Here is a 56273-nt window from a genome sequence, read left to right as displayed (position 1 = left end):
CGCCACGGTGTTCATCTCCGGCGTGCTGGCCGCGCTCGGGGGCATGACGCTGGCGATGCGCGGGTCGGTCTCGATCGACCTCGGCACCCAGATGCTGCTGCCGGTCTTCGCCGCCGCCATCCTCGGCGGGCTGGGCAATGCGCTGGGCGCCATCGCGGGGGCGCTGGTGATCTCGGCGGCCGAGACCTTCGTGACCAATACCAACTTCGGCCCGCTCTTCGGGCAGGACTTTCTCTTTGCCCCGGCCAGCTACGCCCAGACCGCCAGCTTTGCGCTGCTGGTGCTGTTCCTGCTGTTCCGCCCCGCCGGCCTCTTCACCAGCGAGGTGAACCGTGTCTGATTTCCTGATCCACGTCTCTGCCGTCGCCTGTCTCTACGGCATCCTCGCGCTGGCGCTGAACCTGCAGATGGGCCTCTCCGGCCTCGTCAACTTCGGGCTGATCGCGCTGTTCGGCTGCGGCACCTATGGCGCGGCCTTCGCGCATCTCTGGGGCTGGCCGCCCTTGGCCGGTCTGGCGCTGGGCCTTGTCTTCGCGGCGCTGCTGGGCCTGTTCTTCGCCCGCCTCGGCGACCGCATGTCCGAGGACTACTGGGGCATCGCGACCCTCTCGCTGGCCGAGATCATGCGCCTTGTCTTTACCAACGAGCAGGGGCTGGCAGGCGGGGCGCAGGGCGTGTCCGGTCTGCCGGTGACCTTTGCGGCGCTGCCTGCCGACACTGCGGCCCTTGCCCGCCTCGCGCTCTATGCCGCGCTGCTGGTCGTCGCCTTCGTGATCTGCCAGCGCATCGCGCGGTCGGGGTTCGGCCTGTCGCTCAAGCTGATGCGCGAGGAACCCCAGCTGGCTCGTGCGCTCGGCTACGACCTCGCCCGCTCGCGGCGCATCGTCATGGTCGTCTCCTCGCTGATGGCGGCGGTTTCGGGGTTTCTCTATGCCCATTACCTGACCTTCGTCGGCCCCGAGCAGCTGATGAGCCACGAGACCTTCCTGATCTGGTCGATGGTGATCATCGGCGGCATCGCCAACAACTGGGGCGTGGTCGCCGGGGCGATCCTGATGCAGTTCGCGCTGGCCTATGTGCCCTTCGTCAAGGACTGGTTCGACGTTCCCTCCGACTTCGTCGCGGCGACGCGGCTCATCATCGTGGGCGGCGGCATCCTCGCCTTCCTGATCTGGCGCCCCAAGGGGATCTTTCCCGAACGTATCGGAGGCTCGCATGTCTGAGGCCCTTCTCGAACTCAACGGCCTGTCGAAGGCCTTTGGCGCCCATCAGGTGCTCGACGGTGTGTCTGCCCGCATCCGGCCGGGCGAGATCGTCGGTCTGCTCGGGCCCAACGGCTCGGGCAAATCGACCCTGCTGAACGCGATCTCGGGCTTTCTGCCGCCCGATGCCGGGCGCGTGACCATCGCGGGCACCGACATCACCGCACGGCCCGCGCATGTGGTCACCCGCGCGGGGCTCGCGCGGACCTTTCAGCTGCCCAACATGCCGACGCGGATGACCACGCGCGAGGTGCTGCGGGCCGGGGACGTCGCCGCAGGGGCGCCGCGCCACATGCTGCGCCGCACGGGGCGGGATGACCGGATCGACGCCCTGCTGGAGATGTTCCGGCTTGCCCATGTCGCCGACCTCCCGGCGAGTTCGCTCTCCGGCGGGCAGAAGAAACTGCTCTCGGTCGCGCTGGCTCTGCGCGGCTCGCCACGGCTGCTGTGCCTCGACGAGCCGACGGCGGGCGTTCACCCGGAGCTCAGGACCGAGATGGTCCGCATTCTGAAACAGGCGGCGGGCGAGGGCACCACGCTGCTGGTGATCGAACATGACATGCTGTTCATCCGCCAGCTCTGCTCGCGCTGCATCGTCCTCGACCGGGGCCACCTGATCGCGGACTGCGCGCCGGACGAACTGGAACACAACGGCGCGGTGGTCGAGGCCTACCTCGGCAAGGCCGTCCAGAAGGGAAAGACCGCACGATGATCGAGGCAAGCAACATCCGCGCCGGTTACGGCGACGGACCGGACATCCTTCAGGACATCTCGATGACGGCGAGCGCGCGCGAGATCGTGACGATCCTCGGGCCGAACGGCTGCGGCAAGTCCACGCTGCTGAAAACCGTCGCCGGCTTCGTCCGCCCGCGCGGCGGCGCGATCCGGATCAACGGCGAGGGTGCAGAGACGGTGCCGATCCACGAGAAGGTGCGCCATTACGGCGTGGGCTACGTGCCCCAGACCGACAACGTGTTCCGCACCATGACGGTCACCGAGAACCTGCTGATGGGGGCCCGCGACCTGAGCCGCGACACCCGGAACGAGAGGTTCGAGGCCCTGATGACCCAGTACCCCACGCTGGCGAACAAGCGGCGGCGCAAGGCTTCGGCCCTGTCGGGGGGCGAGCGGCAGATCCTCTCGCTGGCGCGCGCGCTGATGGCGGGGCCGCGCATCCTGCTGCTGGACGAGCCCTCGGCGGGTCTGTCCCCGGCGATGATGCACGATGTCTTCGAGGCCATCGGGCGGATCCGCGATGCGCAGGACATGTGCATCCTGATGGTCGAGCAGAACGCCTACGAGGCCCTGTCGATTTCGGACCGGGCCTATGTACTGAGCCTTGGCAAGGTGGCGCTGACGGCAAGGTCGGCAGACCTGCTGAACGATCCGGCGATGGAGCGGCTCTACCTCGGGGGCGACCCCGACGCCTGAGGCGGGAGGGCGGGCTACCCGGTTACCGTGAGCGGCCCGTCATTCTTGATCTCTTCCATCACCACGTAGGTCCGGGTCTCGATCACCCCCGGCCAGGCCATGATCACGTCGCCGAGAAAGCGCCGGTACTCATCCATCGAATGGAACCGCGTCTTGACGAGGTAGTCGAGCCCGCCCGCGACCATGTGGCACTCGATCACCTCGGGCGTCGCCTGAACCGCTGTCTTGAACTTCTCGAAGACCTGCGGGGTCGTCTTGTCCAGCCGGATCTCGATGAAGACCAGCATCTCGAGTCCCAGCTTCTGCGGGTCGAGCCGGGCGGTATAGGAGAGGATCACCCCGTCGCGCTGCAAACGCCGCAGCCGGTCGCTCATCGAGGTCGGCGGGATGCCGACCTGACTGGCCAGATCGGCGTTGGTGATGCGCGCATCCTTCTGCAGGATCTGCAGGATGCGCTGGGTAATCTTGTCAAATCGGGGCATTCTGCTGGTCTGATCCGTGCATGTAACGGTGCTGCAGTCTCATGCCTGCAGCGGTCGGGGTCAACGGCCTTCCGGCCCCAGCGCCTCCAGTCGTTTCGAGAGGAGCAGGCGGTCGGCGGGGTTCGCGGTCAGCGCGATGGCCGCCGCGTAAGCGGCGCGCGCGCCCGTCCGGTCGCCCGCCAGCAGCGCGACGGCGGCCTCGGCGGCATGAAACGGCTGGAACCCGTCCAGTTCCCCGCGCAGGGCCGCGAGGATCGCGGTTGCGGCGGCGATCTGCCCGGTCTCGGACAGGGCGACCGCGTGGTTCAGGCGCACCACCGCTGTCGGCTCCATCGTCAGCAGCGCGGTGTAGAGCTGCACGATCTGCGGCCAGTCCGGGGCTGGGTCCGCCATCTGGCAGGCGCTGATCGCCGCCTTGACCTGAAACGGCCCGGCGCGACGACGCGACAGGGCGGTTTCCAGCAGCGCGCGGCCCTCGGCGAGCGTCTCGCGGTCCCACAGGCTCCGGTCCTGTTCGGCGGGCGGCACGGTCGCGCCATCGGGGCCGATCCGCGAACCTCGCCGTGCGTCGGTGATCAGCATGAGCGCCAGCGCGCCCTCGATTTCGGGCTGCCCGGGGCGCAGGCTGGCGACGAGCCGGGCGAGGAAGATCGCCTCGGAACAGAGATCACGGGGCTCGGTCGCGCCGGAGGTATAGCCGGTGGTGAAGATCAGGTAGATCGTCGTCAGCACGGCGCGCAGGCGCTCGTCCCACTGGTCGGGTTCCGGCACCGCGTAGGGGATGCCGGTCGTGGCGATCCTGGCCTTGGCGCGGCTCAGCCTCTGACCCATCGTCGTGGGCGCGTCGAGGAAGGCCCGCGCGATCTCCTCCGTGGTCATCCCGCAAACGGTTCGCAGCGTCAGCGCAACGCGTGATTTCTCGTCCAGCGCGGGGTGGCAGGCGGTGAAGATCAGGCGCAGCCGTTCGTCGGGAATCTCCTCGCCGCTGTCCTCCGTCTCGAAGGCGATCAGTCGGGCCAGTGCCTCCTCGCGGCGGGCACTGCGCCCCTCGCTGCGCAACTGGTCCAGCGCCTTGCGCCCGGCGACCTTGAGCAGCCATGCCTGCGGCGAGGCGGGCAACCCGGAGCGGCTCCAGTGCACCAGCGCCGAGAGGCCCGCCTCCTGCAGCGCGTCTTCGGCCAGTTGGAAGCTGCCGAGCCGCGCCACCAGCACGGCCATCAGCCGCCCCCGGTCCTGGCTCAGCACCTGCGTCAGCGCGCGGGTGATCGCCATCGCCTGGGGGGCGGCCCCGGCCATCAGAGATTGGCCGGGTTGTAGTTCATCAGCGGGCGCACCTCGATCGTGCCCCAGGTCGCCACCGGCAGCATCGCGGCATAGCGCAGCGCGCTGTCGATGTCGGGCAGGTCAAGCACGTAGTACCCGCCAAGGTGTTCGCGGGTTTCCGCATAGGGGCCGTCCATCGTCTCGACCTTGCCCGCGCGCAGTTTCAGCGAGACCGCCTTGTCGGTCCCCTCCAGCGCCTCGCCGCCGCGCAGCACTCCGTCGGCGGTCACGCGGTCGTTGAAGTCCTGAAAGCCCTTCATCATCTCCTGGAATTCAGGTGTGCCATAGAGCGGTTCGGCATCGGGCGCGCCGTAGAGAAGCAGCATGTATTGCATGGGAAAATCCTTACGATCCGAAAGTGGTGAGAAACAGAAGTCCGACAAGGCAAAGCGTGGCCAGAAGGCTGGCAGTATTGCCGATGATACGCAACGGATGCGACGCATTCGCGGCGCTCAGGCCGAAGGGATGGATCAGCCTGCCGAGAACCAGCAGCGCACCGGCGGCGTGGAGACCGGCGGGCCATGCGCCGTTGCCTTCGGCGATCAGCATCAGGGGCAGGGCGAGCGCGACCCATTCGATGAAGTTGCCGTGGCGGCGGATGGCCTCGTGCAGGGCGGTATTGCCCGCGTCGCCGATCGAGACCTTCAGCCGGGCGCGGGCGGATGAGACCCGGACCCAGAGGACCAGGCAAAGCAAGGTGAGCGGGAGCGCGTAGAGCGCGGTGACGGGGAACAGCATGGAATGTCCTCTGCGTTGTTTCGATATCCTGAAGACGCCGCCGGCCTCGGGATTTCGACACGCAGTGCGAATTTTCCTTGCTGTTCGCCCAAGGGTGGGGCGCGGCGCGCGGCGTCAGCCCGCGTCGGGGGCGGTGGACGAACCGCTGATGTGGCTGGTGATGCGCGCCTGCAGCAGCGGCAGGTCGCGCTTTTCGATGGCGTCGATCAGGTCGAAATGCCCCTGTGTCGCCTTCTGCAGCTGGTCCATCGTCTGCCATTGCCCCACCGGCGCCGCCGGGCCGCGCTGGCGCAGGTCCAGCATGGTTTCGCGCAGGACGTCATTGCGGCAGAAACTGTAGAGCTTTCCGTGAAAGGCATAGTTCGCCTCGATCTGGGCGAAGGACGAGCCGTGGTAGGCGGCCTGCTTGAAGTCCTCGGCAAGGCCGCGCAGGATCTCGATGTCCGCATCCGTCGCCAGTGCGATGACGTCGACGGCGGCGTGGCATTCGAGCAGGGCGCGCACCTCGCCGACCTGCCGGATCCGCAGCGGATCGGGTTGCGGTACGCGATAGCCCCGGTTGGGAATATGTTCGACCAGCCGCTTGGAATGCAGGTTGGTCAGCGCGTCGCGCACCTTGATCCGGGTGCAGCCATACCGCTTTTCGAGGTCGATCTGCTTCAGCCATTCGCCCGGGCTCAGCGCGCCCTTGTTGATATCGGTCACGATCTGCTGCGAGATCTCGTCAGAGGACGGCTTGGGGGCGGCCTCTTGCTGTGCTGCGGTCATGATGACGCCTTGTCCCTGGCTGTTTCGACCCGAGAATACGCAGCGAAAACGGTCCGATCAATATCTTCCACAAAATTGGCGCCAATTTAGAAAAATATTTTGACGCCATCAGATTCGCACCCTACGCTCGGCCGAAATCGACTACCGGAGACCGACGCGCATGCTGCCAAGAGTAGGGGACAGCCCCAAGGATCGCTTCAGGGCGCTGTACCTGACCGGGGAAACCACCATCATCGCCTGCAAGGCCGATCCGCGGTTTTCCTACACCCTTTATGTTCCCGAGAGCGCATGGGACGAGCCGGCGCGCCAGCCCGACCTGCTGGTTGCCGTGCATGGCACCATGCGTCTCCAGTCCCTCTATCGCGACGCCTTCGCCGGGTTCGGACGTTTCAACAACTGCGTCATCCTCGCACCGCTCTTCCCCGTCGGGGTGCGCGGCGACATGGAGTCCGGCGGTTACAAGTACATGATCGAGGGTGAGATCCGCTACGACGAGGTCCTCCTCGCCATGGTGAAGGAGGCGGGCGACCTGCTGAACCGGAGCTTTGGCAAGTTCATGCTGTTCGGCTTTTCGGGCGGCGGCCATTTCACCCACCGGTTCCTCTACCTGCACCCCGAGCGGCTCAAGGCCGCGTCGATCGGCGCGCCGGGTTCGGTCACGTTGCTGGACGAGACTATGGACTGGTGGCCGGGCATCCGCAACTTTGCCGAGGTCTTCGGACGCGGCATCGACTTTGACGCGCTGAAGCAGGTCAAGGTGCACATGTCGGTCGGCGCGCAGGATACCGAATTCTGGGAAATCACCTTTCCCGAGGATTCGCCCAAGTACATCCCCGGCGCGAACAGCGCAGGCAAGGACCGCAACGAGCGGCTGCACAGCCTGCGCCAGTCGATGGAGGCGCGTGGGGTCGATGTCTGGCACGACATCGCGCCGGGGGTGCCACACGACATGCGGGGCGTGTTTCCCTATGTCGAGAAGTTCTTCACCGACGTTCTGAAGGACCGGCTGCCCGCGCCGGGTGTGCGCTGATGGTTGCGACGCCCAAGCTGATCGAACTGGACGGCACGCCGCACGCCCGGGGCCTCGCCTATGGGCAGCAGGCCGACACCCAGCTGCGCCACGGTCTCGGGGTCTACCGCGCGCTGTTCAGTGAACACGGGCTGACATGGGACAGCGTCCTAGGCTATGCCGCCGAACTGCGCGACAGCCTTGCCGCCAAGGTGCCCACGGCGATGGAGGAACTCGCCGGGATCGCCGAGGGCGCCAAGGTGCGGCTGGAAGAGGTCCTCGTGATCAACGGCCGCAGCGAGATCATCAACCTGCACGCCCAGCGGCCCGCCGACCCCTCCAAGCTCGACGATGGCTGCACCGCCGCCGTCGTCCTGCCCGCGATGACCGCCAGCGGGCGGCTGCTGCACGTCCAGAACTGGGACTGGCTGCCCGATTGCGCCGACAGCACGGTGGTGCTGCACATCCGCTCCGAGACGGGGCCGGACATCCTGACCTACGTCGAGGCCGGCGGGCTGGCGCGCGCGGGCTTCAACTCGGAAGGTGTCGCCATCACCGGCAACAACCTTGCCTGCACGCAGGACGGCACCGCGCCCTTCGGGGTTCCGCTCTCGGTGATCCGTCGCCGGGTGCTGGAGGCCGGGGGATACTCGCAGGCCCTGACCGAACTGCACCGGCTGCCGCGGACGGTGTCGAACAACATGACCATCAGCTGCGCGACCAGCGGCGATTGCCTGAACTTCGAGACCACGCCGGAACGGATCTACTGGCAGGCGCCCGAGGGCGATTGCCTGACCCATTCCAACCACTTCACCAGCCCCGCCGCACGGGCGCGCGAGACCGACCTCGGGATCGCGCGCGGGGCCGACACGCTGTTCCGCGACCGCCGCCTGCGCCGCCTGATCGAGGAGGGCGGGCGCGAGCACACGCTCGACACCCTCGCCGTGGCGCTCGACGACCGCTTCGGCGCGCCAAGGGGGATCATCCGCACGCCGCAGGGCAACGAGGGCGAAACCAACGCCTACCTCTCGGCCACCGTGGCGATGGTCCTGATGGACGCGGGGGCGGGCGAGATGCGCATCCGCCAGCTGCCCTATGCCTCTGACACAACCTGCCGCTTCAGCCTCGGCTGAGGCGACGCCAAGACACCAACAACAGGGACGAAACAATGAACATCAGGAACAAACTCCTCGCGCCGCTGCTGACGGCCACCGCCATCGGGCTTGTATCCGTCGCCCCGGCGATGGCCGAGAGCGTGGTGCGCATGGCGCTGAACGCGGATATCCGGGGCACCAACCCGGGCGTGACCCGCGACGGCAACACTGACATCGTACACAGCCAGTTCGTCGAGGGGCTGGTCACCTACGGCGAGAACTTCGAGATCATCCCGATGCTGGCCGAGACCTACGACATCTCCGAAGACGGGCTGACCTACACCTTTCACCTGCGCCACGGGGTCAAGTTCCACAATGGCGAGGAGATGACCGCGAAAGAGGTCGAGTGGTCCTGGAACCGCCTTGCCGGCGAGGAGTCCGAAAGCCACTGCAAGAACTACTTCAACGGCAAGAACGGCATGAAGGTGGTCTCGGCCAAGGCGCTGGACGACGATACCTTCGAGGTCAAGCTCGAAACCCCCTTTGCCGTCTTCCTGGCCACCATCGCCCGTTTCGACTGTGGTTCGATGGGCGTGCTGCACCCTGACTCGGTCAATGCCGACGGCAGCTGGAACACCCCGATCGGCACCGGCCCCTACATGATGGGCGACCACCTGCCGGGCCGCTATGTCGAACTCAAGCGCTTTCCCGACTACGCCAGCCGCGACGAACCGATGAACGGCCTCGGCGGCGGCAAGCACGCCGAGGTGGACACGCTGCACTTCGATATCGTGAGCGAGGGCGCGGTGACCAAGACGGCACTGCTGGCGGGCGATCTCGACCTCGTCCCGATTGACGCGATGACCGCCACCGAGCTGAAGGACAAGCCGGGCTTCAAGGTGGATGCGACGCAATCGGCGGTCTGGGACACCTACCTGCTGAGCCCGCTCGACCCGGTGCTGAAGGATGTCCGCATTCGGCAGGCAATGGCCCACGCCATCGACCCTCAGCAAATCATGGCCGCGATCACCGAAGGGTTCGGCAAGGCCTCGCCCTCGCCGGTGCCGCCGATGTCCAAGAACTTCACCGCCGTCGAGGCCGAGTATCCGGCCTATGACGTGGACCTTGCCAAGTCGCTGATGAAGGAGGCGGGCTACAACGGCGAAGAGATCAAGATCCTCGCCACCCGCCGGAACGGCGCCTACTACGAGCGGGCGCTGATGGCGCAGGCCATGCTGATGGACGCGGGCTTCAACGCCACGCTGGAAGTGGTCGAATGGGGCACCCAGCTCGAGGCCTACCGCACCGGCGAAGGCTACGCGATGCAGTCCTTCACCTTCTCCCCGCGGCTTCAGGCCGGGCTGAGCTTTGAAATGTTCACCGGCTCCGAGGTCCGCAAGGCCTGGCAGAATCCGGAGGCCATTGCCCTGGTCAATGAATCCCTGCAAACCGGCGATCCCGAACGCCTGCAACAGATCATCGACGAGCTGTCGCGCCGCTTCAACGAGGACGTCCCGGCCATCGGTCTTGGTCACCGGATGCTGTTCACCGGCATGTCGGACCGCGTCGAAGGGTTTCAGGACTGGGGCGCGGGCGTGCTGCGCGGCTGGATGCTGCGGGTCGCGGACTGACGCCTGAACCCGGGAGACGACGGCCATGATCCTCTTCGTTCTGCGACGTATCCTGATGTCGGTTCCGACCCTCATCATCGTGGCCGTCATCATCTTCTGCCTCGTCCGGGCCCTGCCGGGCGACGCGGCCCTGATGATGCTGGGCGGCAATATCGACGACGAGTCGACGCTTGAAATGATGCGGCACCAGCTGGGGCTGGATCAGCCCCTGCCTGTGCAGTTCATGGCCTGGCTGCGCGAGATCTTCTCGGGCAACCTCGGCATCTCGGTGCGCACGGGCCAGCCGGTCGGCGAGCTGATCCTCGACCGGTTCAGCGTGACGGCAACCGTGGTGCTGCTGGCGATGGCCTCGGCGCTGGCGGTCTCGATACCGGCGGGCCTCTTCGCGGCGCACCGCCACAATACCCGCGCCGACTATGCCATCGTCGTCGCCACCATCCTCAAGCTGTCGATGCCGAGCTTCTGGGTCGGGCTCATGCTGCTGGTGCTGTTCGGCGCGATCCTCGGCTGGCTGCCGACCGTGGGCTACGTCTCGGTCTCGCAGGATTTCGGGCTGGGCGTGACCTACCTGATCCTGCCGGTGACCTCGCTGGCCCTGTCCGAGATCGCGGTGATGACGCGCATGATGCGGGCGGGCAGCCTCGAGGTGATGAACCGCGATTACGTGACCCACGCCCGCGCCAAGGGCCTGCCCGAGCGGCAGGTGCTCTGGCGCCACGTCTTTCCCAACGCCTTTGCGCCGACGCTGACCATGGTCGGCATCGCGCTGGCGGGGCTGCTGGCCGGGGCGGCGGTGACCGAGACCGTCTTTACCCTGCCCGGGCTGGGCAAGCTGCTGGTCGACTCGATCTATGGCCGGGACTACCCGGTGTTGCAGGGCGCGCTGCTGTTCATCGCCGCGGTCTATGTCGTGACCAACCTGCTGATCGACATCGCCTATTCCTTCTTCGATCCCAAGGTGCGCCTGTCGTGACTTTCGTTTCCCGCCTGCTGGGCAAGACCAACGGCCTGATCGGCGCCGTGATGCTGGGCCTCGTTCTCGTCGTGGCGTTCCTCGGTGCCGTCTGGACCCCTTATGACCCGCTGAAGTCGGACCTGCTGAACCGCTTTGCCGCGCCGGGCCTCGCCCATCCCTTCGGAACCGACATGTTCGGCCGCGACGTGCTCTCACGCCTCATGCGCGGGGCGTGGGTCTCGGTCTCGATCGGTCTCTCGACCCTCGTGATCCCGGTGGTGCTCGGCACCGTGCTGGGCGCGGCCGCCGGGTATTTCCGGGGTTGGTTCGACCGGCTGCTGATGATGGTGCTGGATGCGCTCATGGCCTTCCCCGGCCTGCTGATCGCGCTGGGCCTGATGGCGGTCATCGGGGCCAACCGCTACGGCGTGATCCTGGCGCTGTCCTTCGCCTATCTCCCCGCCGTGACCCGCGTGGTGCGCGGCTCGGTCCTTTCGATCAGCCAGAACGAATTCGTCGAGGCCTCGGCGGTGATGGGCAATTCGCGCCTCTACACGCTGATCGTGCATATCCTGCCGAACTGCCTCGCCCCGCTGATCGTGCTGTCCACCATGATGTTCGGCTGGGTGCTACTGGCCGAAAGCGCGCTCAGCTTTCTCGGGCTCGGGGTGCCGCCGCCGGAACCGAGCTGGGGCAACATCCTGTCCGAGGCCAAGGCGCATCTGATGCGGTATCCGCTGCTGGGCCTGCTGCCGGGCATCTGCATCTCCATCGCGCTGCTGGGCGTGAACCTGCTGGGCGACGCGCTGCGCGACGAACTGGACCCGAAATCGGCCTCGGCGCCGTCCAAGGAGGCGATCTGACATGGGCAACACGACGACAGACCCGCGCGAACCGCTGCTGCGCATCGACGACCTCGAAATCTCCTTCGGCTCGGCCTCGGTGGTCCGCGGCGTGGACCTGAGCCTGAACGAGGGCGAGATCCTCGCGCTGGTCGGGGAATCCGGCAGCGGCAAGAGCATGATCGGACGGTCGATCCTCGGGCTGCTGCCCACGCCGGGCCGGGTCAGCCGGGGCCGCATCCGATTTGCCGGGCACGAGATCACCGCGCCCTCCAGCCCCGAGGAACTGCGCCTGCTGCGGGGCCGTTCCATCGGGCTGATCTTTCAGGAACCCCTGTCTTCGCTGAACCCGACCATGCGGATCGGCGAGCAGATGTTCGAGGCCATGCGCCTGCACACCGACCTGTCCGAGGCGCAGATCCGCGACCGCGCCATCGAGATGCTGCGGCAGGTCCGGCTGGACCGCCCCGAGACGCTGCTGAACCGGTATCCGCACGAGTTCTCGGGCGGGATGCGGCAGCGGATCATGATCGCCTCGGTCATGATGTTGAAACCCCGGCTGCTGATCGCGGACGAGCCGACGACAGCGCTGGATGCCGTGGTGCAGCGCGAGGTGCTGGACATCATGGAGGACGTCGCCCGCGCCAGCGGGACCGCCGTGATCCTGATCTCGCACGATCTTGCCGTAGTGGCCCGCTATGCCGACCGGATCGCGGTGATGGAAAAGGGCGACCTTGTCGAAACCGGCGCGACCCGCACCGTGCTGGCCCGGCCCGCCCACGACTACACCCGCCGACTGCTCGCGGCGGCGCAGCTCGGCACGCCCAGCCCGGTGTCGGGACGACCGGGAGCGGCCCTGCTGAAGGTCGACAACCTCAGCGTCGACTTCGCCGAGAAGACCTTCCTCGGTCTCTTCGGCAAACGGGTGCACCACGCGGTGCGCGACGTCTCCCTCACCGTGGCTCCGGGAGAGTTCGTCGGCCTCGTAGGGGAATCCGGCAGCGGCAAGAGCACCATCGGGCGCGCCGTCTGCAACCTGACCCCCAAGGCGGGCGGCACGGTCAGCTTCGACGGGCGCGATCTGGATACCTGCGGGGCAGGCGAGGAGCAGCGGCTGCGGCGACGTATCCGGGTGGTGTTTCAGGATCCGTTCTCGTCGCTCAATCCCCGGATGCGCATTGGCCGCATCGTGCGCGAAGGGCTGCGCCACGAACCGGGCCTGTCGGCCGCCGAACGCCAGAAAGCGGCCGAGGACATGCTGGAGGCGGTGGGCCTCTCGCGGGACATGGCCGGGCGCTTTCCCCATGCCCTCTCGGGCGGGCAGCGCCAGCGCGTCGCCATCGCGCGCGCCCTCATCGCCAAGCCCGACCTGATCATCGCGGACGAACCCGTCTCGGCGCTGGACGTCACCATCCAGGCGCAGATCCTTGCGCTGCTCAAGCGGTTGCAGGCCGAGTACGGCTTTGCCTGCCTGTTCATCAGCCACGACCTGCATATCGTGGAACAGCTCTGCGCGCGGCTTTACGTGCTGCACAAGGGGCGGCTGGTCGAAGAGGCCCCGACGCCCGCCATCTTTGCCGCGCCGCGCCATCCCTACACGCGCCGCCTGATGAGCGCCTCGCCGAGGCTGGAGCAGGGTGACGACGGCTTGCAGCTGGCCGAGACGGAGCTGCCGGAGATCGGAGGGGCCGAGGCGGACTATTACGATGCGACGCGACCGGAGGATCCTTACCGGCTGATCGACACGGGGCAGGGCCACCACGTTGCCCTGCGCAGCGAGGAGCGGCGGGCCGGCTGACCGCCCCCGCCGCTCACATTATCCGGCGGCGATCATCCGTTGCGAACACTGGAAGAAGGCGTCGATCGCGACCTTCGATCCGGACAGCGAATAGGACAGTTGCCGCGACATCTGGGGAGAGACGACCTCGGCCGTGGCGCCCTTTGCCAGATCGCGCAGCAAGCTGGAGAATAGCGACGTCTCCTTGACCGGCATGAGGTACAGGACGCCGGAGGGGTTGTCGTTGCCGTAGTTTCGGCCGCGCAGCGGGTACCGGCTCTCTCCGACCGAGACGAGGAACGTGGTCTCCGGCGGCATCGCCTCCAGACGGGGCAGGCGCAGCATCACGTAGAACCCGGCGCCCCGGATGTACTGCACCCCGAACATCTCGCCGAGCCGGGGCTCCTCGATGAAGCCCGCGCAGCTTGCCGTGCCGGTGCCGGGCTGGTGAAACAGCGACGCCTTCCAGTTCTTTTCCTGCGCGAGAAGGGTCTCGGCAAGCTGGGCCGCCACGGGCGCGGCGGCGGCAAGGGCAAGGCAGAGGGCGGCGACGAGGAGCTTGGGGTGGCGCATTGCTGTCCTATCGGTTGCAGGTTGCCGAACGTTACGGCGGCGCGGGGGTATCTCAACGCTCCATCCGGGACTGCGGGCTTGCCACCCGGACCTGTTGCCCCTCGGTACCACTGCGCCGGTGGGCAGACCGGGCTGTAGCCGGGGCGCTGGCATTCGCCCGCCGGGCGATGTGCCTTGTGGGGGAGGGGGCGCTGCCCCGCCCGAGTGAAGGAGACCGACCGTGAGCAACGACCAGACCGGCGCGCGCTGCAGAGCCCTGCTGGCCGCGCATGAACCGGCGCTGGCCGAACTGGCGCGATGCGTTGAAAGCTGCCTGCCGACGGGGCTGGAGGAAGAGGCGGACATCTGGGTGCCGCCGCTCTATGACCTTGCCGAGCACCGGGCGTTTCTGGAGCATCTGGCCCGCCAGCCCGACCGCTACCTGCTGACCCTGATGCTGCAAAAGGCGGAACTGATCGGCGAAACGCTGGCCTATGTGCAGGGCCACGCCGATCTTTCCGCCGTGCCCACCGTCGCCGGATACCTGCAGGGCCTCGCGGCCCTGTCAGAGACGGGCTACGGCCAGATGGCGTAGACGTAGGCGCAGTAGCCCGCGAGCAGGACCGCGCCTTCCCACCGTGCGATCCTGAGGCCGGTGGCGGCGAAGATCACCAGCAGCACCGAGACGCCCACCATCAGCAGGTTGTCGAAACGGACGATGGCGTCGGGCACCTCGGAGGGCGCGATCAGGGCGGTGGCGCCGCCGATGCCCAGCACGTTGTAGATGTTGGAGCCGACGATATTGCCAAAGGCCACATCGCCCTGCTTCTTCATCGCGGCGACCACCGAGGTCACCAGTTCGGGCATCGAGGTGCCGACCGCGACGATGGTCAGCCCGATCACCGTTTCCGGGATATCGAGCGATTGGGCGAGGCTGACCGCGCCCCGGACAAGCAGCGCGCCGCCAAAGATGACGAGGACGAGCCCGCCGACCGAGATCAGCAGGGGGCCCACGAGCGTGCGCGCCCGCACGCGCGCCGGGTCGAGGGAGACATCGACCCCGGCCAGAGCGGTGGCCTTGTCATGCAGTGCGCCATGCTCACTCGCACCCGCACCCGCCTCCTGCCGGAAGGCGAGGTAGATGTAGCCTGCCAGCAGCACGAGGAACCCCGCGCCCAGCAGCCGGGTCATCGGCATCACGAAGCACAGGGCGGAGAACCCGGCGGCGACGGCCAGCATGACCACCGCGTCGCGCTTCAACGCCGAGGAGGCGACGGCGATGGGCAGCAGCATCGACGAGACGCCGACGATCAGCAGGATATTGGCGATGTTCGACCCCACGATGTTGCCGTAGGCGATCGAGGGCGAGCCCGACAGCGAAGCCTGCACCGAGGTCACCAGCTCGGGCATGGAGGTGCCGAAGCCGACCAGCGTGAGGCCGATGACCAGCGGCGAGACGCCCAGCTTTTCGGCCACCCGGACGGCGCCGCGCACCAAAAGGTCGCCCCCGAGGACAAGCAGCACCAGACCGCCAATCAGCGGCAACCAGATTTCCGTCATACTTTGGCACTCCAAGAGCCGAACCGAGCGAAGATCTGTCCCCGCCCCGGCCGCTTTTCAAGGAGGGCGCGGGGCGATCTTTTCTTCGGCAGGAACAGGCTGTTCGCCCGCGCTGTGGCGCGTTGCGGGCCCCGGCGACGGGCGATCGTCTTGACCTCCGGTCCGGGGCGTCCTACCGGGGGCGCAGGCCCAGCCGGACTCTCGGTCTTCGCCACGGTCGGATCCCCTTGTCACGCCCGGAGACCGTCATGATTGCCAATTCCCTGCGCGCCGCGCTCGTCTGCCTTGTCCTCTCGGCCCCGGCCTGCCTTGCCGACCCGGTGACCTTCGAGACCGCGACCGGGCCGCAGACTCTGCCGGAGCCGCCCCACAAGATCGCCGCGCTCGATGTGGCGGCCATTGACACGCTGACGGCGCTGGGCGTCACGCCCGCTGGCATCGTCTCGCCCCTGTTCGTCGATTACCTCGACCCCGAGATGGAGGGCGCCGAGGTCATCGGCACGATGTTCGAACCCGATTTCGAACGCATTGCCGCCCTGCAGCCCGACCTGATCGTGCTCGGCTCGCGGTCGCTGTCGCAGGCCAATGCGCTCTCGGGCCTCGGCCCGGTGGCCGACATGAGCGTGGGCGACGACGCGATGGCCGACGGGCTGGCCCGCCTTGCCGCCTATGGCGCGCTCACCGGGACGCAGGCCCGCGCCAGCGAACTGGCCGAGGCGCTGGACCAGAAGGTCGCGTCGGTGCGCGCGCTGGTCGCGGGCCGGGGCAACGCCCTGATCGTGATGACCAACGGGCCCAAGCTCTCGGTCTTCGGTGCGGCAAGCCGCTTTGGCTGGCTGCACACCGCGCTCGACTGGCCGCAGGCGGTGGATGACATCGGCGAATCCCGCCACGGCGAAGCGGTGACCTTCGAATACATCGCCGAGGCCGACCCCGACACGCTGATCGTGATCGACCGGGGCCAGGTCGTCGGCGGCGGTCTCGCCGGTGCCAAGGCGACGCTCGACAACGAGCTGATGCACCAGACCAAGGCGTGGAAGACAGGTCACATCATCTACCTCTCGCCCTCCGAGGTCTACGTGGCCTCCGGCGGTATCCAGGCGCTGAACATCACGCTGGATCAGCTGACCGACGCCCTGAAATCGGGCTCCTGACCGCCCGATGCGGGTCGCTCTGCCGCTCCTGGCGCTGGCCATGCTGGCGCTGCTCTCGCTCTTCGTGGGAGCGGCGGCGCTGACGCCGCAGAGCCTGTTCACCGATCCCGAGGCGGCGCGGCTGCTGCTGGTCAGCCGCCTGCCGCGCACCTTCGCGGCCATCCTCGCCGGGGCCGCGCTGGCCATCACCGGGCAGATCATGCAGATCCTCGCCCGCAACCGCTTTGTCGAGCCGGTCACCGCCGGGTCGGGGCAGAGCGCCGCGCTGGGCATCCTCCTTGCCGCCTATCTGGTTCCCGCCGCGCCGGTCTGGATCAAGATGGGCATCGCGGCCGCCACCACGCTGGTCGGCAGCGCGGGCCTGCTGCTGATGATCCGCCGCCTGCCGCCCACCCAGCCGCTGCTGGTGCCACTGGTGGCGCTGGTCTACGGCGGGGTGATCGGGGCCGGCGTGACCTTCGTCGCCTACCAGAGCGACATGCTCCAGTTCATCCAGACGTGGATGACCGGCGAACTTTCGGGCGTGCTCAAGGGGCGTTACGAACTGCTCTGGGTGGCGGGGATCGCCTCGGTCGCCACGTGGTTCATCGCCGACCGCATCACGCTGCTGACGCTGGGCGAGGAGCGGGCGCGCAGCCTTGGCCTGAACGTGCCGCTGATCACCGCCGCCGGACTGGCCGCGATCTCGCTGGTCACGGCGATGACCGTGGTCACGCTGGGGGCGATCCCCTTCGTCGGCCTCGTCGTCCCGAACCTCGTGGCGCGGATCATGGGCGACAACCTGCGGCGAAGCCTGCCGGTCTCGGCCCTCTGCGGGGCCATTCTGGTGCTGGGCGCCGACATCGCGGGCCGGGTGGTGCGCGCGCCCTTCGAAGTGCCGGTGGCGACCATGATCGGCGTGATAGGCGCGGCGCTGTTCATCTTCCTGCTCTACCGCGAGCCGCGCCGTGGCTAGGCGCTTTGTCATCCTCGGGCTGATCCTCGGCCTTTCCGCGCTTGGCTACATGACGCTTGGCGCGGTGGGGTCGTGGAGCTTTCTCATCCCGTTCCGGGGTGCCAAGCTGGCCGCGCTGCTGCTGACCGGGGCGTCGATCGCCACCGCGACGCTGTTGTTCCAGACCATCACCGCCAACCGCATCCTGACGCCCTCCATCATGGGCTTCGATTCGCTCTACATGGCGGTCCTGACGGTGCTGGTCTTCACGCTGGGGGCAAGCGGCTATGCCGCGCTGCCCGCGCCGCTGCTGTTCTTCCTCAATCTCGGCGTCATGTCGGCGCTGGGCATCCTGCTGTTCCTCGCCCTGCTGGCGGGCGGGCGCGGCGACATGCTCAAGCTGGTGCTGACCGGCATCGTGCTGGGCATCCTGATCCGCGCGCTTTCGAGCTTCCTGCAACGGATGATCGACCCCTCCGAGTTCTCCTCGCTGCAGGCGGCGAGCTTTGCGCGCTTTACCCATGTCGACCCGCTGTTGCTGGGCCTGTCGGCGCTGGTGTCGATCCCGGCGATCGCCCTTGCATGGCGGATGCGCCACCGGCTCGACGTGCTCTCGCTCGGCACCGAGGCGGCGACCGGGCTGGGCGAGCCACCGCGGCGGGGCCAGAAACAGGCGCTGGTCCTGATCTGCGTGCTGATCGGTTCGGCCACCGCGCTTGCCGGGCCGATGTCGAGCGGGTTCTCCGGCCCCTCGAACTTCCTCGGGCTGATCGTGGTGGCGCTGGCCCGCATGGTGACGCCGTCGTTCCGCCATGCCGTTCTGCTGCCCTCGGCCATCCTCGTGTCGGGTATCGTCCTGATCGGCGGTCAGACCGTGATGGAGCGGGTGCTGCATCTCTCCACCCCGCTGCCCGTGGTCATCGAACTGGTCGGCGGGCTGCTGTTTCTTGTCCTCTTGCTGCGAGGGAGCAGACAATGATCACCATCCGCGGCGTGTCCTACGAAATCCAAGGCCAGCCGATCCTGCGGGACATCGACCTCGACCTGCCGCGCGGCGGGGTGACGGCGCTGATCGGGCCGAACGGGGCGGGCAAGTCGACGCTGCTCTCGCTGATCGCGCGTCTGAAGAAACTCCAGTCCGGGCGCATCGGCGTGGATGACCTCGAGGTCGGCAAATGCTCTGACCGCGACCTTGCCAAGGTGCTGGCCATCATGCCCCAGAGCGGCCATGTCTCGGCCCGGCTGCGGGTGGGCGAACTGGTCGAGATGGGGCGCTATCCGTGGCACCAGGGGCGGCCCGGCGCGCACGACCGCGAGATCGTCGCCGAGACCCTGACCCGTTTCAGCCTCGACGCGCTGCGCGACCGCTTCCTCGACGAGATCTCCGGCGGTCAGCGCCAGCGCGCCCTTGCGGCGATGGCCTATGCGCAGGGCACCGACTACCTGCTGCTGGACGAGCCGCTGAACAACCTCGACATCGCGGCGGCCCGGCACCTGATGCGCCTGCTGCGCGACATGGCGACCGGGGGCGGCAAGACCATCGTCATCGTGCTGCACGACATCAACTTCGCCGCCGCCTTCGCGGACCGGATCGTGGTGATGCACGAGGGCCGGATCGCCGCCGACGGGGCGCCCGAGACGATCATCACGCAAGACCTCCTGACAGGCGTTTTCGGCACGGATGCCGAAATCCTTACCCTCGGCGCCCGCCCGGTGGTGATGGTCTGACCCATCGCCGGGTTGTTTCTTGACTGTTTTAGTCGAATTAAGTAAGCGCTGAGCCCAAGTGCCAGCCACCCCGAGTCCCGGGATCCGCCAGCAACGCATCCAGTTTCGACGCGGGACCGGAAGGTGGAGCGTGGCGCATTGCTGCCACGCCAGGCCCTTGCCCTTCCTGCATGCCGAACGAACAGCGCCGCAGCTTCGGACGCGGCCGCATGGAAAGGAGGCTCTGATGGAGCTTGTCATGCCCAGCCGGAACAGCGTCGTTGCGCGCGCAGTCGTGATCGCAGCCGCGCTCGCGCTCGGACCGCAGGGGCTCGCGGCCCAGACCGCCGCGCCCGAGATCGGTGCCGCGCCGCAGATCGCCGCTCCGGAGGCCGTCGACGAGGCCGCGCCCTCCCTTCCGCAGACCGGCGCTGAAACGCCTGCAACCGACCTCCCCGCGACTGCGGACGTCCCGGCAGAGGCCGCTCCGCTGGCGGACGAGACCCAGCCGGTCGCGACCGAAGAGGGCGTGGAGGACGGCGCCGAGGTGGTCGATCTGACCGATACCGTCGAGGTCGCCGCGCCGCTGACCCTCGCCGCCGCGCTGGACGATCCGCAGGCCGCCTTCAACGACGCCCGCGACCGCGCCGAGAAGTTCCTCGTCGATGGTGGCCCGACCATCTGGGCGATCACCGCGCTCTCGGTCGTGACCGTCGCGCTGATCCTCTGGAAAACCTGGCGCTTCTTCATGGCCGGGGCATGGTCGCGCCGGGCCTCGCGCCGGGCCGTCACCATCTGGGAATCCGGTCGCCACGCCGAGGCGCTGGCCCTCGTCAGCCGCCGCCGTGGCCTGCGCAGCCGCGTGACCACCGCCGCCATGCAGGCGGTGATGACGCTGCCCGAGAGCTCGGCCCGTGAAGAAACCGCGCGGGTGGCCAAGGGCCTGCTGGCACGGCAGGGCAGCGGCCTGCGCGCCCTTGAACTGATCGCCACGATTGCGCCGCTGCTGGGTCTGCTGGGCACCGTTCTGGGCATGATCTCGGCCTTCCAGGCACTGCAGGAGGCAGGCAGCCGCGCAGACCCCGCCATGCTGGCCGGGGGCATCTGGGAGGCGCTGCTGACCACCGCCGCCGGTATGGCCGTGGCCATTCCCGCCTCTGCCGCGCTGACGTGGTTCGAGTCGGTGATCGACGCGATCCGTCAGGACCTTGAAGACCTTGCCGCGCGCATCTTCATCGCGGCCCCGGTTCCGTCCGAGCCGGTCGAACTCGTCGACAACGTCGTGGACGCCCTGCGGGCGAAGCTGGCCGCCGAGTAATGAGCCTGTTCGCCGATCCTCCGCGACACCGGCGTCGGCCCAGCCTGACGCCGATGATCGACGTCGTGTTCCTGCTGCTGGTCTTCTTCATGCTGGCCTCGCGCTTCGGGCTCGACTCGGTCGTCGACATGACGCTGGCGGCCGGTGGTGGCACCTATGACGGGCCGCCGCGTCTGGTCGAAGTGCTGCCCGAGGGGCTGAGGCTGAACGGCATCGCCATCGACGACGGCGCGCTGAACGGCGCGATGGAGCGTCTGACGACCTCGCCCGACGACGTCATCGTGCTGCGCGGCGGCGAGGGCACCACGCTGCAGCGGATCGTGACCATCGGCGGCCTGCTGCGCGAAGGCGGGCATCCCCGCACGGTGCTGATCGAATGAGCATGGATTTCTCCCCGCCCCGCCGGGCCCCGCGCGGCGAGTCCATCGTGCCGATGATCAACGTGGTCTTCCTGCTGCTGATCTTCTTCCTGATGACCTCCAGCATCGCGCCGCCGGAACCCTTCCAGGTCAACCCGCCGGAAACGGCCGAGGGCAAGGCCGCCGATCCCGCGCCTGTGCTCTACCTGTCCGAAACGGGCGAGATCGCCTTCGAGGACGCGCGCGGCGACGATGCGGTCAGAACCTTCGTGGCCCGCGCCTCGGAAGAAGCAGCGACGGCGCAGCTCCGGGCCGCTGCCGGGGTCGAGGCGGCCTCGGTCGCCCGGCTGATGCGCGACCTCGCGGGGGCCGGGCTGGCCCAGGTGTCCCTTGTGGTGGCGGCAGAGAAATGAAGCGTATCGCGGAACTCCTCGTCTTCGTGGCGCTGGCCGTCGGTGCCCACCTCGTCTTTGCCATGCGCTTCGAGGGCGACGAAGGCTCTGAATCCGGCGGGCAGGGCGGCGAGGCGATGGTGACGGTGATGGCGTCCTCCAGCCAGATCGAGACCATGGTCGCCCGCTGGGAACGCCCGCCCGAGGTGACCGAGGTCGAGACGCCGCCGGACACGCCCGAGCCGACCCCGGTGGACCGTGCACCCAAGCTGGCCGCGCGGCTGCCCGACCTCGCCCCGTCGCAGAGCGCGGCCATCGCCCTGCCGAGCGCGCCCGAGGCAACGACGCCGCTCCCCGAGATCGACCTGACCGTGCCCGAGCCGGAACCCGAGCCCGAACCGGTGGCCGAACCCGAGCCCGAACCGGTGCCGGTGCCCAAGGTCCGGCCGCCGATGCGCCCCGAACCCGAGCCCGAGCCGAAACAGGCCGAGATCGCCGAGAAGGCCCAGAAGGAAGTGCAGGGCCGCGAAGCCCAGCGATCCGCCGGGACCGGCGGCAGCACGCAGGCCGGGAACAGCTCCGCAGGCAAGGTCAAGACCGATGGCAGCGGCAAGTCGGATCGGCTGCAGGTGGTCTGGGGCAGCCAGATCCGGACCCGGATCGAGCGCGCCAAACGTGCGCCGCGCGGTGCGCCCAAGGGCGTGGTCCTGCTGCAGGTCTCGGTCTCGCCCGACGGGCAGGTCGTCGGCGTCAGGGTCCGCAAGTCCTCGGGCGATGCCGGGCTGGATCAGGCGGCGCTGGCTGCAGTGTCGCGTGCGGGCCGGATGCCGCGCGCGCCCAAGGAGCTGACCGGCGCCAGCTACAAGTTCAACCTGTCGATGGACTTCATGTAACCCCGCTGCGGCCCCGCCTTTCCGGGACCGCAGGCGCTCAGGTCAGCGCCGCCAGCGGCGACACGGCCCGCTCGTCCACGAGATGACAGGCCACGCGGTGCCCGCCGCCCACGTCGCGCAGGTCCGGCGCGCTCTCGCGGCAGCGGGCTTCGGCCACCGGACAGCGTGAGGCAAAGCGGCAACCCTTGGGCATGTTCACCGGATCGGGCGGATCGCCGGGGATCAGGATGCGCCGGGTCGCCTCCCGACGGGCCCTGTCGACCGAGGGCACGGCCGAGAGCAGCGCGGCGGTGTAGGGATGCAGCGGGTTGTTGAACAGGCTCAGCCGGTCGGCATGCTCCACCACCTTGCCCATATACATGACCGCGATGCTGTCACACATGTGCTGCACCACGCCGAGGTCGTGGCTGATGAACAGGTAGGTCAGCCCGAATTCGGCCTGCAGGCGGCGCAGCAGGTTCAGGATCTGCGCCTGCACCGCCACGTCCAACGCCGAGACCGGCTCGTCGCAGATGATCAGCTCGGGCTGCGTCGCCAGCGCCCGCGCGATGCCGATGCGCTGGCGCTGACCGCCCGAGAACTGGTGCGGGAACAGGCGCTGCTGTTCCTTGCGCAGGCCCACGGCGGCGAACAGGCGGTCGACGATCTCCTGCTTCTCGGCCTCGCTCTTGGTGCTCAGGCTGTCCAGCGGCTCGCGCACGATGGCCTCGGCCCGCTGGCGCGGGTTCAGGCTCGAATAGGGGTCCTGAAAGATGAACTGCACCCGCTGGCGCGCCTTGCGCAGCGCCTCGCCCTCCAGCCCGAGGATGTCGGTTCCGCCGACCTTCACCGCGCCCTCGTAGGCCGGCACCAGCCGGGCCACGGCCAGCGCGGTGGTGGTCTTGCCCGAGCCGCTCTCGCCCACCACGGCCAGCGTCTCGCCGCGCTTGACGGTGAACGAGACGTCATCGACGGCATAGAGGTACGAGCGTTTGCCCCAGCTGCCTCCCCGGCTCACCTCGAAGCGGACGGTCAGGTTCTCAACGTCCAGCAGCGGCTTGTTCTCGGTCTCGCTCATCACAGCGCCTCCGCGTGCCAGCAGTCGGATATCTGCCCGTTGCCAAAGCCCTTGGCGGGCGGGCGGTGTTGCAGGCACTCGCCCGAGCGGTACTTGCAGCGCGAGGCGAACAGGCACTGGTCCCGCCCGAATTCGCGCAGGCTGGGCACGATGCCCGGCACCTCGGTCAGCTCCTCGCGGGTCTCGGTCAGGTCGCTCATGATGTGCGGCACGCAGGAGATCAGGCCCTGTGTGTAGGGATGGCGCGCATGGTCGATGATCTGGTCGACCGGCCCGATCTCGGCCTTGCGGCCCGCATACATCACGATCATCCGCTCGGCCATTTCCGCCACCGCGCCCATGTCGTGGGTGATCATGATGATCGAGGTGCCGGTCTGGGCGCGCAGGTCGCGCAGCAGGTCAAAGATCTGGGCCTGCACCGTCACGTCCAGCGCGGTGGTCGGCTCGTCGGCGATCAGGATCTTGGGCTTGCAGGCCAGCGCGATGGCGATCATCACCCGCTGCCTCTGCCCGCCCGACATCTGGAACGGGTAGTCCGACACGCGCGAGCGCGGGTTCGGGATGCGCACCGCGTCAAGCAGCTCCGCCGCCTGATCCCAGGCCGCCTTGCGCGACAGACCTTGGTGCGTGCGCAGCACCTCGGCGATCTGCTCGCCCACGGTGATCACCGGGTTCAGCGAGGTCATCGGCTCCTGGAAGATCATCGAGATCTCGTTGCCCCGGATCTGGCGCAGCCGCGCCTCGCTCGCCGTGGTCAGATCCTCGCCGTCGAAGATCAGCTTGCCCGAGGCGATGCGCCCGATCCCCTCGGGCAGCAGGCCCATGATGGCAAGCGCGGTCATCGACTTGCCGCAGCCCGACTCGCCCACGAAGGAGAGGCTCTCGCCCGGCATCAGCTCGAACGACAGGTCGTCGATCACCGGGGCCACCCCGTCGCGCAGCTTGAGCTCGATGCGCAGGTTCTCGACCTTGAGAAGGGGTTCGGTCATCAGCGCTGCCTCAGCTTGGGGTTCAGGGCGTCGTTCAGCCCGTCGCCGACGAGGCTGATCGCCAGAACGGTGACAAAGATGGCGAGCCCGGGAATGGTCACGGTGAAACTGGCGTCGAGGATGTACTGCCGGTTCGAGCCGATGATCTGGCCCCAGCTTACGATGTTGGGATCGGTAAGGCCGAGAAAGCTCAGCCCCGCCTCGAACAGGATGGCCGAGCCGACCATCAGCGCCGACTGCACGATGATCGGCGGCAGCGCGTTGGGCAGGATCACCTTGAACATCAGCCTGAGGTTCTTCACGCCCGAGGCGCGCGAGGCGGTGACGTACTCCAGCTCGCGGATGCGCAGGAACTCGGACCTTGTGATGCGGGCCACGGCGGTCCAGCTGACCACGCCGATGGCGAAGGTGATCATCGGCAGCGAGGCCCCGAACAGGGCGACGATGACCATCGAGAACAGCAGCGTGGGCAGCACCTGGAAGAACTCGGTGATGCGCATCAGCACTTCCTCGACAAGGCCGCGATAGAACCCGGCCAGCGCCCCGACGGTCACGCCGATCACCACCGAGACCACAGCGGCGGCAAGGCCGATCAGCAGCGACACGCGCGCACCGTTCAGAACCATCGCCATCATGTCGCGGCCAAGGTAGTCGGTGCCCAGCAGGTAGCCGTCGACTCCCGGAGGCGAGAAGGGTGCCCAGACCATCTCGAACGGGTCGGTGGCATAGAGGATGGGGCCGAAGATGGCGCCGAGGATGATCAGCACCAGCACCGCCAGCGCCACCACGGCGGCATGGTTGCGCCGGAACATCTCCCAGGCTTCGACGAAGGGATGCCGTGCCTTCTGGATCGGCTCTTCGGGGATCACGGGCGTATCGCTCATCGGCGGCCTCCGAGGCGAGGATCGACCAGCCGCAGGGCGAAATCGGTCAGCAGGTTGCCGACGATCACCACGAGGGCCGAAAAGAACAGGATGCCGAGGATCGTCGGCGTATCGCGGGCGATGATGGACTGGAAGGCCAGCGTGCCGAGACCCGGCCAGCTGAACACCGTCTCGACCAGCACCGCGCCCGACACCACGGCCGAGAACTGAAGACCGGCCAGCGTGATCACCGGCGACAGCGCGTTCTTCAGCGCGTGCTTGTAGACCACGTCGCGCTGGCTCAGGCCCTTGGCCTTGGCCGTGCGCACGTAATCCGACCCCAGCACCTCCATCATGGTGGCCCGCGCAAGGCGCGAGTAGAGGGCGAGGAAGATCGAGGCCAGCGTGATCATCGGCAGCACGAGGTGGCGCAGGATGTCCCAGGCATGGGCGAAGAAACCGCCGGTCACGGTGATGTCCTGCATCCCGGCCACCGGGAACAGCGGGATCTTCAGCGAAAATGCGATCAGCAGCAGGATGCCGGTCCAGAACACCGGCGCGGAATAACCGAACAGGGCGAGGAAGGTCACGAAGTGGCTGAGCATCCCGTTCGGCCTGCGGGCCGAGACGACGCCAAGCACCACGCCGACGACCAGCGCCAGCACCTGTGCGCTGACCACCAGCAGCAGCGTCGCGGGCAGCCGTTCGAGGATCAGCGAAGTGACGCTCTGGTTGTAGAAGAAGGAATAGCCCAGATCGAAATGCAGCACGTTGCCGATGTAGCGGCCCAGCTGCACGAGGAAGGGCTGGTCGAGGCCATAGTCGATGCGGATCCTCTCCAGCACTTCGGCATCGGCGCCGCCCATCGATTGCGAGATGGTGTCGGCCACATCGCCGGGTGCGAGGTGCATGAGAGAGAAGTTGAGCACCAGCACGGCCAGCAGCAGGGCCAGCGCATAGAAGATGCGGATAAGGGTGACGCGAGCGGCGGGCAAGGGCAGGTCCTGACGGGGCTGGCGGGGAAGGAGACTCCGCGGCGGGGACCGCCGCGGAGGAAGGTCAGACCGGGATCATTCCTTGAGGTAGGTCATGTCCATCGGCGACGAGGTCGACCAGATGCCCATCGGCGGGTTGCCGACCTTGTTCGAGTAGACGAGGTGATAGGGCAGGGCGTTGATGAAGTAGATCGGCACTTCGTCGGCGACGATCTTCTGGAACTCCGAGTAGAGCGCCTTGCGCTTCTCCGGGTCGGTTTCCTTGCCAGCCATCTCCAGCAGCTCGTCCACACGCGCGTTCGAGTAGTTCTGGGTGTTCGACCAGACGCCCTTGCCGATGTTCGAGCTGAGGTAGGTCCGGTGCACGCCGATCACCGGGTCGCCCCAGTTGTAGACGGCGTCCCAGCTCAGGTCGAAGTCGCCTTCGCCCATGCGCTTGGCCCATGTCGGGAAGTCGGCGCTGGCGCGCACGGTGACCTCGATACCCACCTTCTTGAGCGCGGCCTTGACGTATTCCACCTGCGGCTTGGCCTCGGCCCAGCCGTAGTCGATGGTCAGGTCGAAGCGTTTGTCGCCCTGCATCGGAAAGCCCGCTTCGTCGAGCAGAGCATTGGCCTTGTCGAGGTCGAGGTCATAGGTTTCGACATCCGGCTCGTAGAACGGGCTGTCGGGGTGGATGCCGGTGTGCGCGTCGGTCGCGGTGCCCAGCATCAGCGCCTTGAGGATGAACTGCTTGTCCACCGCATAGGCGATGGCCTTGCGCACCTTCACGTCCTGCAGCGGGCCCTTGGCGGTGTTGATGGCCAGCCAGTCGATCGGGCCGATGGCGCCAAAGCCCTTGTCGGTCACGGTCAGCCCATCGACCTTCTTAAGCCGGTTGACGATGCGCGGGATGGTCTCGAACGAGCCCATCTGGACCTCGCCGTTCTCGTAGGCGATCGCGCGGGCTGCCGGATCGGTGATGATGCGCGCGACGATCTTGTCGAGGTAGGGACGGCCGTCGATGAAGAAGTCATCGAACTTCTCCAGCACGAAATACTCGCCGTTCTTGAACTCGGTCAGCTTGAAGGGGCCCGAACCCACCACGTTCTCGATGTTGCGCGGGTGGGTCTTGATGTCCTGCCCGTCGCCGTAGATGTGCTCGGGGATGATCGACATCAGCTGTCCCGACATCGCTAGCATCAGCGCCGGGTGCGGCTGGCTGAGGTTCAGCACGGCGGTATAGTCGTCGGGCGTGTCCACCGACTCGACCGGCGCGAACATCGCCTTGAAGGGGTGGTTCTCCTTGATCATCTTCACCGAAAAGGCGACGTCCTTGGAGGTGATCGGCACGCCGTCATGGAACTTGGCGTTGTGGACCAGGTGCAGCGTCACGTGCAGGCCGTCGGCACTGGTCTCCCAGCTTTCGGCGAGGTAGGGCTGCGGCGTCCAGTCCTCGTCGTAGCGCAGCGGCGAGGCGAAGATCTGCGCGCCCGGGAAGCCGGTGGCGATGCCCGACTGCACGGCGGAGTTCATGGTGCGGATGTTGGACCCGACGGCGACGACCAGCGTGCCGCCCTTGGTCGGCTCCTCCGCGGCGGCGCCCGTCGCCACCAGCGCGACGGTTGCCGTTGCGGCAAGAAGACGTTTGAACATATGTGTCACGTGACACTCCTCTGTTGGTTTGTTGGGGTTTTTTGAAGCAAGCCTAGACCAGCAAGTTATCCCGCAAAAAACAGATTTAATGGGCTCTATTACCACTTTTTCTAGTGGATTTGGCGCGGTCGAGCCCGACGATCAGATCGTCGAACGCTCCGGCGTCCCGCAGTTCGAGGCAGCTTTCGATGAAAGACCGCACGGTTTTCGGCTGCCGCGTGTTGGCCAGTGTCGCGATTCCGAATACCTGCGTTTGGGTCTCATCCCGGATCGGCATGGCGCGGAACCGCGTGTCGTTCCGGCGGTAATCCGGCGGCAGGATGTTCAGCATGGTAAAGCCGAAGCCCCCCGCCACCAGCGCCCGGGCGATCTCGGCCGAGCGGGTGGAATGCGAGACATTGGCGGTCAGTCCGCGGCTCTCGAACAGGCCAAGGAAGTATTCCTTGGTGCCCGGCAGGTCGAGCATGACCATCGGTCGTTCGGCTAGGTCGGCATAGGTCACCGCCGGTTCCCTCGACAGCGGATCATCGGTCGAGATCAGCGCATAGGGCGGCGCGTGGAACAGCGTCTCGAAGTCATGACCGGCGTTCAGGCTGACCTGATAGGTAAAGACCAGATCGGCGCGCCCCTGGTCGAGAAATTCGATGATCCCGGCCATGTCGCCCTCCAGCACCTGCATCGAGATGTTCGGGAAACGCTCGGTCACACTCTTGAGGATCGGCGGCAGAAACGCCGGGGCCGCCGTGCCGTAGCAGGCGATCCGCACGAGGCCGGTGGCGTCCTGACCCAGCGATTGCAGTTCCGCCCCGAAGTGGCGCGACTGGTGGATGAAGCCCCGGATCAGGCGCAGCGCCTCCTGTCCGGAAGGGGTCGCCTTGATCCCGCGCGCGGGGGTGCGCACGAAGATATCGTATTCCAATGCATGTTCCAGCGCGTCGATCGCGGCGGTCACCGAGGACTGGGAAATGGCCAGTTCCTCGGCGGCCTTGGCGATGGAACCAAGGCGGCCAGCCGCCTCGACATAGCGCAACTGCTTCAGCGTGAAATTCATCGACATGAGCAATTCCCACAAAAAACCGGGGTTAATAGGCAGATAAATCTATTTTCCCAAAGAAATAAAGCCTCCTACGCTTTTGTACGAAGTCGCAAGAAAGGGGTGCCCGATATGCCGGCCACGACGATCTATTCCGCCCAGAAAATCATCACCATGAACCCCTCGCGGCCGGTTGCGACCCATGTTGCCGTGCGCGATGGCCGAATCCTGGGCGCTGGCACGCTGGAAGAGCTGGAAACCTGGGGCGATTACACGCTGGATGACCGCTTCAAGGACAAGATCCTGATGCCCGGCATGGTCGAAGGGCACGCGCATACGATGGAAGGCACCCTCTGGCGCAACGTCTACCTCGGCTACTTCGACCGCATGGACCCCGACGGCAAGGTCTGGTCCGGCGTCAAGACCATCGAGGCGGTGCTGGAGCGCCTGAAGGAGGCCGAGGCGCAGATCACCGACCCGGAGGCGCCGCTGCCCGGCTGGCAGCTGGACCCGATCTACCTGAACAACGTCCGCGTCACCCGGCAGCAGCTCGACTCGGTGTCCTCGACCCGGCCGATCGGCATCATGCATGCCTCGGGCCATATCCTGAACGTGAACACCAAGGCGCTGGAACTGGCCGGGTTGATGAAGACCGGGCTGAACCACCCCGGCATCCCGCTTGGCCCCGATGGCTATCCCACCGGCGAGCTCAAGGGCCCCGAGGTGATGACACCGGTCGGGCCCCATGTCGGCTATGAACGCGCGCTGACTGACTGCGACGAACAGGGCCTGCGCGACTTCGGCAAGCTCTGCGTGCGCACCGGCGTCACCACGATCACCGACCTCGCCGCGCGGCTGACCGATGACAGTGTCTCGATGATGCTGCGCGTCACCGGGGAAAAGACCTACCCGGCCTGCGTCGTCCCGCTGCGCTTCTTCCTCGGTCTCGCTCCCAAGGACCTCGTCGCCGAGGTGGTCCGGCTCAAGGGCATGTCCACCGAACGCCTGAGCCTTGGCCGCATCAAGGTGGTGGCTGATGGCTCGATCCAGGGCTTTTCGGCGCGGCTGCGCTGGCCCGGCTATCACAACGGCGCCGAGAACGGGCTGTGGTACGTCGCGCCCGAGCAGCTTTCGGAGATCTACCACCTCGCGCTCGAGGCCGGGGTGCAGGTTCATACCCACACCAACGGCGACCAGGCGACGGAACTGGCCATCGACACCCTCGGGCCCGCGCTGCTCAAGCATCCGCGCCGCGATCACCGCTTCACGCTGCAGCACTGCCAACTGGCCGACGCCGCCCAGTTCCGCCGCATGAAGGAACTTGGCATGTGCGTGAACCTCTTCGCCAACCACCACTTCTACTGGGGCGACGAGCACTACAAGCTGACGGTCGGGCCCGACCGCGCCACCCGCATGAACGCCTGCCGCACCGCGCTCGACACCGGGGTCCCGATGGCGATCCACTCCGATGCGCCGGTGACCCCGCTGGGGCCGCTGTTCACCGCATGGGGCGCCGTGACCCGGCGCACCGCCTCGGGCCGGGTGCAGGGCGAGGAAGAGCGTATCACCGTTGCCGAGGCGCTGTGGGCCGTGACCCTTGGCGCGGCCTATACCCTGCACATGGACGGCGAGGTCGGCTCCATCGAGACCGGCAAGCGCGCCGACTTCGCGGTGCTGGAACAGGACCCGACCGAGGTGGAGCCCGAAGCGCTGAAGGACATCCCCGTCTGGGGCACCGTGCAGGGCGGCCGCGTCTTCGCCGCAGCCGACCTGTGACGGGTGAACCGCTCCCGGTCACGGTGATCGGGGGCTACCTCGGCGCCGGCAAGACCACGATGGTCAACCACCTGCTGCGCAACGCGGGCGGGCGGCGGCTGGCCGTGCTGGTCAACGAGTTCGGCGAGCTGCCGATCGATGAGGACCTGATCGAGGCCGAAGGCGACAACCTGATCTCCATCGCCGGGGGCTGTGTCTGCTGTTCCTTCGGCAGCGACCTGACCGCCGCGCTGATCCAGATGGCACAGATGGACCCGCGCCCGGACCACGTGGTGATCGAATCCTCCGGCGTGGCGATCCCGGGCGCGATCCTGCTGACCGTTTCCCTGATCGACGGCTTTCGCCCCGACGGCACCGTGGTCCTTGCCGATGCGCCGCAACTGCGCCGCGCGGCGGTGGACCCCTATATCGGCGACACCATCCTGCGGCAGTTGCGGGATGCGAACATCGTGCTGATGAACAAGAGCGACCTGCTGGGCGAGACCGAGCTCGAAGCGCTCGACCTCTGGCTGGCCGACACCGCGCCACAGGCCGCGCGGATCCCGTCGATCCGGGGCGCGGTCGCCATCGAGGCCGTGCTCGGGCTCGGGGCCGAACCACTGGCCTCGTCCGCCGGGGGACACGCGGACAAGCTTTTCGACAGCATCGTCCTGCGCCCTGCCGCCCCGGTCGACTGCGAGGCGCTGGCCGCGCGGATCGCCGAGGGCCCCTACGGCGTGGTGCGCGCCAAGGGCTACTTGCGCGACCGGCAGGGCGGCGTCCGCCTGATCCACGTCGCCGGGAACCGCTGGGAGGTGACGCCGGGCCCGGATGACGCGCGCCCGGGCCTTGTATGCATCGGCCTGCGCGAGGGCTTCGACGGCAGCGCGCTCGTGGCGCTGGCCGATAGCGCCTAGATTTCCCCCTGCCGCGCCATCGAATGCGCGCAATTCTTTGGCAATTTTTGAAACTGATCGGGACTTTTTGCCGATAGATGCACAACCGGTGACCGCGATAGGGTAGACAGAACCCGAAACAGCGGAGACCGGAATGCTGGACCTTGCCATTACCTGGGACTGGATCGCCTTTGCAGTCCGCTGGCTGCACGTGATCACGGCGATCGCCTGGATCGGCTCGTCTTTCTACTTCATCGCCCTCGACCTCGGCCTGCAAAAGGCGCCGCACCTGCCGGTGGGCGCGCATGGCGAGGAATGGCAGGTCCACGGCGGCGGTTTCTACCACATCCAGAAATACCTTGTGGCACCCGAGATGATGCCCGAGCACCTGACCTGGTTCAAATGGGAGAGCTATTCGACATGGCTCTCCGGCGCGGCCATGCTCATGATCGTCTACTGGGTCGGGGGCGAGTTGTTCCTGATCGACCCGGAAAAGGCCGACCTTGCCCTCTGGCAGGGCATCCTGATCTCGGCGGGCTCGCTCACCATCGGCTGGCTGGTCTACGACTACCTCTGCAAATCGGGTCTCGGCGAACGGCCCACACTGCTGATGGTGCTGCTCTTCGTGCTGCTGGTGATCATGGGCTGGGGCTACAACCACATCTTCACCGGCCGCGCGATGATGCTGCACCTCGGCGCCTTCACGGCGACGATCATGACGGCGAACGTCTTCTTCATCATCATGCCGAACCAGCGCATCGTGGTGGCCGACCTCAAGGCGGGCCGCAAGCCCGACCCGAAGTACGGCAAGATCGCCAAGCTGCGCTCGACCCACAACAACTACCTGACGCTGCCGGTCATCTTCCTGATGCTGTCGAACCACTACCCGCTGGCCTTCGCGACCCAGTACAACTGGATCATCGCCGCGCTGGTCTTCCTGATGGGGGTGACGATCCGGCATTTCTTCAACACCATGCACGCGCGCCGCACGCCGCCCTACTGGACATGGGCCGTTACCGCCGTGCTCTTCATCCTGATCATCTGGCTCTCGAACCTCGGGTACGGCACGCCCGAGGCCGACGAAGAGGCCGCCCTGACGCCGACGCAGCAGGTCTTTGCCAGCGATGAGAGTTTCGACCAGGTGCGCGACGTGGTCCTTGGCCGCTGCTCGATGTGCCACGCGCGCGAACCCTTCTACGAGGGCATCCACTGGGCACCCAAGCACCTCTACCTCGAGACCGACAAGGACATCGCCGCCGCCGCGCGGATGATCTACATCCAGGCCGGCGTGACCACGGCGATGCCGCCCGCCAATGTCTCTTTCATCTCGCCCGAAGAACGCGAACTGCTGGCCGACTGGTACCGCCGGGCGTCGGGCCAGTTGAGCTTTTCGCTGGCAAGCCGCTAGGCCCGCCCCGCGCTTAGGTGCCGCCACGGCGGCCGGTCGCGCACGCTTACCCATCCCTCGGATCTTGACTGATGCGCCCCGGCGCATAGCTTGCAGGCAGTCCCTCTCCGGCCCGGCAGGATGCGCCGCGCCGTACCAATCCCAAACGAAAGAGACCTGTCATGACCGACGCCACCCCCTACACGCCCCCGAAAGTCTGGAAATGGGAGAAGGAAAGCGGCGGTCGTTTCGCCAGCATCAACCGTCCCATCGCGGGCCCGACCCACGACAAGGACCTGCCGGTAGGCAAGCACCCGCTGCAGCTCTATTCGCTGGCGACCCCGAACGGGGTCAAGGTGACTGTCCTGCTCGAGGAACTGCTGGCCAAGGGGATCAAGGAGGCCGAGTACGACGCCTGGCTGGTCAACATCTCGGAAGGCGACCAGTTCTCCAGCGGCTTCGTCTCGGTCAATCCGAACTCGAAGATCCCGGCGCTGATGGACCATTCGACCGCGACGCCGACCCGCGTCTTCGAATCCGGCGCCATCCTGCTCTACCTCGCCGAGAAGTTCGGGGCCTTCCTGCCCTCCGATCCGGCCAAGCGGCCCGAGATGCTGTCCTGGCTGTTCTGGCAGATGGGCAGCGCGCCCTACCTCGGTGGCGGCTTCGGCCACTTCTACGCCTATGCGCCCGAGAAATGGCAGTACCCGATCGATCGCTTCGCGATGGAGACCAAGCGCCAGCTCGACGTGCTGGACCGGCGCCTTGCCGAAACGCCCTACGTGTCGGGCGACGAGTACACCATCGCCGACATGGCGATCTGGGCCTGGTACGGGCAACTGGCGCTGGGCCGGCTCTACGAGGCGGGCGAGTTCCTCGACGTCGAGAGCTACAAGTACGTCCAGAAGTGGGCCAGGGAGATCGACGCGCGCCCGGCGGTGAAGCGCGGCCGCATGGTCAACCGGGCCTTCGGTGATCCGTCGACCCAGCTGCGCGAACGTCACGATGCCGGCGATTTCGAGACCCGGACGCAGGACAAGCTGGAACCGGCGGGCGAAAGCTGACAGGCTGAGCCCACGTCCCGGGCTTGCCCCGGGACCCTGGCGGCCCCAAGGGGCCCCGGATCAGGGTCGGGGCGTCCGGAGCGGTGCCCCGGCCGGGAACCGCCAGAGGAGGAGCGCGGTTCCTGACATAGCCGGTCATGCCGGACCGGCGGGATATGCAGTTGGGAGGCTGACATGATCCGACAGGCGGAACGTTTTGCCCGCAATGCCCACGACGGTCAGTACCGGCGCGGGGCGCAGCGGCTTCCCTATGCCGTGCACCTCGAGGAAGTGGCCGATTTCGTGGTCCGCCACCACGGCGACGAAATCGCGGTCGCCGCCGCATGGCTGCACGACACCGTCGAGGACGCCGGGGTGACCTTCGACGAGATCGAACGCCGCTTCGGGCCGCAGGTCGCCGCCATCGTCCGCGAACTGACCGATGACATGAGCCTGCCCAAGGCGGCGCGCAAGCGTCACCAGCTCCTCGGCGCGCCCTCGCGCTCGCACCGCGCGGCCCTGATCAAGATCGCCGACAAGACCTCCAACGTGCGCTCCATCACGCTTTGTCCGCCCGATTGGTGCGCCAGCCGCAAGGCCGCCTATGTCGACTGGGCGCGGCAGGTGGTCCATGCACTGCCGTCCGTCGAGCGCGACGCGCGGGACGAGTTCGAGGTCGCGCTCGACCTCTACCGGACCCATGCCGAACCCGGCGAGGCGCGCGGCGGGCTCTACGCCCTCTAGCCTTCGGGCTCCGGGCGAGAGCCCCCGGCGCTTCCCTGCCGATGGCGTGCCCCGGGGGAACCTTCCTCGTGCGGAAAGTGTTAAGATGGCGTAGCCAGTTCTCCGAGCAACGAGCGAGTTTATCATGTCCAGGCGATTTTCCTTTGTGGTGGCCCTTTCCGTCGCACTCGCGATTGTCGCGGGGCCAAGCCTCGCAGACTCCAACAAGCACTGGAAAGGCCAGGGCCACGGCAACAGCCGCAGTTTCGTGCCGCCCGGACTGGCCAAGAAGCCCCTCGGAATGCCTCCGGGCCAGTACAAGAAGATGCAGCCCCAGTGGCACGATCATGACCATGACCGCTATTATGACCGCGACCGCTACAGCTATCGTCAGGGCGATGACTGGCGGTTCGTGCAGCCCGGCTACTGGCGCTATACGCCCCCGGTCAACAACGGCTGGACCTATGTGCAGCCCGGCGTGAACCAGTGGAGCTATGCCCGCCCCTACGACGACCGGCGTTTCTTCCGCTATGGCGACGTGATCCCGGGCCGCTACGTGGTGATCGACGACTACAACCGCTGGCGCCTGCCGCCACCGCCCTACGGGCAGAGCTATGTGCAGTACGACAACGGGGTCTACCGCGTTCTGCGCGACACCGGCACCGTGATGGAAGCGCTCGGCATCGTGTCCGATCTGCTGCGCTGAGGGGCGAACCTAGTCCTTCGCCGAGAAGTCGCAGCGGTCGGGCTTGATATCGACCAGCGGCGTCCCGTCGAGGCAGTCGAGCCCGCGCACCACCAGCACGTTCCCCTCGATCCGTTCCAGCTTGACCCGTGACAGTCCGATCGGGTTGGGCCGGACGGGCGAGCGCAGGGCGAAGGTTCCGCTCGGCTGGCCCGAATGGCGCGGCACCTGCACCACGAGGTCGCGGCGCGACCGGTCGAGCCAGTAGAACAACTCGATGGAGGCGAAGGCCTCCAGCCCCGCGAGGGCAGGGACCCAGGGGTCGAAGATTTCCACCCGGCATTCCGGCCCGTCGATCCGGCCCTGCCGGGGGCACTCCTTGCGGTCGCTCCACGGCGTGTGGATCACCCCGATGAACCGCAGCGCGGCATCTGCCGCCTCGGTCAGATCGATCCGGACCTCTCCGTCTCGCACTTCGCTCATGCCGCCATGCTCCCCTGTCTGGCCGCAGGGTGCCCCCGCCGCGCCGCACCGGCAAGCCCCCGCGACATCCTGCCCCGACGGAACGTCACGGTCATTCGGCAATTGTCCGTTGCCATCCGAATAGTTACTGCTGTTCGCGGGGCGCCTCCCGGCAGGGCCGGGCAGGCGCATTCGAACCGGACAGCTGGTCCGGTTCGCGGAGGAAACAGACTAGGGAGACATCCGAATGCAGATCGAAGCACAGTCCGCGATCGTAACCGGCGGCGCCTCGGGGCTTGGTGGCGCGACGGCGGAAATGCTGGCCCGCGCCGGCGCGAAAGTCGCGATTTTCGACCTCAACGCAGAGGCCGGCGAGGCCAAGGCCAAGGAACTCGGCGGCGCCTTCTTCAAGGTGAACGTCACTGACGAGAGCGAGGTCGAGGAAGCCATCGCCAAGGCAGAGGGGCTGCACGGCAAGGCCCGCATCCTCGTGAACTGCGCTGGTATCGGGCCCCCGGCCAAGGTCATCAACCGCGACGGTTCGGCGATCCCGCTGCAGGGGTTCACCTCGATCGTGAACGTGAACCTCTTCGGCTCGTTCAACGTGCTGTCGAAATGGGCCGCTGCCCTGCACACCGCCGAACCGCTGGGCGAAGAGCGCGGCGTGGTGATCAACACCGCCTCGGTCGCTGCCTTCGACGGCCAGATCGGCCAGGCCGCCTATGCGGCCTCCAAGGGCGGGATCGTGGGCATGACGCTGCCCATCGCGCGTGAATTCGCCCGCTACGGCATCCGCGTCATGACCATCGCGCCGGGCCTGTTCCTGACCCCGCTGATGCAGTCGCTGCCGCAGGAAGCGCAGGACTCGCTCGGCGCGCAGGTGCCCTTCCCGAACCGCCTCGGCCATCCCGAGGAATACGCGATGATGGTCGAGTCCATCGTGCGCAACCCGATGCTGAACGGCGAGACCATCCGCCTCGACGGCGCGATCCGCATGGCGCCCAAGTAACGCGCCCCACGGCACGGCTGTATCACGGCTTCGACACCCGGTTCCCGGCAGGGAATCGGGTGTTTTCGTTTCGCCTGCGAGCGCAACCATGTGGAGAAGTGGCTATGAGTTCTTACGTGCATTGCGTGAGTTTTCCCTCATCGCCTCGCGCAAAACCCGTTTCAGACAGCTGTCCCGCAACCACACATTCCGACTTCGAGATTTAACTTTGACGTAAGGGGACCCTGATGTAGCCTGAGTCCGGGACCGCCAAGGTAAGATGACTGGGGACAAGTCAGCCCGGCGGCCCGACCGGGGGTAACATGTTTTCTGCCAAGTCATTTTTATGGGCAGGGGCCTTGTGGGCCGTTGCCACTGGGCCGGTGGCGTCCGAAAGCCTGAGAGAGGCGGTACGCAACGCACTGGCCACCTATCCTGACCTCGCATCGGCCCGTGCCGAGGCGACCGCGAGCGTTTACGAGATGCTCGAGCTCGAACGCGACTTCCTTCCGACCGTGCGCCTCTACGGCGATGCCGGGGCCGAACGGGTGGACGACCCCAGTTCGCTTTCCGTCAGCGACAACGACAACACCAAGTTCCGGCGCCAGCTCGGGGTCGAGGCGGAATTCGTGCTGTTCGACGGCTACCGGCGTGCCAACGCGGTCTACGCCAACGCGGCGCGGGCGGACGGCAGCATCCTGCGCCTGCTGGACGCCTCCGAAACGCTCGCCCTGAACGCCACCGAAGTCTACATCGACGTTTACCGCCACCTGCTGTTGCAGGCCTCGGCCTCGCGCAATCTCGAGGCGCACCGCGTCCTCGGTCAGCGCGTCAGCGACCTTGTCGAGGGCGGGCGGCTGCCGGTCAGCGACCAGTTGCAGGCGATGGATCGCATCCGCGCGGCCGAGATCGCGCTGGTCGAGGTGCGACAGGCCGGGCGCGATGCCGAGGCCCGGTACGAGCGCATCGTGGGCCACAAGCGCAACGGCCCGCTCGCGGTGCCCTCCGCCAGCCCGCTGCCCCGCTCGCTCGCTGCACTGATCGACACCGCGCAGCGCAACAGCTTCCGTATCCAGGCGGCCACGACCGAGGTGAACCGCACCGCCTATCAGAAACGCATCGGCATGGCGGACCAGAAACCGCGCGTCTCGTTCAACTACGGCATGAGCATCGGCGAGGACATCGGCGGGGCCAGCGGATCGCAGAAGGATGCCTACATCGGCCTTCGCATGGACTGGATCATCAGCCAGGGCGGGCGCGTGGCGCGCGAGCGCGCGCTGATCGAACGCAACAGCAAGGCGCTGTCCGAACGGCACATGGCCATCCGGGAACTGCGCGAGATGGCCGAGCGCACGTGGAACAGCTATCTCTCCAACGCCGAGACGGTGCGCATCACCACCTCGCAGCTCGACACCATCGACCAGTTGGTCGACCAGTACGATTCCGAGTTCGAGGCGGGCACCCGTACCCTGATCGACCTGCTGGATGCAGAGCGCTCGCGCTTCTCGGCAGAGTTCGCCCAGATCAGCGCGCAGGCGAGCCTCGCCTTCAGCGGCTATCGCATGCTGGCCGCGCAGAGCAGGCTCGCGGCGCATTTCGGGGTGGACCCGCGCGGCGAGGCGCTGGTGGCCGATCTTGAACAGCGCGCGCTGGTCAAGCCCACGGCAGTCTTCAACACGCAGATACCGCCGCTGCGGTAGCCCGATGGAAGACGGGGTGGACATGGACACGGTCGGCGAAAGCCTCGCCAGCGCAGCCACCGCTCCTGATCCGGGCCTCGCGCTGATCGCGCAGCTGGCGCGGGTGCATCGCCGCGCCTTCTCCGAAACCGCCCTGCGCTCCGCGTTGCCCGAGGGGCTGAACCTGACAGCGCCCGAGAACATGGTCCGCGCGCTTTCCCACGTTGGCCTGCGGGCGGCGCTGGTGTCCCAGCGCCCCGGTTCCGTCGACCCCGGCGTCCTGCCCTGCGTGATCTTCCGCCGCGACGGCAGCCCGGTGCTGCTGACGGCGCAGGCCAGGGGCGGGCGGCGCTTTCGCATCGTCGATCCCGGCAGCGGGGCCGAGCAGGACCTGCCCCGCCGGGTGCTGCGCCGCGAGTTCGGGCGGCGCGTTCTGCTGGTGGCCCCGCAGATCGCCGAGGCGGCGCCCGACGCCGGAGCGTCCACGCCGAACGAAGACGGGCACTGGTTCTGGGGCGCCCTGCGCGCCAACCGGGGCGCCATCGCCCAGGTCTTTGTCGCCGCGCTCTGCCTCAACCTGCTGACGCTGGCGGTGCCGCTCTTCGTCATGAACGTCTACGACCGGGTCATTCCCAACCTCGCCTTCGTCACCCTCTGGACGCTCGCCATCGGGGTGCTGTTGGCGCTGCTTCTCGACTTCGCCCTCCGCAGCCTGCGGGTCTCGGTGCTGGAGAACCTCGCCCGCCGCGTCGACCTTGGCGCGGCCGCCCGGCTGTTCGACCAGATGATGCATGCCCGCCTGCTGTCGCGCCCCGGTGGCGCGGCGGGCATGGCCAACGCCATCCGCGATTTCGAGACGGTGCGCGATTTCTTCGGCTCGGCCAGTTTCGTGGCGATGATCGATCTCCTCTTCATCGGTGTCTTCGTCGCCGCGCTGTTCTTCATCGTCGGGCCGCTTGCCTGGGTGCCCCTCTGCGCCGTGCCGGTCGTTCTGGTCTTTGCCCTGCTGGCGCAGGTGCCGCTCTCGCAAAGCGCAGATCAGGCGCAGCGCCTCGCCACCAAGCGCCACGTGGTGCTGGTCGAGACGCTGCTGGGCATCGAGGCGGTCAAGAGCCTGAACGCCGAACCGGTGATGCAGCGCGAATGGGAGAACGCGGTTGCCGCGTCCTCGCGCATCGGCGGGCGCACGCGGTTCTGGTCCGGCTTCGCCACCAGCGCCACCCAGTTTGTCCAGCAGGGGGTGAGCGTCGTGATCATCTTCTGGGGCGTCTACCTCGTGTCCGAGCAGCGCATCACCATCGGCGCCCTGATCGCCGCCAACATCCTCTCGGGCCGGGTGCTGGCGCCGCTGGCCGCCGTGGCGCAGACCCTGTTCCGGGCCAACTACGCGCGCCGGGCGATGGCCGTGCTGAACGAGATCATGGAGCTGCCGCGCGAAACCGGGTCGCGCATGAAGAGCAGCCTCAGGATCGCGCGCGGCGATATCGCGCTGCGCAATGTCACCTTCCGCTACCCGGGCACCGACCAACCCGCGCTGGCCGATCTCTCGCTAGATATCCGCGCGGGCGAACGGGTGGCGCTGCTGGGCCGGGTCGGCTCGGGCAAGACCACCACGGGCAAACTGCTGAACGGCCTGCTGCAGGCCGACAGCGGCACCATCCTGATCGACGGGCACGGCATCTCGCAATACGAGCCCGCCGAGCTGCGGCAGGGCGTGGGTTACCTGACGCAGGAGAGCGAGCTGTTCACCGGCACCCTGCGCGAGAACCTGACCATCGGGCGTCCCGGGGCCAGCGATGAGGAGATCCGTCAGGCGCTCTACCTCGCCGGGATCGACGGGTTCGCCGCCGCGCACCCCGAGGGGCTGAACCTGTTCATCGGCGAGAAGGGCAACCGCCTGTCCGGCGGCCAGCGGCAGGGCGTCGCCCTGGCCCGCCTGCTGCTGCGCAAGCCCCGGGTCCTGTTCCTGGACGAGCCCACCAACGCGATGGACCTGCAGATGGAGACCGCCGTGATCCAGCGCCTCGGCGCCTTCGGGGCAGGGCGGATCACCATGATCTTCTGCACCCACCGCATGTCGCTGGCCGAAGTCGCCGACCGTTTCATCGTGCTGGACCGGGGCCGCAAGGCGCTGGACGGACCACGGGACGAGGTGCTGGCACGGCTGCGCGCGGCCCAGCCTGCGCCCCGGATGGAGGGCTGAGCCATGTTCGGTCCGCGGACGCAGGAAGAGTTCATGGTAAACCCCGGCCGGGCCCGCCGGCTTGGCACTGCGCGCGGCGCGTGGTTCCTGCTTCTGCTGATCGGGGGCGGCATCGCGGCCTTTCTGGTCTGGGCCAGCTGGTTCGAGATCGACGAGGTCACGCGGGGCGAAGGCCGCGTGGTGCCCTCGCGCCAGATACAGGTGGTGCAGACGCTGGAGCCCGCGATCGTCCGTCGCATCGAGGTTGCCGAGGGCGACAGCGTCGAGGCCGGGCAGGTGCTGATGCTGGTCGACGACACCGCAGCCGTGGCCGAGCGCGGCGAACTGCTGGAGCGCGAGGCGGCGCTGATGGCCGAGGAATGGCGCCTCCATGCCGAGATCGCGCTGGACCGCGACCCGGAGTTGCCCGCCGACCTGCAGCAGCGTGCCCCCGCCGCGGTGCTGGCCGAGATGGAGGTGCTGCAATCCCGCGTCCTGCAACTCGACGGGGAACTGGCCGTACTGGAAGATCGCCTCGCGCAGAAGAAGGCGGCGCTGGAGGAACTGCTGGCCGACCGGGCCAAGCAGGAGAGCATCATCGCGCCCCTGCGCGAAGAGGCGGACCTGACCGAGGATCTCGCCACCCGTGGCGCGGTGCCGCGTATCGAACTGCTGCGCCTCCGCTCGAAACTGGCCGAGCTGGAAGGCAACCTTGCCGTCGGTCGCGCGCAGGAGCCGACGCTGCAGGCCGCCATCCGCGAAGCCGGGAACGAAATCGCCGTGGCGCGCTCGGGCTACGTGCTCACCGCCCGGCAGAGGCTGGCCAAGCTGGGGCTGGAACTGGCCGTGGTGCGCGAGACCCTGCGCGCGGCGACCGACAAGGTGACCCGCACCCAGCTGGTCGCCCCGATCCGGGGCACCGTGAACGCGGTGAATGTGACCACGCTGGGCGAGGTGGTCGAACCGGGCCGCCCGCTGGTCGAGATCGTGCCGGTCGACGACAGCCTGCAGGTCGAGGTCGATATCCTGCCCAAGGACGTCGCCTTCATCCGCCCCGGCGAAAAGGCCTCGGTCAAGATTACCGCCTACGACTACCTCGTCTACGGCGCGATGGAGGGCGAGGTGGCCCGCATCGGCGCCGATACCATCCGCACCCAGGACGGGCGGGAGTTCTTCCGCGTGACGATCCGCACCGACCGCTCGGACCTCGGGTCCGGCGACAACCTTCTGCCGGTCACACCCGGGATGCGCGCCCGGGTCGATATCCAGACCGGCCGCCGGTCGGTCCTCAGCTACCTTCTGGCCCCGGTCCTGCGCATCCGCTCCGAGGCGCTGCGCGAGGGTTAGCCCTACTTCGAGGTCGCGTCATAGACCCCGTCCCAGTCCGGGCCGGGGGGCGTTTCGCGGTATCGCGCCATCGACTCGCGCAGCGCCGCGAAATGAGGCTTCAGCGCCGCGTCGAGGCGCAGGGCCAGCGGCTCCAGCTCGGCCATCACGGTCTCCGCCTCGTCCCAGCGCTGGGCCCGGTAGGCTTCCAGCATCTCGACGTTCAGGCGCAGCAGGCTCCCGAACCCGGCCGAGGCCAGCGCCCGCGCGTCCCCCAGCAGGGCAAAGACACGTTCGGGCTGGGCCTTGCCCTTGACCCGGATCAGGTCGAGTTCGAGCATCGCGAACTTGCCCCGCACCGCCGCCTCGGTCGACGATCCCACGATGATCGCGGTGCCATAGTGGCGCGACTGCCCCTCCAGCCGCGAGGCGAGGTTCACCGGGTCACCCATCGCGGTATAGTCAAACCGCATGTCCGACCCCATGTTGCCCACCGTGCAGACCCCGGTGTTGATACCGATCCCGATGTCGATCAGCCGGAACACCCGTTTCTCCTGCTCGGCGATCAGGCGCCGCTCCTTGTTCAGCCGGTCCACGTCGGCTTTCATCCGCAGCGCCGCGCGGCAGGCGGCGGCACAATGGTCGGGATGATCGAGCGGTGCATTCCAGAAGGCCATCACCGCGTCGCCCATGAACTTGTCGATGGTGCCCTTCTCGTCGAGGATGGCGAAGGAGAGCAGGTTCAGGAACCGGTTCATCAGCCGGGTCAGACCGCCGGGATCGTCGCGGAAACTCTCGGCGATGGCGGTAAAGCCCCGCACGTCGCTGAACAGCAGCGTGATCTCGCGGTTCTCGCCGCCAAGCTTCAGCCCCTCCTCGCTGTCCGACAGTTCCGCCACGAGGTCCTTCGAGACATATTGCCCAAAGGCCGCGCGGATCCGCATCCGCCGCCGCTCTTCCCTGAGGTAGTTCGTCGTCGCCATATACATGATCGTGGCCAGCGAGGAGAGCACCGGAAAGCTCGGGTCGATCAGCAGCCGGTACTTGGCGAACAGCCCGTAGGAGAACAGCGCGAAGGACGCGAGGAACAAGAGCGCCGAGGTGATCAGCAATTTCGCGTTCGAGACCGGCGAGAGCACCACGATCAGAAAGCACATCACCAGCATGGCGATGATCTCGGCCCCGATGGCGTAGTTGGGCCGCACCAGCAGCGTTTCCGACAACATGTTCTCCAGCATCTGCGCATGGATTTCGACCCCGGCCATCTGCACGCCCAGCGGCGTGGCGCGGTAATCCTCCAGCCCGATGGCGGATGTCCCGACAAGGACGAGGTGACCGGCGAGCCGCCCGGGGGGCATCCGCCCCGAGATCACGTCGGCGGCCGAGACAAAGCGCTCGGGGGTCGAGGGCGTCAGGTAGGGGTGCACCGTCCCGTCTTCCGAGGTCGGCACCAGCCGCCCGGCGAGCACCACGCCGTCGATCCCCGCGTCGTTGGTGCGGATGGCGAAGGGCGCGCCGCCGGTCGCCACGCGCAACAGCTCGGGGGAAAGGCCCATGCGCAGGTGGCCCGCGACCTGCACCACCATCGGCGCGCGCCGGTAGACCCCGTCGTGATCGGGCCGCACGTTGAACACGCCCCGCCCCGCCGCCGCAGCCTCCAGCTCGGGCAGGTTCTCGATCAGTTCGGGAAAGCTCATCAGGTAGGGCGTCGGGTCCGGCCCCAGCGTGGCATAGGCGACATCGGGCAGGTCCCTTGAACTGACCGGCGCCGAGAGCGAGCTGCGGATGCTGGTCTGGCCGACCACCACGCGCGACCCGGCAAAGGCGCGGGCCAGCACCGCGTCGTTGTCGGGCAGTTCGGCCAGCGCCTCGGCAAGGGGCGCGGGCAGGGCGGGGTTGTCGGCAGCGACCCGGGCGGGCGTCAGCCGGTCAGGCTCGGCAAAGACGATGTCGAAGCCGATCGCCACCGCGCCATCCGCCGTCGCCTTGTCCACCAGTTCGGCAAAGCGGGTCCGGGGCCACGGCCACTGCCCGATCTCCGCGATGCTGCGGTCGTCCACGTCGAGGATCGCCACGGGAAAGGGCTGCAACGGCCGGGGCGAGATACGTTGGTAGAGGTCGAAGGCGCCGTTGCGCACCATCTGCACCGGGATCGAATCCTGTATCCTGACCCCGACCGCGAAGGCGACGAGGAGGACGGCCACCAGCCGGGCCCAGCCGATCCAGCGCAGAAACCACCGATACATGCCGAAAACTAGAATGCGCCGATTCGATTTGCGCAACATTTCTCTCGTCAGATGCGGGATTCCTGCGCCGTTCCCGGGGTTTTCGGGTCTCCGGGGCCGCGATCCTGGGGCGAGGGGACGGGAAATTGCATGAATCCATGCCGGGATCTGAATATTTCCCGGACTCCGCGTGCGTTTATTTCCGCAGGGTCACTTCGGCACTGTATGCTCTGCTCCATTCTGAACAAGTCATTCATCACCCGGGGGGCAAGGGCGATGTCCATTGAAATGCGCGGCGCGGAGCTGTCTCCGGGCACTCAGACCATTCTCCATCTTCCGGACGCCGGGCCACTGGTCGTCCCCGACGGGTTCCCGCTGCTGGGGGCGGACTTCACGCGCGATGGCCGCGACCTCGTGCTGCATGACCCGGCCCATCAGGGCGCGGCGGACCTGCGCATTCCCGACTACTTCCGCGCCGGAGCGCCGGTCGATCTCCAGACCGGCGAAGGCTCGATCCTGCGTGCCCCGCTCGTCGAGCGGCTCGCCGGTCCGGAGGCGCCGGGCCAGTACGCCCAGGCCGGGGCGCCGCAGGGCGCGGACCCGATCGGGCAGGTCGAGACGCTGGGCGGGGCCGCCAGCGTTCAGCGCAGCGACGGGGTCACCGAACCGCTCGGCGTCGGCTCGAAGATCTTCCTCAACGACGTCCTCCAGGCCGGCGATGGCGGCAAGCTGTCGGTCACCTTCGTCGACGGCACCATCTTCACCCTCGCACCCGGCAGCCGGATGGTCATCGACAGCCTGATCTACAACCCGGCGGGGCAGGGCAATTCCGCAACCTTCAACCTCGTGCAGGGCGGCTTCGTCTTCATCGCGGGCAAGGTGGCCGAAACCGGCGGCATGGACGTCACCACGCCCTCGGCCACGATGGGCATCCGGGGCACCACCGTCCTTGTCGACGTGCAGACCGCCGACGGCATCTCGACGGCCGAGGTCACGCTGACGGTCGACCCCGATGGCCACACCGGCCGTGTCGCGCTGTATGACCTCGCGGGGTCGCTGATCACCACCATCACCCAGACCGACGTCAAGTGGATCGTCTCGACGGCGGAGGGCGAGACGCGCGAAGTGCCCCTCAGCGCGGATGACATCACTTCGGACACCGCGCTGATGCTCGACGCCGTCGCGGCCTACCAGTCCGCCGTCTCGCGTTTCCAGAGCGGCGGCAACTTCGTCGAACTCGGCAACGGCAACAACGGCGGAACGCCCGATGCGCCGGGCCTCGGGGACTCCGGCGGCGAGGACAACATCGACCTCGACAACCAGGATCAGGAGACCGCGCCGGAACCGACCCAGCCCCCCGCGCCCGCACCGACGCAGGACAAGACCGACCAGAACCTAGACGAGGGCCGCAACACCCTGCCGGACGAGCCGGGACAGAAGAGCATCCGCCTGACCGGCCTCGAGGATCTCGACGAGGGCAGCCAGATCGGCGGCAAGCTCGACGTTCAGGAGGGCACCGAGACCATCACCATCTCGACCCAGCCGAAGAACGGGAGCCTCGAGGTCGATCCGGACGGCAGCTTTTCCTACGTGCCCGATCAGGATTTCAACGGCATCGACGCCTTCACCTATTTCGTGACCGGACCCGGCGGCACGGTCGAGACCGGGACGGTGACCATCAACGTCCTGCCGGTGAACGATGCGCCGACGATCCCCGACGAGAGCGTCACCGTGACCGAGGACAACGTCTATCGCGGGCAGGCGGTGGCAAGCGACGTCGACAGCGACGTTCTCGAGTACGCGCTGGTCAGTGGCGCCGCGCATGGCAGCGTTCTGGTCGCCCACGACGGGGTCTGGCTCTACACCCCCGATCCCGATTTCAGCGGCACCGACAGCTTCCTGATCGCCGTCACCGACGACGACGGCGCGACGGCGCAGCAGGTGGTGACCGTCACCGTGACCGGCACCCCCGACGCGCCGCTGGTCACCAGCACCGAGGCCGATGCCTCCGGCTCCGTGGTCGAGAACAGCGCGCCGACGGCCACCGGGCGGCTGACCGCCAGCGATCCCGACGGCGACGCGCTGAGCTGGAGCGGGTCGGCGACCGGCACCTACGGCAGCTTCGTCATCGCCACGGACGGCACCTGGACTTACACCGCTGGCACCGGTGCCGAGGCGCTGGCCGAGGGAGAAACCGTCACCGAGAGTTTTACCGCCACCGTCACCGACGCCACCGGCGAAACCGCGACACAGTCGGTGACGATCACCCTGACCGGCACCGGCGATGGCCCGGTGATCACCAGCAGCGCCGCCGACGCGCGGGGTGCGGTGGTCGAGGACCTCTCGCCCACCGCCACCGGAATCCTCACCGCGACCGACCCCGATGGCGGCGCTGTCACCTGGAGCGGGTCGGCCAGCGGCACCTATGGCTCCTTCGTGATCACCTCGGGCGGCACCTGGACCTATACCGCCGGTCCGGCTGCCGATGTCCTGTCGCCCGGCGCGACCGCGACCGAGAGTTTCACCGCCACCGTGACCGACGGTGAGGGCGAGACGGCGACCCAGATTGTCACCATCACCCTGACCGGCACCGGCGACGGCCCCATCATCACCAGCAGCGCCGCCGACGCGCGGGGGGCGGTGACCGAGAACACCTCGCCCACCGCGACCGGCACGCTGACCGCCAGCGATCCGGAAGGCGGCGCACTGACGTGGAGCGGGACGGCGACCGGCACCTACGGGTCCTTCGTCATCGCCGCCTCGGGCACCTGGACCTATACGGCGGGCACCGGGGCCGAGGCACTGGCCGCCGGAGAAACCGCGACCGAGACCTTCACGGCGACCGTGACGGACGAAGACGGCGAGACCTCGTTCCAGATCGTGACGATCACGCTGACCGGCACCAACGACGCGCCGGTGATCACCAGCTCCAACGCGGCGGCGCGCGGGTCGGTGACCGAGAACACCGCACCCACCGCAACCGGCACGCTGACCGCCTCGGACGCGGATGGCGACACGCTCACCTGGAGCGGCTCGGCCACCGGAACCTACGGTGCCTTCGTCATGACGAGCTCCGGCACCTGGACCTATACGGCAGGCACCGGGGCCGAGGCGCTTTCCACAGGCGAGACGGCAACCGAGACCTTCACGGCGACAGTCACCGACGAAAACGGGGCGACGGCGACGAAGGTCGTGACCATAACGATCACCGGGGCCAATGACGGCCCCGTCATCACCAGCAGCGCCGCCGATGCGCGCGGGTCGGTGACCGAGAACACCACGCCCACGGCCTCCGGCACGCTGGCCGCCTCTGACTCGGACGGCGACACGCTGACGTGGAGCGGCTCGGCCACCGGGACCTATGGCGCCTTCGTCATGTCTAGTTCGGGCATCTGGACCTACACGGCGGGCACCGGGGCCGAAGCACTTGCCGCAGGCGAGACCGCGACCGAAACCTTCACGGCGACAGTCACGGACGAGAGCGGCGCGACGGCGACGCAGGTGGTCACGATCACGCTGACGGGCACCAACGACGCGCCGGTGATCACCAGTTCCAACGCGGCAGCGAAGGGGTCGGTGACCGAGAACACCTCGCCCACCGCCACCGGGACCCTGACCGCGTCGGACGCGGATGGCGACACGCTGACGTGGAGCGGCTCGGCCACCGGGACCTATGGCGCCTTCGTCATGGCCACCTCGGGCACCTGGACCTACACGGCAGGCACCGGGGCCGAGGCGCTTTCAACAGGCGAGACCGCGACCGAGACCTTCACCGCGACGGTGACGGACGAGAGCGGCGCAACGGCGACTCAGGTGGTCACGATCACCCTGACCGGCACCAATGACGCGCCGGTCATTACCAGTTCCAACGCGGCGGCGAAGGGGGCGGTGACCGAGAATACCTCACCCACGGCCACCGGCACCCTGACGGCGACTGACGCGGATGGCGACGCGCTCAACTGGAGCGGCTCGGCCACCGGGACATACGGGACCTTCGCCATCACCTCGGGCGGAAGCTGGAGCTACACCGCAGGAACCGCCGCCGAGGGCCTTGCCGCGGGGGAAACCAAAACGGACTCCTTCGTCGCCACCGTCACCGACGAGGCCGGGGCCACGGCGACGAAAACCGTGACCATCACCCTGACCGGCACCAACGATCAGCCGGTGGTCACCAGTTCCACCGCCGCCGCCAAGGGCTCGGTCACCGAGGATACTGCGCCCGGCACCGGCGGAACGCTCACCGCCAGCGACGTCGACGGCGACACCCTCACCTGGTCCGGGTCGGCCTCGGGGACCTACGGCACCTTCGCCATCGCGGCCAGCGGCGTCTGGACCTACACCGCCGGCGCCGGGGCGGACGCCCTTGTCGAGGGGCAGGTGGTGTCGGAAAGCTTCACGGCCACGGTGAGCGATGGGGCGAGCGGCTCGGCCACGCAGGTCGTGACCGTCACCATCACCGGAACCAACGATGCGCCGACGGTCGAAAACCTCGTCCTCTCGGTGAGCAAGAACTCCGTGATCAGCGGGCAACTGCCCGCGACCGACAATGAGGGCGACGCGCTGACCTTCGCTATCGGGGGAGACACGCCACAGCACGGGTCGCTCTCGCTGACCGGCGAGGGCACCTACAGCTACCAGCCGGACATCGGCTACACCGGCACCGACAGCTTCAGCTACCTTGTGACGGACAGCAACGGCGACAGCGCCGAGGGAACGGTGACGATCAACGTCGGTGCCAGCGCGGCAGCCGCTTCCCCGCGCAGCACCGTCACCGGGCTGACGCTGGAGGGCACCGAGGGCAACGACCGGCTAATCGGGGCCGATCTCGACGACAGCCTGTCAGGCGGGACGGGGGACGATGTGTTGCGCGGCCATGCGGGCGACGACCTGCTGGCGCCGGGAACCGGCACCGACCGGGTCTATGGCGGGCGGGGCGACGACCGCATCCTGCTCGACAGTGCCGATCTTTCGGCCTCCGGCGCACCGGAGAGGCTCGACGGAGGGCCGGGCCGCGACACGCTGGTCGTGGACTTCGGCGGCAATCTGGACCGTGGGATGATGGATCTCGTCGACCTCTCGGGGATCGAGGAGATCGACATGGAGAACGGAGAGGCCAACAGGCTGACCCTCTCTCTCGGCGATGTCCTCACCCTCTCGGACGGCGGCGACCGGCTGCTCGAAGGGCTGCTGGGCGCGGATCTGCCCGAGAGCGTCACCGTCCTCGGCGACAGTTCCGACCGGCTGACGCTGGTCGCGGGCGAGGGCGCGACGGTGGTGGACACCGGCACCACGGTCGACATGGCCGGGACCGAGCTGCACGTCTACCAGTTCAGCTCGGGCTCGGAAGTGCTCGCCACGCTGGCGGCTGACAGCGATATCGCCGTCACCGTGGCCAACGGCTGAACCGGAACCCGCAACGCGACAGGGCCGCGCTGGTAAGAGCGCGGCCCTGCGTTTGTCCGGTGCGCAGTGGCTCAGGCAGCCAGCGCCTCGATGTCGGCCTTAACGGCGACCAGCTTCTCGTCGAGGCTGGCGTCGACCTGGTCGGCCTTGATCACGGTCACGTCCGAGATGCCGACGAAGTTCAGGATGAACTTCAGGTAGCCCGACACGAAGTCGAAGTCCGACCCGACCGGCGTGCCGCCGGTGGCAACGGCGATGATCGCCTTCTTGCCGGTCAGCAGGCCCTGCGGGCCGGCTTCGGTGTACTTGAACGAACGACCGGCGCGGGCGATCAGGTCGATCCAGGTTTTCAGCGGTGCGGAGACGCCGAAGTTGTACATGGCCGCACCGATCACGATGGTGTCCGCGGCTTCCAGTTCGCCCAGCAGCTCCTCGGAGAGCGAGAGCAGTTCGGTCTGCTCGGCGCTGCGGCTCTCGGCCGGGGTGAAGTTCGCGCCGATCCAGGCTTCGTCGATGGCGGGCAGCGGCTTGCTCAGGTCACGGTAGATCACCTTGTCGGCGCCGACCTGCTTGACGATGGCAGAAGTGAGGGCCCGGCTGACGGATGCGCTCGGGCGGACGGAAGAGTCGATATGCAGAAGAGTGGTCATTGGTCTGTCCTTCGGATTACGGGGGAACGGAGGGGTTCCGGATTATGTCGATGACAGAGATTTGTGCGTTGCATGTCCGAACTCAACAGGCCAGAATTTAGATCAGTTGTGAGCTGGTGCACAGAAAAGGATTTGACAGCGTGGACAATTGGGACGAGGTGCGCACCGCTTTCCAGGTCGCGCGCATGGGCACGGTCAGCGGCGCCGCCGAGGTGCTTGGCGTACACCATGCCACGGTGATCCGGCACATCGACGCCATCGAGGCGCGCATCGGGGTCAAGCTGTTCCAGCGCCATGCCCGGGGCTATACGCCGACCGAGGCGGGCGCCGACCTGCTGCGGGTAGCTCAGGCGACGGACGACCAGTTCAACCAGCTCGTCGCGCGTCTGCGCGGGCAGGGCAGCGACGTCGCGGGCGACCTCGTGGTCACCTCGCTCGACTCAATGGCGCCGATCCTCGTGCCGGTGCTGACTGACTTCCAGAAGATGCACCCGGGCCTGCGCGTGCGCTACCTCACCAGCGGCCGCCTGTTCCGGCTGGAATACGGCGAGGCGCATGTCGCGATCCGTGCCGGCTCGCCGCCGGACCAGCCCGACAACGTGGTGCAGCCCTTCGTGCGGCAGGCCATCAGCCTCTATGCCAGCAGCAGCTACATCAAGGAACACGGCCAGCCCTCCACGGTGCCCGATTTCGCCGCGCACTGGTTCATCGGACCCGAGGACCCGGACAGCCGCGCGCCCTTCTACCGCTGGCTGCGCGACAACGTCACCGCCGACCGCATCGCCTTCCGGGTGACCAGCGAGCACACGGTGAAGGAGGCGGTGCTCTCCGGCGCCGGTATCGGGTTCATGACCGACTGCGAGGCCAGCCGCCTGCCGGACCTCGTGCGGATCATGGGGCCGCGCGACGACTGGACCGCGCCGCTCTGGCTGGTGACCCACGTGGATCTCCACCGCACCAACAAGGTGCAGAGCTTCCTAAAGTTCCTCAAGGAACGCTCGCAGGACTGGACCTGAATGTCGCCCAATACCGCCGGCCACGTGGCCATGCTGCTGTTCTCGGCGCTGGTCGCCGGGTCCTTCTCGCTAGGTGCCATCGTCGCCAATGACATCGCGCCGGCCGCGCTGAACGCCGCGCGCTTTGCCATCGCCGCCGTAGTCATCGGCATTGCGGCCTCGCTCACCACCGGCATCCCGCGCAAGGCCGCCGCCGCGCCGTGGCGCTATCTTCTGCTGGGTGGCATGTTCGCCACCTACTTCGTGCTGATGTTCGAGGGGCTGAAGACGGCAGAGCCGGTCAGCGCCTCGGCCGTCTTTACCCTGACACCGATCCTCTCGGCCCTCTTCGGCTACCTGCTGCTGCGCCAGATCACCACGCCGCGCATGGCGCTGGCGCTGGCCATCGGCGGGGCAGGGGCGCTCTGGGTGATCTTCCGGGCCGACCTTGCCGCGCTGCTGGCCTTCCACCCGGGCAAGGGCGAGATCATCTACTTCTGGGGCTGCGTGGCCCATGCCGCCTACACGCCCATGGTGCGCAAGCTGAACCGGGGAGAGCCCGCGGTGGTCTTTACCTTCGGTATGCTGCTGGCGGGCTGCCTCCTTCTTACCCTCTACGGCTGGAACGACATCCTCGCGACCGACTGGCTGCACCTGCGCCCCATCGTCTGGATCGCGCTCGGCTATGTGGCCATCTTTGCCAGCGCCGCCACCTTCGTTCTGTTGCAGTTCGCCACCCTGCGCCTGCCTTCGGCCAAGGTCATGGCCTATACCTATCTCACCCCCAGCTGGGTGATCCTGTGGGAGGTCGCGCTCGGCAACGGGGCGCCTTCGGGGCTGGTCTGGTTCGGGATCGCGCTCAGCGCGCTGGCGGTTCTGATGCTGCTCAGAGATGAATCCGCACCGGTCGGCGGAACTCTGCGCAGTCAGCGGCGTTGAGCCTGACCGCAACAGAACAGGAACCATCCGCCATGCGCAGCATCATCTATCTTGTCGGACTTGTCGTCATCGTCCTGGCCATTCTCCGCTTTGCGTTCGGCGTGATCTAGGCCGCGTCCCCGTCGGGATCGGCCAGCTCGCGCGCGAGGAACCGTTCAAACGCCTCGAGGTTCACGGGCTCGAACTGGCCGAAGCCCTGCATCCAGACCGATGCCGCCCGCATGGCATCGGGTTCAAGCTTGCACCATTTCACCCGGCCCCTCTTGTCCTGGCTGATCAGCCCGGCGCGGGTCAGGATCACCAGGTGCTTCGAGATCGCGGCCAGCGACATCTCGAACGGCTCCGCCACATCGGTCACCGCCATGTCATCCTCCAGCAGCATGCGGAGGATCTCGCGCCGCGTCGGGTCGGCGAGTGCGGCGAATACGGTGTCGAGATCGGTGGCCATGTCCAAAGCCTTGCCGCAGCCCCGAATTATCGTCAACCGAATGGTTGAATATGCCATTCGGGCCTGAATCCGGCTCTCCGCCGCCCGTGGCCGCGACGCACTCCCCCTTTGCGATAAAGAAATTTGATAAATAACAACACCTTAGGTACGCATCTCCTGCGGCCTTTAAGCAATTGACTCAAACCTTCCCGCCGAATAGCAACTCCCTCGACGATCGCGAGGGATACGACGGTGAGCGAAGACGACCCAAAGCAGCGCCTTGCGCGGCTGGAGGAACGGATCGCGGCGGCGAAGAAGACCGACCAGCCGAAGAAATCCCACGGCGAACACGACTATTCCCGTGCCGATATCGGCTGGCGGATGGTGACGGAACTTGTAGCCGGTCTGCTGATCGGCTTTGGCATCGGATACGGGCTCGACCGCCTGCTCGGGACGCTCCCGATCTTTCTGGTGCTGTTTACATTGCTGGGGCTCGCGGCCGGCATCAAGGTGATGCTTCGCAGTGCTCAGGAGCTGCAAAAAGACCACCTGGCCCGGTCGGCCGGGGACGACGAGAGGAAGTGAACGGATGGCAAGCGAAGCGCATGGGGCAGAAGGCGGCGGCCTGGTCTTTCACCCGATGGATCAGTTCATCGTCAAACCGCTGTTCGGCGACGGTCCGGTGGCCTGGTATACCCCGACCAACGTGACCCTGTGGATGGGCATCACCATCCTGGCAGTCATCGCCCTGCTGGTGCTCAGCACCTCCAAGCGCGCCATCGTGCCCTCGCGCGGCCAGTCCGTCGCCGAGATGGCCTACGGCTTCATCTACAAGATGCTCGAGGACGTCACCGGCAAGGAAGGCGTCAAGTACTTCCCCTACGTGATGACCCTGTTCATGTTCATCGTGCTGGCCAACTTCCTCGGCCTGATCCCGATGGCCTTCACCACCACCAGCCACATCGCGGTGACCGCGGTCCTGGCCGTGCTGGTGTTCCTCAGCGTGACCATCCTGGGCTTCATCAAGAACGGCGTCTCGTTCCTGGGCCTGTTCTGGGTCTCTGCGGCACCGCTGCCGCTGCGCCCGATCCTGGCCGTGATCGAGATCATTTCCTACTTCGTGCGCCCGGTCAGCCACTCCATCCGACTTGCCGGCAACATGATGGCCGGCCACGCGGTGATCAAGGTGTTCGCGGGCTTTGCCGCCATCGCCGCGATCTCGCCGCTGTCGGTTGTCGCGATCACCGCGATGTACGGTCTCGAGGTCCTGGTGGCCTTCATCCAGGCCTACGTGTTCATCATCCTGACGTGCGTCTACCTGAAGGACGCGCTGCACCCGCATCACTGATCACCGGCGCGGACCACGGTCCGCGACCGCAAATCCATCATCCAATTCCATCGTAAGGAGAGAAATCATGGAAGGCGATATCGCACAAATGGGCGCATTCATCGGCGCAGGTCTGGCATCGATCGGCATGGGCGGCGCAGCCGTCGGTGTGGGCAACGTTGCCGGCAACTACCTGGCGGGCGCCCTGCGCAACCCGTCGGCTGCTGCCTCCCAGACCGCGACCCTGTTCATCGGCATCGCATTCGCAGAAGCCCTGGGGATCTTCTCGTTCCTCGTCGCTCTGCTGCTGATGTTCGCCGTCTAACTCTCTCGGATCCGTTTCCTTACGGCTGGGCGGCGGCGGGATATCCCCGGCGCCGCCCGGTTTAACGGCAAGCTCCAAGGGAGAACGACATGGCAACTGAGACGCATGAAGCCGCAGGCGAAGGCCTGGCAGACGCCGTAGGCGTTGCCGCGCATTCCGCCGACGCGGCTCCGGGGATGCCGCAGCTCGATTTCGGCACATTCCCGAACCAGATCTTCTGGCTCGCCGTCACGCTGGTCGTGATCTACCTCGTGCTGTCCCGCGTGGCCCTGCCGCGCATCGCGGCGATCCTCGCCGAACGGGCAGGAACGATCACCAACGACCTGGCCGCCGCCGAAGACCTCAAGGCCAAGGCCGTCGAAGCCGAGGAGGCCTACAACAAGGCGCTCGCGGATGCCCGGGCCGAAGCGACCCGCATCGCCGCCGCGACCCGCGCCGAGATCCAGGCTGACCTGGACGATGCCATCGCCAAGGCCGATGCCGAGATCGCCGAAAAAGCGGCGGAATCGGAGAAAGCCATTGCTGACATCCGCGCCGGCGCCCTCGCCGCCGTGGAAGAGGTGGCCAAGGATACCGCGGCCGAGCTGGTTGCGGCCCTGGGCGGCAAGTCCGACGCAGCCGCAATCGACGGCGCGGTCGGCGCGCGCGTGAAAGGATAAGACAATGCGGAAAGCTCTCGCCCTTATCCTCACCGTCAGCGCAAGCCCGGCCTTCGCGGCCACCGGCCCGTTCTTCTCGCTCCACAACACGAACTTCATCGTGTTGCTGGCCTTCATCCTCTTCGTCGCGGTCCTGTTCTACTTCAAGGTCCCCGGCCTGATCGGTGCCCAGCTCGACAAGCGGGCCGAAGGGATCAAGTCGGAACTCGACGAGGCCCGCGCGCTGCGCGAGGAAGCCCAGACCATTCTGGCGTCCTACGAGCGCAAGCAGAAGGAAATGCAGGATCAGGCGGACCGCATCGTCGCCACCGCCCGCACCGAGGCCGCACAGGCCGCGGAGCAGGCCAAGGCCGACCTGCAGAAGTCCATCGCCCGCCGTCTCGCCGCAGCCGAAGAGCAGATCGCCTCGGCCCAGGCTGGCGCGGTGAAGGAAGTGCGCGACCGTGCGATCACCATCGCCATCGCCGCCGCCAAGGAAGTTCTGGCCAAGCAGATGACCGCAGCCGAAGCCAACAAGCTGATCGACGCCTCGATCAAGCAGGTGGATGCCAAGCTGCACTGATCCGGTTCGGACCAGCGAAAGACCTTGGAAAACCCGGCCTCGTGCCGGGTTTTTCTGTTTCTGACCGATGCAAGGGCACTGCCGCGGCTTCGCGGATCAATCGTGTGGACTGGGCGGCGCTTTAATCACTATTTGGTGGTCAATAGCGCCGTTGCAGGCTAACCTTGTGGCATGAACACCGCCTCGCCTCCGCTGCGCGATCCACAGGAGCCCCCGGTCACCCTGCCGGTCTGGGCCCGGGCGCACCGTTCGCAGACGCCCGAGGAAACCGCCTTTGCCGCCGGGGCCGCGCTCTCGGTCCTGCATCTTGCATTGCAGCGCCCCGACCTGCCGCAGGCCCTGCTGCGCGACCGCCTCGCCCTTGCTGCGGCCGAGGCCTGTACCGTCCTCGCCGGGCGTCCCGAACGGGCGTCGGACCTGCGCGACGCGCTGCACCTCCTGCGCCCCGGCGACCATCCGGGCCCCGCTGGTGAGGTCCACATGGCCTGGCATGAAGCCCTCGCGCGCCCGCTCTCGCCCAAGGCTCTGGCCGGGGCACTGCCCGACTGCAGCGAGGCCGAAATCGCCGGTTGGCTGGCTGCCCCGTCGCACGGGCTGACCCCTCCCGCCCGCGCCGCCGAGGTCATCGAAACGGTGCTCGCCGCCCGGCCCCGGGCCGAAGCGACCGCGCTGATCCTGGCCGAGGCCGCCCTTGCCGAGGCGCTTGGCTGGCGACACGCGGTTCCGGTGCTGGCCTCCGAACTCTCGGCCCGCGACCTGCGCCGCACCGGGGCGGACCTGCGCCACGCCTGCCACCTTGCCGCCGTCGCAGGGGCGGACACCGCCCTCCGGCTTGCCGCCGACCTCACTCGGCGGGCCACGCGGCTTGCAGCCGTGGCACCC

Annotated in this window: 55 protein-coding genes (2 of these 55 only partly in view); 38 read left to right on the top strand and 17 right to left on the bottom strand. The window is 67.5% G+C overall.

Going from position 1 to position 56273, the window contains the following annotated elements; translation table 11 throughout:
• The 4 genes in view from DDT93_RS12295 to DDT93_RS12280 are tightly spaced (each overlapping or abutting the next) and all read left to right on the top strand, a layout consistent with a single transcriptional unit that may run on beyond the window.
• Window positions 1-340 carry the final stretch of a branched-chain amino acid ABC transporter permease gene (locus tag DDT93_RS12295; protein ID WP_109466140.1) on the top strand. The gene continues 554 nt to the left of window position 1, outside the view, so only the last 340 of its 894 coding nucleotides appear in the window; its start codon lies beyond the left edge, outside the window; its stop codon occupies window positions 338-340.
• Window positions 333-1223 carry a branched-chain amino acid ABC transporter permease gene (locus DDT93_RS12290; protein ID WP_109466139.1) on the top strand — a complete coding sequence of 297 codons (891 nt, stop codon included), beginning with the start codon at window positions 333-335 and terminating at the stop codon, window positions 1221-1223. The genes DDT93_RS12295 and DDT93_RS12290 overlap by 8 nt, the downstream gene beginning before the upstream one ends.
• The gene (locus tag DDT93_RS12285) at window positions 1216-1974 is read left to right on the top strand and encodes an ABC transporter ATP-binding protein (protein ID WP_109466138.1); all 759 of its coding nucleotides are present in this window, start codon (window positions 1216-1218) and stop codon (window positions 1972-1974) included. The genes DDT93_RS12290 and DDT93_RS12285 overlap by 8 nt, the downstream gene beginning before the upstream one ends.
• The gene (locus DDT93_RS12280; protein WP_109466137.1) at window positions 1971-2693 is read left to right on the top strand and encodes an ABC transporter ATP-binding protein; all 723 of its coding nucleotides are present in this window, start codon (window positions 1971-1973) and stop codon (window positions 2691-2693) included. The genes DDT93_RS12285 and DDT93_RS12280 overlap by 4 nt, the downstream gene beginning before the upstream one ends.
• A gap of 14 nt (window positions 2694-2707) precedes the next feature.
• Here the strand turns inward: DDT93_RS12280 and DDT93_RS12275 are convergent, their stop codons facing one another.
• The 5 genes from DDT93_RS12275 to DDT93_RS12255 form a co-directional block, all read right to left on the bottom strand.
• Window positions 2708-3175, bottom strand: a complete 468-nt coding sequence (locus tag DDT93_RS12275; protein ID WP_109466136.1) for an Lrp/AsnC ligand binding domain-containing protein — start codon at window positions 3173-3175, stop codon at window positions 2708-2710.
• Between the two features lie 60 nt (window positions 3176-3235).
• Complete coding sequence (locus DDT93_RS12270) at window positions 3236-4471, bottom strand: RNA polymerase sigma factor (RefSeq protein ID WP_109466135.1); 1236 nt, start codon at window positions 4469-4471, stop codon at window positions 3236-3238.
• Window positions 4471-4833: a YciI family protein gene (locus tag DDT93_RS12265; protein ID WP_109466134.1), complete on the bottom strand. Its 363-nt coding sequence runs from the start codon at window positions 4831-4833 to the stop codon at window positions 4471-4473. The genes DDT93_RS12270 and DDT93_RS12265 overlap by 1 nt, the downstream gene beginning before the upstream one ends.
• Before the next feature lie 10 nt (window positions 4834-4843).
• A complete protein-coding gene (locus DDT93_RS12260; RefSeq protein WP_109466133.1) occupies window positions 4844-5236 on the bottom strand; it encodes an MAPEG family protein in 393 nt (130 codons plus the stop codon).
• A gap of 114 nt (window positions 5237-5350) precedes the next feature.
• Window positions 5351-6004 (bottom strand): GntR family transcriptional regulator, encoded by a 654-nt coding sequence (locus DDT93_RS12255; RefSeq protein ID WP_109466132.1) that lies wholly within the window; start codon window positions 6002-6004, stop codon window positions 5351-5353.
• A gap of 160 nt (window positions 6005-6164) precedes the next feature.
• On the opposite strand from DDT93_RS12255, the gene DDT93_RS12250 reads away from it, so the two are divergent.
• Genes DDT93_RS12250 through DDT93_RS12225 form a run of 6 tightly spaced genes read left to right on the top strand, consistent with a single transcriptional unit; the run spans window position 6165 to window position 13333 of the window.
• Entirely contained in the window at window positions 6165-7034 is an 870-nt protein-coding gene (locus tag DDT93_RS12250) for an alpha/beta hydrolase (RefSeq protein WP_109466131.1), read from the top strand.
• The gene (locus tag DDT93_RS12245; RefSeq protein WP_109466130.1) at window positions 7034-8146 is read left to right on the top strand and encodes a C45 family autoproteolytic acyltransferase/hydolase; all 1113 of its coding nucleotides are present in this window, start codon (window positions 7034-7036) and stop codon (window positions 8144-8146) included. Before DDT93_RS12250 ends, DDT93_RS12245 begins: the two co-directional genes overlap by 1 nt.
• A 35-nt stretch (window positions 8147-8181) precedes the next feature.
• Window positions 8182-9738: an ABC transporter substrate-binding protein gene (locus tag DDT93_RS12240; protein WP_109466129.1), complete on the top strand. Its 1557-nt coding sequence runs from the start codon at window positions 8182-8184 to the stop codon at window positions 9736-9738.
• 25 nt (window positions 9739-9763) lie between these two features.
• Window positions 9764-10711, top strand: a complete 948-nt coding sequence (locus DDT93_RS12235) for an ABC transporter permease (protein ID WP_109466128.1) — start codon at window positions 9764-9766, stop codon at window positions 10709-10711.
• On the top strand, window positions 10708-11556 hold the full coding sequence (locus DDT93_RS12230; RefSeq protein WP_109466127.1) for an ABC transporter permease: 849 nt from the start codon (window positions 10708-10710) through the stop codon (window positions 11554-11556). The genes DDT93_RS12235 and DDT93_RS12230 overlap by 4 nt, the downstream gene beginning before the upstream one ends.
• A 1-nt stretch (window position 11557) precedes the next feature.
• Window positions 11558-13333: an ABC transporter ATP-binding protein gene (locus DDT93_RS12225; RefSeq protein ID WP_109466126.1), complete on the top strand. Its 1776-nt coding sequence runs from the start codon at window positions 11558-11560 to the stop codon at window positions 13331-13333.
• A gap of 18 nt (window positions 13334-13351) precedes the next feature.
• Here DDT93_RS12225 and DDT93_RS12220 read toward each other — a convergent pair whose 3' ends face one another.
• Entirely contained in the window at window positions 13352-13885 is a 534-nt protein-coding gene (locus DDT93_RS12220; RefSeq protein ID WP_109466125.1) for a hypothetical protein, read from the bottom strand.
• 220 nt (window positions 13886-14105) lie between these two features.
• Here DDT93_RS12220 and DDT93_RS12215 point away from each other — a divergent pair, with 220 nt between their 5' ends.
• On the top strand, window positions 14106-14459 hold the full coding sequence (locus tag DDT93_RS12215) for a hypothetical protein (protein ID WP_109466124.1): 354 nt from the start codon (window positions 14106-14108) through the stop codon (window positions 14457-14459).
• Here the strand turns inward: DDT93_RS12215 and DDT93_RS12210 are convergent.
• The gene (locus DDT93_RS12210) at window positions 14441-15424 is read right to left on the bottom strand and encodes a calcium/sodium antiporter (protein ID WP_109466123.1); all 984 of its coding nucleotides are present in this window, start codon (window positions 15422-15424) and stop codon (window positions 14441-14443) included. The two genes, DDT93_RS12215 and DDT93_RS12210, sit on opposite strands and share 19 nt — an antisense overlap.
• 248 nt (window positions 15425-15672) lie before the next feature.
• Here DDT93_RS12210 and DDT93_RS12205 point away from each other — a divergent pair, with 248 nt between their 5' ends.
• The 8 genes from DDT93_RS12205 (at window position 15673) to DDT93_RS12170 (ending at window position 22181) form a co-directional block, all read left to right on the top strand.
• The gene (locus DDT93_RS12205; protein WP_109466122.1) at window positions 15673-16578 is read left to right on the top strand and encodes a siderophore ABC transporter substrate-binding protein; all 906 of its coding nucleotides are present in this window, start codon (window positions 15673-15675) and stop codon (window positions 16576-16578) included.
• Between the two features lie 7 nt (window positions 16579-16585).
• Window positions 16586-17533, top strand: coding sequence for an ABC transporter permease (locus tag DDT93_RS12200; RefSeq protein WP_109466121.1), 948 nt, complete (start codon window positions 16586-16588; stop codon window positions 17531-17533).
• Entirely contained in the window at window positions 17526-18491 is a 966-nt protein-coding gene (locus tag DDT93_RS12195) for an iron chelate uptake ABC transporter family permease subunit (protein WP_232825443.1), read from the top strand. The genes DDT93_RS12200 and DDT93_RS12195 overlap by 8 nt, the downstream gene beginning before the upstream one ends.
• Window positions 18488-19240: an iron ABC transporter ATP-binding protein gene (locus DDT93_RS12190; RefSeq protein WP_109466120.1), complete on the top strand. Its 753-nt coding sequence runs from the start codon at window positions 18488-18490 to the stop codon at window positions 19238-19240. The genes DDT93_RS12195 and DDT93_RS12190 overlap by 4 nt, the downstream gene beginning before the upstream one ends.
• A 226-nt stretch (window positions 19241-19466) precedes the next feature.
• A complete protein-coding gene (locus DDT93_RS12185; RefSeq protein WP_232825442.1) occupies window positions 19467-20537 on the top strand; it encodes a MotA/TolQ/ExbB proton channel family protein in 1071 nt (356 codons plus the stop codon).
• Window positions 20537-20917, top strand: a complete 381-nt coding sequence (locus DDT93_RS12180; protein WP_109466119.1) for an ExbD/TolR family protein — start codon at window positions 20537-20539, stop codon at window positions 20915-20917. Before DDT93_RS12185 ends, DDT93_RS12180 begins: the two co-directional genes overlap by 1 nt.
• Complete coding sequence (locus DDT93_RS12175; protein ID WP_332872697.1) at window positions 20914-21309, top strand: ExbD/TolR family protein; 396 nt, start codon at window positions 20914-20916, stop codon at window positions 21307-21309. The genes DDT93_RS12180 and DDT93_RS12175 overlap by 4 nt, the downstream gene beginning before the upstream one ends.
• Window positions 21306-22181 (top strand): cell envelope integrity protein TolA, encoded by an 876-nt coding sequence (locus DDT93_RS12170; protein WP_109466117.1) that lies wholly within the window; start codon window positions 21306-21308, stop codon window positions 22179-22181. Before DDT93_RS12175 ends, DDT93_RS12170 begins: the two co-directional genes overlap by 4 nt.
• 37 nt (window positions 22182-22218) lie before the next feature.
• Here DDT93_RS12170 and DDT93_RS12165 read toward each other — a convergent pair whose 3' ends face one another.
• The 6 genes from DDT93_RS12165 to DDT93_RS12140 form a co-directional block, all read right to left on the bottom strand.
• Window positions 22219-23238, bottom strand: a complete 1020-nt coding sequence (locus tag DDT93_RS12165; protein ID WP_109466116.1) for an ABC transporter ATP-binding protein — start codon at window positions 23236-23238, stop codon at window positions 22219-22221.
• Window positions 23238-24227, bottom strand: coding sequence for an ABC transporter ATP-binding protein (locus tag DDT93_RS12160; protein ID WP_198654835.1), 990 nt, complete (start codon window positions 24225-24227; stop codon window positions 23238-23240). The genes DDT93_RS12165 and DDT93_RS12160 overlap by 1 nt, the downstream gene beginning before the upstream one ends.
• Complete coding sequence (locus DDT93_RS12155; protein WP_109466114.1) at window positions 24227-25111, bottom strand: ABC transporter permease; 885 nt, start codon at window positions 25109-25111, stop codon at window positions 24227-24229. Before DDT93_RS12155 ends, DDT93_RS12160 begins: the two co-directional genes overlap by 1 nt.
• Entirely contained in the window at window positions 25108-26085 is a 978-nt protein-coding gene (locus DDT93_RS12150) for an ABC transporter permease (protein ID WP_198654834.1), read from the bottom strand. Before DDT93_RS12150 ends, DDT93_RS12155 begins: the two co-directional genes overlap by 4 nt.
• Before the next feature lie 75 nt (window positions 26086-26160).
• The gene (locus tag DDT93_RS12145) at window positions 26161-27720 is read right to left on the bottom strand and encodes an ABC transporter substrate-binding protein (protein WP_109466113.1); all 1560 of its coding nucleotides are present in this window, start codon (window positions 27718-27720) and stop codon (window positions 26161-26163) included.
• An 85-nt stretch (window positions 27721-27805) separates the two neighbouring features.
• Window positions 27806-28777 (bottom strand): LysR family transcriptional regulator, encoded by a 972-nt coding sequence (locus DDT93_RS12140; protein WP_109466112.1) that lies wholly within the window; start codon window positions 28775-28777, stop codon window positions 27806-27808.
• Window positions 28778-28885: 108 nt separating this feature from the next.
• Between DDT93_RS12140 and DDT93_RS12135 the strand changes: the two genes are divergently transcribed.
• The 6 genes from DDT93_RS12135 to DDT93_RS12110 all read left to right on the top strand — a co-directional run bounded on the left by DDT93_RS12135 (window position 28886) and on the right by DDT93_RS12110 (window position 35263).
• Window positions 28886-30529, top strand: coding sequence for an amidohydrolase (locus tag DDT93_RS12135; RefSeq protein WP_109466111.1), 1644 nt, complete (start codon window positions 28886-28888; stop codon window positions 30527-30529).
• Window positions 30526-31425: a CobW family GTP-binding protein gene (locus DDT93_RS12130; RefSeq protein WP_109466110.1), complete on the top strand. Its 900-nt coding sequence runs from the start codon at window positions 30526-30528 to the stop codon at window positions 31423-31425. The genes DDT93_RS12135 and DDT93_RS12130 overlap by 4 nt, the downstream gene beginning before the upstream one ends.
• A 133-nt stretch (window positions 31426-31558) precedes the next feature.
• Window positions 31559-32812 (top strand): urate hydroxylase PuuD, encoded by a 1254-nt coding sequence (locus tag DDT93_RS12125; RefSeq protein WP_109466109.1) that lies wholly within the window; start codon window positions 31559-31561, stop codon window positions 32810-32812.
• Between the two features lie 161 nt (window positions 32813-32973).
• The gene (yghU, locus tag DDT93_RS12120; protein ID WP_109466108.1) at window positions 32974-33855 is read left to right on the top strand and encodes a glutathione-dependent disulfide-bond oxidoreductase; all 882 of its coding nucleotides are present in this window, start codon (window positions 32974-32976) and stop codon (window positions 33853-33855) included.
• A gap of 174 nt (window positions 33856-34029) precedes the next feature.
• On the top strand, window positions 34030-34578 hold the full coding sequence (locus DDT93_RS12115) for an HD domain-containing protein (RefSeq protein ID WP_109466107.1): 549 nt from the start codon (window positions 34030-34032) through the stop codon (window positions 34576-34578).
• Between the two features lie 124 nt (window positions 34579-34702).
• Window positions 34703-35263, top strand: coding sequence for an RcnB family protein (locus tag DDT93_RS12110; RefSeq protein WP_109466106.1), 561 nt, complete (start codon window positions 34703-34705; stop codon window positions 35261-35263).
• Between the two features lie 9 nt (window positions 35264-35272).
• On the opposite strand, the gene tsaA is transcribed toward DDT93_RS12110, so the two are convergent.
• Complete coding sequence (tsaA, locus tag DDT93_RS12105) at window positions 35273-35725, bottom strand: tRNA (N6-threonylcarbamoyladenosine(37)-N6)-methyltransferase TrmO (protein ID WP_109466105.1); 453 nt, start codon at window positions 35723-35725, stop codon at window positions 35273-35275.
• Between the two features lie 226 nt (window positions 35726-35951).
• On the opposite strand from tsaA, the gene DDT93_RS12100 reads away from it, so the two are divergent.
• The 4 genes from DDT93_RS12100 (at window position 35952) to DDT93_RS12085 (ending at window position 41900) form a co-directional block, all read left to right on the top strand.
• Complete coding sequence (locus DDT93_RS12100) at window positions 35952-36713, top strand: SDR family NAD(P)-dependent oxidoreductase (RefSeq protein ID WP_109466104.1); 762 nt, start codon at window positions 35952-35954, stop codon at window positions 36711-36713.
• 338 nt (window positions 36714-37051) lie between these two features.
• The gene (locus DDT93_RS12095) at window positions 37052-38392 is read left to right on the top strand and encodes a TolC family protein (RefSeq protein ID WP_198654832.1); all 1341 of its coding nucleotides are present in this window, start codon (window positions 37052-37054) and stop codon (window positions 38390-38392) included.
• Between the two features lie 22 nt (window positions 38393-38414).
• Window positions 38415-40574 (top strand): type I secretion system permease/ATPase, encoded by a 2160-nt coding sequence (locus tag DDT93_RS12090; RefSeq protein ID WP_157960157.1) that lies wholly within the window; start codon window positions 38415-38417, stop codon window positions 40572-40574.
• Window positions 40575-40577: 3 nt separating this feature from the next.
• Window positions 40578-41900: an HlyD family type I secretion periplasmic adaptor subunit gene (locus DDT93_RS12085; RefSeq protein WP_109466101.1), complete on the top strand. Its 1323-nt coding sequence runs from the start codon at window positions 40578-40580 to the stop codon at window positions 41898-41900.
• 2 nt (window positions 41901-41902) lie between these two features.
• Here DDT93_RS12085 and DDT93_RS12080 read toward each other — a convergent pair whose 3' ends face one another.
• The gene (locus DDT93_RS12080) at window positions 41903-44125 is read right to left on the bottom strand and encodes a CHASE2 domain-containing protein (RefSeq protein ID WP_198654831.1); all 2223 of its coding nucleotides are present in this window, start codon (window positions 44123-44125) and stop codon (window positions 41903-41905) included.
• A gap of 255 nt (window positions 44126-44380) precedes the next feature.
• Here DDT93_RS12080 and DDT93_RS12075 point away from each other — a divergent pair, with 255 nt between their 5' ends.
• Window positions 44381-49507 (top strand): beta strand repeat-containing protein, encoded by a 5127-nt coding sequence (locus DDT93_RS12075; RefSeq protein ID WP_198654830.1) that lies wholly within the window; start codon window positions 44381-44383, stop codon window positions 49505-49507.
• A gap of 71 nt (window positions 49508-49578) precedes the next feature.
• On the opposite strand, the gene DDT93_RS12070 is transcribed toward DDT93_RS12075, so the two are convergent.
• On the bottom strand, window positions 49579-50157 hold the full coding sequence (locus DDT93_RS12070; RefSeq protein ID WP_109466098.1) for an FMN-dependent NADH-azoreductase: 579 nt from the start codon (window positions 50155-50157) through the stop codon (window positions 49579-49581).
• 140 nt (window positions 50158-50297) lie between these two features.
• Between DDT93_RS12070 and DDT93_RS12065 the strand changes: the two genes are divergently transcribed.
• On the top strand, window positions 50298-51173 hold the full coding sequence (locus DDT93_RS12065) for a LysR family transcriptional regulator (RefSeq protein WP_109466097.1): 876 nt from the start codon (window positions 50298-50300) through the stop codon (window positions 51171-51173).
• Window positions 51174-52091, top strand: coding sequence for a DMT family transporter (locus tag DDT93_RS12060; RefSeq protein WP_109466096.1), 918 nt, complete (start codon window positions 51174-51176; stop codon window positions 52089-52091).
• Window positions 52092-52197: 106 nt separating this feature from the next.
• On the opposite strand, the gene DDT93_RS12055 is transcribed toward DDT93_RS12060, so the two are convergent.
• Window positions 52198-52539, bottom strand: a complete 342-nt coding sequence (locus DDT93_RS12055; RefSeq protein ID WP_109466095.1) for an ArsR/SmtB family transcription factor — start codon at window positions 52537-52539, stop codon at window positions 52198-52200.
• Between the two features lie 231 nt (window positions 52540-52770).
• On the opposite strand from DDT93_RS12055, the gene DDT93_RS12050 reads away from it, so the two are divergent.
• The 6 genes from DDT93_RS12050 to DDT93_RS12025 all read left to right on the top strand — a co-directional run.
• Complete coding sequence (locus tag DDT93_RS12050; RefSeq protein ID WP_109466094.1) at window positions 52771-53103, top strand: AtpZ/AtpI family protein; 333 nt, start codon at window positions 52771-52773, stop codon at window positions 53101-53103.
• Window positions 53104-53107: 4 nt separating this feature from the next.
• On the top strand, window positions 53108-53866 hold the full coding sequence (locus DDT93_RS12045; RefSeq protein ID WP_109466093.1) for a F0F1 ATP synthase subunit A: 759 nt from the start codon (window positions 53108-53110) through the stop codon (window positions 53864-53866).
• Between the two features lie 67 nt (window positions 53867-53933).
• Entirely contained in the window at window positions 53934-54170 is a 237-nt protein-coding gene (locus DDT93_RS12040) for a F0F1 ATP synthase subunit C (RefSeq protein WP_109466092.1), read from the top strand.
• Window positions 54171-54259: 89 nt separating this feature from the next.
• Window positions 54260-54829, top strand: a complete 570-nt coding sequence (locus tag DDT93_RS12035) for a F0F1 ATP synthase subunit B' (protein ID WP_109466091.1) — start codon at window positions 54260-54262, stop codon at window positions 54827-54829.
• Between the two features lie 4 nt (window positions 54830-54833).
• Window positions 54834-55391 carry a F0F1 ATP synthase subunit B gene (locus DDT93_RS12030; protein WP_109466090.1) on the top strand — a complete coding sequence of 186 codons (558 nt, stop codon included), beginning with the start codon at window positions 54834-54836 and terminating at the stop codon, window positions 55389-55391.
• 171 nt (window positions 55392-55562) lie between these two features.
• On the top strand, window positions 55563-56273 hold the 5' portion of the coding sequence (locus DDT93_RS12025; RefSeq protein WP_109466089.1) for a DUF1403 family protein. 186 nt of this gene lie beyond the right edge of the window; only the first 711 of its 897 coding nucleotides appear in the window; its start codon is at window positions 55563-55565; its stop codon lies off the right edge, out of view.

The sequence above is a fragment of the Albibacillus kandeliae genome (assembly GCF_003116585.1).
Classification (GTDB): domain Bacteria; phylum Pseudomonadota; class Alphaproteobacteria; order Rhodobacterales; family Rhodobacteraceae; genus Albibacillus; species Albibacillus kandeliae.
Note: the sequence above shows the minus strand (reverse complement) of the source record. Positions and strands in the feature narration are given on the sequence as shown.

Coding starts and splice junctions, on each gene's coding strand:
- DDT93_RS12285 (WP_109466138.1), top strand. CDS start 1,216: ATGTCTGAGGCCCTTCTCGAACTCAACGGCCTGTCGAAGGCCTTTGGC.
- DDT93_RS12280 (WP_109466137.1), top strand. CDS start 1,971: ATGATCGAGGCAAGCAACATCCGCGCCGGTTACGGCGACGGACCGGAC.
- DDT93_RS12275 (WP_109466136.1), bottom strand. CDS start 3,175: ATGCCCCGATTTGACAAGATTACCCAGCGCATCCTGCAGATCCTGCAG.
- DDT93_RS12270 (WP_109466135.1), bottom strand. CDS start 4,471: ATGGCCGGGGCCGCCCCCCAGGCGATGGCGATCACCCGCGCGCTGACG.
- DDT93_RS12265 (WP_109466134.1), bottom strand. CDS start 4,833: ATGCAATACATGCTGCTTCTCTACGGCGCGCCCGATGCCGAACCGCTC.
- DDT93_RS12260 (WP_109466133.1), bottom strand. CDS start 5,236: ATGCTGTTCCCCGTCACCGCGCTCTACGCGCTCCCGCTCACCTTGCTT.
- DDT93_RS12255 (WP_109466132.1), bottom strand. CDS start 6,004: ATGACCGCAGCACAGCAAGAGGCCGCCCCCAAGCCGTCCTCTGACGAG.
- DDT93_RS12250 (WP_109466131.1), top strand. CDS start 6,165: ATGCTGCCAAGAGTAGGGGACAGCCCCAAGGATCGCTTCAGGGCGCTG.
- DDT93_RS12245 (WP_109466130.1), top strand. CDS start 7,034: ATGGTTGCGACGCCCAAGCTGATCGAACTGGACGGCACGCCGCACGCC.
- DDT93_RS12240 (WP_109466129.1), top strand. CDS start 8,182: ATGAACATCAGGAACAAACTCCTCGCGCCGCTGCTGACGGCCACCGCC.
- DDT93_RS12235 (WP_109466128.1), top strand. CDS start 9,764: ATGATCCTCTTCGTTCTGCGACGTATCCTGATGTCGGTTCCGACCCTC.
- DDT93_RS12225 (WP_109466126.1), top strand. CDS start 11,558: ATGGGCAACACGACGACAGACCCGCGCGAACCGCTGCTGCGCATCGAC.
- DDT93_RS12220 (WP_109466125.1), bottom strand. CDS start 13,885: ATGCGCCACCCCAAGCTCCTCGTCGCCGCCCTCTGCCTTGCCCTTGCC.
- DDT93_RS12210 (WP_109466123.1), bottom strand. CDS start 15,424: ATGACGGAAATCTGGTTGCCGCTGATTGGCGGTCTGGTGCTGCTTGTC.
- DDT93_RS12205 (WP_109466122.1), top strand. CDS start 15,673: ATGATTGCCAATTCCCTGCGCGCCGCGCTCGTCTGCCTTGTCCTCTCG.
- DDT93_RS12200 (WP_109466121.1), top strand. CDS start 16,586: ATGCGGGTCGCTCTGCCGCTCCTGGCGCTGGCCATGCTGGCGCTGCTC.
- DDT93_RS12190 (WP_109466120.1), top strand. CDS start 18,488: ATGATCACCATCCGCGGCGTGTCCTACGAAATCCAAGGCCAGCCGATC.
- DDT93_RS12185 (WP_232825442.1), top strand. CDS start 19,467: ATGGAGCTTGTCATGCCCAGCCGGAACAGCGTCGTTGCGCGCGCAGTC.
- DDT93_RS12180 (WP_109466119.1), top strand. CDS start 20,537: ATGAGCCTGTTCGCCGATCCTCCGCGACACCGGCGTCGGCCCAGCCTG.
- DDT93_RS12175 (WP_332872697.1), top strand. CDS start 20,914: ATGAGCATGGATTTCTCCCCGCCCCGCCGGGCCCCGCGCGGCGAGTCC.
- DDT93_RS12170 (WP_109466117.1), top strand. CDS start 21,306: ATGAAGCGTATCGCGGAACTCCTCGTCTTCGTGGCGCTGGCCGTCGGT.
- DDT93_RS12165 (WP_109466116.1), bottom strand. CDS start 23,238: ATGAGCGAGACCGAGAACAAGCCGCTGCTGGACGTTGAGAACCTGACC.
- DDT93_RS12160 (WP_198654835.1), bottom strand. CDS start 24,227: ATGACCGAACCCCTTCTCAAGGTCGAGAACCTGCGCATCGAGCTCAAG.
- DDT93_RS12155 (WP_109466114.1), bottom strand. CDS start 25,111: ATGAGCGATACGCCCGTGATCCCCGAAGAGCCGATCCAGAAGGCACGG.
- DDT93_RS12145 (WP_109466113.1), bottom strand. CDS start 27,720: ATGTTCAAACGTCTTCTTGCCGCAACGGCAACCGTCGCGCTGGTGGCG.
- DDT93_RS12140 (WP_109466112.1), bottom strand. CDS start 28,777: ATGTCGATGAATTTCACGCTGAAGCAGTTGCGCTATGTCGAGGCGGCT.
- DDT93_RS12135 (WP_109466111.1), top strand. CDS start 28,886: ATGCCGGCCACGACGATCTATTCCGCCCAGAAAATCATCACCATGAAC.
- DDT93_RS12125 (WP_109466109.1), top strand. CDS start 31,559: ATGCTGGACCTTGCCATTACCTGGGACTGGATCGCCTTTGCAGTCCGC.
- yghU (WP_109466108.1), top strand. CDS start 32,974: ATGACCGACGCCACCCCCTACACGCCCCCGAAAGTCTGGAAATGGGAG.
- DDT93_RS12115 (WP_109466107.1), top strand. CDS start 34,030: ATGATCCGACAGGCGGAACGTTTTGCCCGCAATGCCCACGACGGTCAG.
- DDT93_RS12110 (WP_109466106.1), top strand. CDS start 34,703: ATGTCCAGGCGATTTTCCTTTGTGGTGGCCCTTTCCGTCGCACTCGCG.
- tsaA (WP_109466105.1), bottom strand. CDS start 35,725: ATGAGCGAAGTGCGAGACGGAGAGGTCCGGATCGATCTGACCGAGGCG.
- DDT93_RS12100 (WP_109466104.1), top strand. CDS start 35,952: ATGCAGATCGAAGCACAGTCCGCGATCGTAACCGGCGGCGCCTCGGGG.
- DDT93_RS12090 (WP_157960157.1), top strand. CDS start 38,415: ATGGACACGGTCGGCGAAAGCCTCGCCAGCGCAGCCACCGCTCCTGAT.
- DDT93_RS12085 (WP_109466101.1), top strand. CDS start 40,578: ATGTTCGGTCCGCGGACGCAGGAAGAGTTCATGGTAAACCCCGGCCGG.
- DDT93_RS12080 (WP_198654831.1), bottom strand. CDS start 44,125: ATGTATCGGTGGTTTCTGCGCTGGATCGGCTGGGCCCGGCTGGTGGCC.
- DDT93_RS12075 (WP_198654830.1), top strand. CDS start 44,381: ATGTCCATTGAAATGCGCGGCGCGGAGCTGTCTCCGGGCACTCAGACC.
- DDT93_RS12070 (WP_109466098.1), bottom strand. CDS start 50,157: ATGACCACTCTTCTGCATATCGACTCTTCCGTCCGCCCGAGCGCATCC.
- DDT93_RS12060 (WP_109466096.1), top strand. CDS start 51,174: ATGTCGCCCAATACCGCCGGCCACGTGGCCATGCTGCTGTTCTCGGCG.
- DDT93_RS12055 (WP_109466095.1), bottom strand. CDS start 52,539: ATGGCCACCGATCTCGACACCGTATTCGCCGCACTCGCCGACCCGACG.
- DDT93_RS12045 (WP_109466093.1), top strand. CDS start 53,108: ATGGCAAGCGAAGCGCATGGGGCAGAAGGCGGCGGCCTGGTCTTTCAC.
- DDT93_RS12040 (WP_109466092.1), top strand. CDS start 53,934: ATGGAAGGCGATATCGCACAAATGGGCGCATTCATCGGCGCAGGTCTG.
- DDT93_RS12035 (WP_109466091.1), top strand. CDS start 54,260: ATGGCAACTGAGACGCATGAAGCCGCAGGCGAAGGCCTGGCAGACGCC.
- DDT93_RS12030 (WP_109466090.1), top strand. CDS start 54,834: ATGCGGAAAGCTCTCGCCCTTATCCTCACCGTCAGCGCAAGCCCGGCC.